48 protein-coding genes and 3 tRNA genes (1 of these 51 running past the window's edge) are annotated in these 57,671 nt (G+C 58.6%); 19 read left to right on the top strand and 32 right to left on the bottom strand.

Features of this window, described 5'->3' with window-relative positions; translation table 11 throughout:
* Positions 1–644, top strand: partial view of a carboxy terminal-processing peptidase gene (locus tag MHM85_RS10310; RefSeq protein ID WP_153842397.1) — the 3' end only. 1,450 nt of this gene lie to the left of the window's left edge; only the last 644 of its 2,094 coding nucleotides appear in the window; the start codon falls outside the window, past its left edge; the stop codon is at positions 642–644.
* A gap of 74 nt (positions 645–718) precedes the next feature.
* Here the strand turns inward: MHM85_RS10310 and MHM85_RS10305 are convergent, their stop codons facing one another.
* From MHM85_RS10305 to MHM85_RS10290, 4 genes are all read right to left on the bottom strand, one after another.
* The gene (locus MHM85_RS10305; RefSeq protein WP_176558203.1) at positions 719–1,099 is read right to left on the bottom strand and encodes a metalloregulator ArsR/SmtB family transcription factor; all 381 of its coding nucleotides are present in this window, start codon (positions 1,097–1,099) and stop codon (positions 719–721) included.
* Positions 1,100–1,242: 143 nt separating this feature from the next.
* Positions 1,243–1,318: transfer RNA gene (locus MHM85_RS10300), tRNA-Asn, on the bottom strand.
* A gap of 38 nt (positions 1,319–1,356) precedes the next feature.
* Positions 1,357–1,432, bottom strand: a tRNA-Asn gene (locus tag MHM85_RS10295).
* Positions 1,433–1,520: 88 nt separating this feature from the next.
* Positions 1,521–1,596: transfer RNA gene (locus tag MHM85_RS10290), tRNA-Asn, on the bottom strand.
* A gap of 188 nt (positions 1,597–1,784) precedes the next feature.
* On the opposite strand from MHM85_RS10290, the gene miaB reads away from it, so the two are divergent.
* The 5 genes from miaB (at position 1,785) to lnt (ending at position 7,265) form a co-directional block, all read left to right on the top strand.
* Positions 1,785–3,128, top strand: a complete 1,344-nt coding sequence (gene miaB / locus MHM85_RS10285; RefSeq protein WP_139525541.1) for a tRNA (N6-isopentenyl adenosine(37)-C2)-methylthiotransferase MiaB — start codon at positions 1,785–1,787, stop codon at positions 3,126–3,128.
* An 86-nt stretch (positions 3,129–3,214) separates the two neighbouring features.
* Positions 3,215–4,303, top strand: coding sequence for a PhoH family protein (locus MHM85_RS10280; RefSeq protein ID WP_139525540.1), 1,089 nt, complete (start codon positions 3,215–3,217; stop codon positions 4,301–4,303).
* Positions 4,300–4,764 (top strand): rRNA maturation RNase YbeY, encoded by a 465-nt coding sequence (gene ybeY, locus MHM85_RS10275; RefSeq protein WP_139525539.1) that lies wholly within the window; start codon positions 4,300–4,302, stop codon positions 4,762–4,764. The genes MHM85_RS10280 and ybeY overlap by 4 nt, the downstream gene beginning before the upstream one ends.
* Before the next feature lie 110 nt (positions 4,765–4,874).
* Positions 4,875–5,759, top strand: a complete 885-nt coding sequence (locus MHM85_RS10270; RefSeq protein ID WP_139525538.1) for a transporter associated domain-containing protein — start codon at positions 4,875–4,877, stop codon at positions 5,757–5,759.
* A 48-nt stretch (positions 5,760–5,807) separates the two neighbouring features.
* Positions 5,808–7,265, top strand: a complete 1,458-nt coding sequence (lnt, locus tag MHM85_RS10265) for an apolipoprotein N-acyltransferase (protein ID WP_153842396.1) — start codon at positions 5,808–5,810, stop codon at positions 7,263–7,265.
* A gap of 90 nt (positions 7,266–7,355) precedes the next feature.
* Here the strand turns inward: lnt and phaC are convergent, their stop codons facing one another.
* From phaC to prmB, 5 genes are all read right to left on the bottom strand, one after another.
* Positions 7,356–9,209 (bottom strand): class I poly(R)-hydroxyalkanoic acid synthase, encoded by a 1,854-nt coding sequence (gene phaC / locus MHM85_RS10260; RefSeq protein ID WP_153842395.1) that lies wholly within the window; start codon positions 9,207–9,209, stop codon positions 7,356–7,358.
* 104 nt (positions 9,210–9,313) lie between these two features.
* Positions 9,314–9,724, bottom strand: coding sequence for a phasin family protein (locus MHM85_RS10255; protein ID WP_139525535.1), 411 nt, complete (start codon positions 9,722–9,724; stop codon positions 9,314–9,316).
* 150 nt (positions 9,725–9,874) lie between these two features.
* Positions 9,875–10,246, bottom strand: coding sequence for a hypothetical protein (locus tag MHM85_RS10250; RefSeq protein WP_139525534.1), 372 nt, complete (start codon positions 10,244–10,246; stop codon positions 9,875–9,877).
* Positions 10,247–10,306: 60 nt separating this feature from the next.
* Positions 10,307–11,398, bottom strand: coding sequence for a chorismate synthase (gene aroC / locus MHM85_RS10245; protein ID WP_153842394.1), 1,092 nt, complete (start codon positions 11,396–11,398; stop codon positions 10,307–10,309).
* A gap of 13 nt (positions 11,399–11,411) precedes the next feature.
* A complete protein-coding gene (gene prmB / locus MHM85_RS10240) occupies positions 11,412–12,371 on the bottom strand; it encodes a 50S ribosomal protein L3 N(5)-glutamine methyltransferase (protein ID WP_153842393.1) in 960 nt (319 codons plus the stop codon).
* A gap of 150 nt (positions 12,372–12,521) precedes the next feature.
* Between prmB and MHM85_RS10235 the strand changes: the two genes are divergently transcribed.
* Complete coding sequence (locus tag MHM85_RS10235; RefSeq protein WP_153842392.1) at positions 12,522–13,085, top strand: Smr/MutS family protein; 564 nt, start codon at positions 12,522–12,524, stop codon at positions 13,083–13,085.
* Positions 13,086–13,102: 17 nt separating this feature from the next.
* Here the strand turns inward: MHM85_RS10235 and MHM85_RS10230 are convergent, their stop codons facing one another.
* Entirely contained in the window at positions 13,103–14,119 is a 1,017-nt protein-coding gene (locus MHM85_RS10230; protein WP_176558202.1) for a patatin-like phospholipase family protein, read from the bottom strand.
* Between the two features lie 60 nt (positions 14,120–14,179).
* A complete protein-coding gene (locus tag MHM85_RS10225) occupies positions 14,180–15,052 on the bottom strand; it encodes an alpha/beta fold hydrolase (RefSeq protein WP_168444439.1) in 873 nt (290 codons plus the stop codon).
* Positions 15,053–15,132: 80 nt separating this feature from the next.
* Between MHM85_RS10225 and MHM85_RS10220 the strand changes: the two genes are divergently transcribed.
* The 3 genes from MHM85_RS10220 to MHM85_RS10210 all read left to right on the top strand — a co-directional run bounded on the left by MHM85_RS10220 (position 15,133) and on the right by MHM85_RS10210 (position 17,233).
* Positions 15,133–15,315, top strand: coding sequence for a hypothetical protein (locus tag MHM85_RS10220; protein WP_139525529.1), 183 nt, complete (start codon positions 15,133–15,135; stop codon positions 15,313–15,315).
* A gap of 89 nt (positions 15,316–15,404) precedes the next feature.
* On the top strand, positions 15,405–15,848 hold the full coding sequence (gene umuD / locus MHM85_RS10215; RefSeq protein WP_139525528.1) for a translesion error-prone DNA polymerase V autoproteolytic subunit: 444 nt from the start codon (positions 15,405–15,407) through the stop codon (positions 15,846–15,848).
* Complete coding sequence (locus MHM85_RS10210; protein ID WP_153842390.1) at positions 15,845–17,233, top strand: Y-family DNA polymerase; 1,389 nt, start codon at positions 15,845–15,847, stop codon at positions 17,231–17,233. Before umuD ends, MHM85_RS10210 begins: the two co-directional genes overlap by 4 nt.
* Here the strand turns inward: MHM85_RS10210 and MHM85_RS10205 are convergent.
* From MHM85_RS10205 to MHM85_RS10165, 9 genes are all read right to left on the bottom strand, one after another.
* Entirely contained in the window at positions 17,156–18,619 is a 1,464-nt protein-coding gene (locus tag MHM85_RS10205) for a sodium-dependent transporter (protein ID WP_153842389.1), read from the bottom strand. The genes MHM85_RS10210 and MHM85_RS10205 overlap by 78 nt on opposite strands.
* Before the next feature lie 134 nt (positions 18,620–18,753).
* Positions 18,754–20,136 (bottom strand): L-serine ammonia-lyase, encoded by a 1,383-nt coding sequence (locus MHM85_RS10200; protein ID WP_239377723.1) that lies wholly within the window; start codon positions 20,134–20,136, stop codon positions 18,754–18,756.
* Positions 20,137–20,319: 183 nt separating this feature from the next.
* Positions 20,320–21,186: a formyltetrahydrofolate deformylase gene (gene purU, locus MHM85_RS10195; RefSeq protein WP_153842387.1), complete on the bottom strand. Its 867-nt coding sequence runs from the start codon at positions 21,184–21,186 to the stop codon at positions 20,320–20,322.
* A gap of 59 nt (positions 21,187–21,245) precedes the next feature.
* Positions 21,246–21,878 carry a sarcosine oxidase subunit gamma family protein gene (locus tag MHM85_RS10190; protein ID WP_139525523.1) on the bottom strand — a complete coding sequence of 211 codons (633 nt, stop codon included), beginning with the start codon at positions 21,876–21,878 and terminating at the stop codon, positions 21,246–21,248.
* Positions 21,871–24,921 (bottom strand): sarcosine oxidase subunit alpha family protein, encoded by a 3,051-nt coding sequence (locus MHM85_RS10185; protein WP_153842386.1) that lies wholly within the window; start codon positions 24,919–24,921, stop codon positions 21,871–21,873. Before MHM85_RS10185 ends, MHM85_RS10190 begins: the two co-directional genes overlap by 8 nt.
* Positions 24,918–25,259, bottom strand: coding sequence for a sarcosine oxidase subunit delta (locus MHM85_RS10180; protein WP_139525521.1), 342 nt, complete (start codon positions 25,257–25,259; stop codon positions 24,918–24,920). Before MHM85_RS10180 ends, MHM85_RS10185 begins: the two co-directional genes overlap by 4 nt.
* Before the next feature lie 24 nt (positions 25,260–25,283).
* Positions 25,284–26,534, bottom strand: a complete 1,251-nt coding sequence (locus MHM85_RS10175; protein WP_153842385.1) for a sarcosine oxidase subunit beta family protein — start codon at positions 26,532–26,534, stop codon at positions 25,284–25,286.
* A 47-nt stretch (positions 26,535–26,581) separates the two neighbouring features.
* Positions 26,582–27,895: a serine hydroxymethyltransferase gene (gene glyA, locus MHM85_RS10170; protein WP_153842384.1), complete on the bottom strand. Its 1,314-nt coding sequence runs from the start codon at positions 27,893–27,895 to the stop codon at positions 26,582–26,584.
* A gap of 383 nt (positions 27,896–28,278) precedes the next feature.
* Complete coding sequence (locus MHM85_RS10165) at positions 28,279–29,385, bottom strand: hybrid-cluster NAD(P)-dependent oxidoreductase (protein ID WP_153842383.1); 1,107 nt, start codon at positions 29,383–29,385, stop codon at positions 28,279–28,281.
* A 361-nt stretch (positions 29,386–29,746) separates the two neighbouring features.
* On the opposite strand from MHM85_RS10165, the gene MHM85_RS10160 reads away from it, so the two are divergent.
* The gene (locus MHM85_RS10160) at positions 29,747–31,033 is read left to right on the top strand and encodes an aromatic ring-hydroxylating dioxygenase subunit alpha (RefSeq protein ID WP_153842382.1); all 1,287 of its coding nucleotides are present in this window, start codon (positions 29,747–29,749) and stop codon (positions 31,031–31,033) included.
* A 215-nt stretch (positions 31,034–31,248) separates the two neighbouring features.
* On the opposite strand, the gene fdhA is transcribed toward MHM85_RS10160, so the two are convergent.
* Complete coding sequence (gene fdhA / locus MHM85_RS10155; RefSeq protein WP_153842381.1) at positions 31,249–32,439, bottom strand: formaldehyde dehydrogenase, glutathione-independent; 1,191 nt, start codon at positions 32,437–32,439, stop codon at positions 31,249–31,251.
* A gap of 243 nt (positions 32,440–32,682) precedes the next feature.
* Between fdhA and MHM85_RS10150 the strand changes: the two genes are divergently transcribed.
* From MHM85_RS10150 to MHM85_RS10140, 3 genes are all read left to right on the top strand, one after another.
* Positions 32,683–34,263, top strand: a complete 1,581-nt coding sequence (locus tag MHM85_RS10150) for a BCCT family transporter (protein WP_139525515.1) — start codon at positions 32,683–32,685, stop codon at positions 34,261–34,263.
* Positions 34,264–34,429: 166 nt separating this feature from the next.
* A complete protein-coding gene (locus tag MHM85_RS10145) occupies positions 34,430–36,175 on the top strand; it encodes a sodium:solute symporter family protein (RefSeq protein WP_219863222.1) in 1,746 nt (581 codons plus the stop codon).
* 98 nt (positions 36,176–36,273) lie between these two features.
* On the top strand, positions 36,274–37,161 hold the full coding sequence (locus tag MHM85_RS10140) for a DMT family transporter (protein ID WP_139525513.1): 888 nt from the start codon (positions 36,274–36,276) through the stop codon (positions 37,159–37,161).
* A 77-nt stretch (positions 37,162–37,238) separates the two neighbouring features.
* Here the strand turns inward: MHM85_RS10140 and MHM85_RS10135 are convergent, their stop codons facing one another.
* The 7 genes from MHM85_RS10135 to MHM85_RS10105 all read right to left on the bottom strand — a co-directional run bounded on the left by MHM85_RS10135 (position 37,239) and on the right by MHM85_RS10105 (position 46,700).
* Positions 37,239–38,069, bottom strand: coding sequence for an electron transfer flavoprotein subunit beta (locus MHM85_RS10135; RefSeq protein WP_139525512.1), 831 nt, complete (start codon positions 38,067–38,069; stop codon positions 37,239–37,241).
* Positions 38,059–39,327: an electron transfer flavoprotein subunit alpha/FixB family protein gene (locus MHM85_RS10130; RefSeq protein WP_239285838.1), complete on the bottom strand. Its 1,269-nt coding sequence runs from the start codon at positions 39,325–39,327 to the stop codon at positions 38,059–38,061. The genes MHM85_RS10135 and MHM85_RS10130 overlap by 11 nt, the downstream gene beginning before the upstream one ends.
* Entirely contained in the window at positions 39,324–41,327 is a 2,004-nt protein-coding gene (locus MHM85_RS10125; protein WP_139525510.1) for a (Fe-S)-binding protein, read from the bottom strand. Before MHM85_RS10125 ends, MHM85_RS10130 begins: the two co-directional genes overlap by 4 nt.
* Positions 41,328–41,527: 200 nt before the next feature.
* Positions 41,528–43,600 carry a dimethylglycine demethylation protein DgcA gene (gene dgcA, locus MHM85_RS10120; RefSeq protein ID WP_139525509.1) on the bottom strand — a complete coding sequence of 691 codons (2,073 nt, stop codon included), beginning with the start codon at positions 43,598–43,600 and terminating at the stop codon, positions 41,528–41,530.
* Between the two features lie 23 nt (positions 43,601–43,623).
* Positions 43,624–44,169 carry a DUF5943 domain-containing protein gene (locus MHM85_RS10115; RefSeq protein ID WP_239285836.1) on the bottom strand — a complete coding sequence of 182 codons (546 nt, stop codon included), beginning with the start codon at positions 44,167–44,169 and terminating at the stop codon, positions 43,624–43,626.
* Between the two features lie 179 nt (positions 44,170–44,348).
* Positions 44,349–45,326: a dipeptidase gene (locus MHM85_RS10110; protein WP_139525507.1), complete on the bottom strand. Its 978-nt coding sequence runs from the start codon at positions 45,324–45,326 to the stop codon at positions 44,349–44,351.
* Positions 45,327–45,557: 231 nt separating this feature from the next.
* A complete protein-coding gene (locus MHM85_RS10105) occupies positions 45,558–46,700 on the bottom strand; it encodes a GlxA family transcriptional regulator (RefSeq protein WP_139525506.1) in 1,143 nt (380 codons plus the stop codon).
* Positions 46,701–47,298: 598 nt separating this feature from the next.
* Between MHM85_RS10105 and MHM85_RS10100 the strand changes: the two genes are divergently transcribed.
* Positions 47,299–48,558 carry a M20/M25/M40 family metallo-hydrolase gene (locus tag MHM85_RS10100; RefSeq protein WP_239285913.1) on the top strand — a complete coding sequence of 420 codons (1,260 nt, stop codon included), beginning with the start codon at positions 47,299–47,301 and terminating at the stop codon, positions 48,556–48,558.
* A gap of 389 nt (positions 48,559–48,947) precedes the next feature.
* Positions 48,948–49,151 (top strand): hypothetical protein, encoded by a 204-nt coding sequence (locus MHM85_RS10095; protein ID WP_139525505.1) that lies wholly within the window; start codon positions 48,948–48,950, stop codon positions 49,149–49,151.
* A gap of 419 nt (positions 49,152–49,570) precedes the next feature.
* Here MHM85_RS10095 and MHM85_RS10090 read toward each other — a convergent pair whose 3' ends face one another.
* Positions 49,571–50,257, bottom strand: a complete 687-nt coding sequence (locus tag MHM85_RS10090; RefSeq protein WP_153842372.1) for a type 1 glutamine amidotransferase domain-containing protein — start codon at positions 50,255–50,257, stop codon at positions 49,571–49,573.
* A gap of 500 nt (positions 50,258–50,757) precedes the next feature.
* On the opposite strand from MHM85_RS10090, the gene MHM85_RS10085 reads away from it, so the two are divergent.
* Positions 50,758–51,537, top strand: a complete 780-nt coding sequence (locus tag MHM85_RS10085; protein WP_153842371.1) for a CLCA_X family protein — start codon at positions 50,758–50,760, stop codon at positions 51,535–51,537.
* Positions 51,538–51,674: 137 nt separating this feature from the next.
* On the opposite strand, the gene MHM85_RS10080 is transcribed toward MHM85_RS10085, so the two are convergent.
* On the bottom strand, positions 51,675–52,556 hold the full coding sequence (locus MHM85_RS10080; protein WP_153842370.1) for a GGDEF domain-containing protein: 882 nt from the start codon (positions 52,554–52,556) through the stop codon (positions 51,675–51,677).
* Positions 52,557–52,916: 360 nt separating this feature from the next.
* Between MHM85_RS10080 and MHM85_RS10075 the strand changes: the two genes are divergently transcribed.
* Complete coding sequence (locus tag MHM85_RS10075) at positions 52,917–54,188, top strand: integrase arm-type DNA-binding domain-containing protein (RefSeq protein ID WP_239285834.1); 1,272 nt, start codon at positions 52,917–52,919, stop codon at positions 54,186–54,188.
* A 19-nt stretch (positions 54,189–54,207) separates the two neighbouring features.
* Positions 54,208–55,341: a hypothetical protein gene (locus MHM85_RS10070; protein WP_239285832.1), complete on the top strand. Its 1,134-nt coding sequence runs from the start codon at positions 54,208–54,210 to the stop codon at positions 55,339–55,341.
* Here MHM85_RS10070 and MHM85_RS10065 read toward each other — a convergent pair.
* Together MHM85_RS10065 and MHM85_RS10060 are read right to left on the bottom strand one after the other, a co-directional pair.
* Positions 55,322–56,377 carry an inovirus-type Gp2 protein gene (locus MHM85_RS10065; protein WP_239285830.1) on the bottom strand — a complete coding sequence of 352 codons (1,056 nt, stop codon included), beginning with the start codon at positions 56,375–56,377 and terminating at the stop codon, positions 55,322–55,324. The genes MHM85_RS10070 and MHM85_RS10065 overlap by 20 nt on opposite strands.
* Positions 56,378–56,753: 376 nt before the next feature.
* Positions 56,754–57,545: a DUF3987 domain-containing protein gene (locus MHM85_RS10060; RefSeq protein WP_275443442.1), complete on the bottom strand. Its 792-nt coding sequence runs from the start codon at positions 57,543–57,545 to the stop codon at positions 56,754–56,756.
* Positions 57,546–57,671 lie beyond the last annotated feature (126 nt).

Genomic DNA, 57,671 nt, shown 5'->3' with positions numbered 1-57,671 from the left:
TGGGCGCCTCCACCTTTGGCAAAGGCACCGTGCAAACCCTCAACGAGCTGAGCCATGGCCAAATCAAACTGACCCGCGCCAAGTTCTACCGTATCTCTGGCGACAGCACCCAGAACCGCGGCGTGGAGCCAGACATCACGTTTCCCAGCTTGATCGACCCCGAGCGCATTGGTGAAAGCAGCCTGGATAACGCATTGGCTTGGGACACCGTGCAAAACGTTCAGTATCGCCGCTACGGCGAGCCGGAGCGCGTACTGCCTACGCTGATTGCTCGCCACGAAGAGCGCGCCAAAGAGAATCCCAACTTCCGCTATCTGGAACGCCAGTCCACGCTGGCTCGCCAGCTGCGTGAACAGCACACCAGCGTGAGCCTAAACCGCGAGCAGCGTCAGAGAGAGCTAGAGGCCCAAGAAGCCGAGCAACTCTCTCTGGAGAACCAGCGCCGCCGCGCCCTGGGCCTGCCGGAACTGGAAGAGTGGATGGACGCGCGTAGCGACGGCACCGCCGCCACCGAAGACGCCGAGACCGAGAACGACAGCGACGACGAAGAGATGCCCGTGGACCGCGCCCACGTGCTCGAAGCCGCCGAAGTGCTCCTCGACTACGTTCATCTGCAAGAGAGCCAGCGCATGGCCAAGCGTTAACCACGCTTACCCTACACTGGAAGCGACAACGCCAGCCTTCGGGCTGGCGTTTTTTTGCATGTCATCGATGGCTGTTAACAGAGCGCCGCACGCCGCGCCGGGCGATCTCCCATGCGCGCCAAGCGTTGCGTCAGCGCTTCCAACGGCACTGCACTCCCCTGCGCACCCGATGCGATGATCGACTGCGCCCAGGCCGGCAGCTGCGGCGCCAAACGGTAGTAGACCCACTGCCCCTCCCGCTGGTCGACCAGCAAGCCACACTGTCGCAGCTGTGCCAAATGGCGCGACACCTTGGGCTGAGACTCCTCAAGCGCATAGGTCATCTCACACACACACAGCGACTGCTCGCGGGCAATCAGCAGCACCAGCATCAGCCGCGTCTCATCGCTCAAACACTTGAACACCTGCAGCGCCTGCAGGCTAGCCGCTTCTCCCACGACACCTTCCCACGCCATGAATTGGAAACATAGTGTACGCCATACGATAGGCAGGCGTTAAGAAGGGACGGACAGCTAACAAATACACATGTAAAAACACTCAAGATGCCAGTTGGCAACGGGCGATAGAATCATTCAGATAGGAAAGGTGATACGCTAAATGGCTCCCCGAGCAGGACTCGAACCTGCGACCCAATGATTAACAGTCATTTGCTCTACCAACTGAGCTATCGGGGAACGTTTACCTTATCGGTAATAATAGCAGAACAGCGATGTGGCTCCTCGAGCAGGACTCGAACCTGCGACCCAATGATTAACAGTCATTTGCTCTACCAACTGAGCTATCGAGGAACATCGTTTGCTGTTGCGTCTGAGCTGGAACCGACGACTTATCAGTGTTTGCGTAGATTGACCTAAGCCACTGTGCTGATAAGTGTTTTGGCTCCTCGAGCAGGACTCGAACCTGCGACCCAATGATTAACAGTCATTTGCTCTACCAACTGAGCTATCGAGGAACTGCTCAAACACGGTGCGTAGTATACTGATTGAATCGCGCGGGTCAAGTATCGATTATGGGGGAGTGCTAGCCCCTGGTTGGCTGTGTCCGTATAATGCAGCCATTCGACGGCAGCGCTGCACGCTGTCTCACCGTTATTTCATTCATCCCTCGTCCCCTTCGACGACCCATAGATGACAGGTACCGATGGCGAAGAAGCTCTTCATCAAAACGCACGGCTGCCAAATGAACGAGTACGACTCCTCGCGTATGGCGGACCTACTCGGCGAATCTCACCAGCTAGAACTCACCGATAACGAGAAGGAAGCAGACGTCATTCTTCTCAACACCTGCTCCATTCGTGAAAAGGCGCAGGACAAGGTGTACCACCAGCTAGGCCGCTGGAAAAAGCTCAAAGACGCCAATCCAGACCTGGTCATTGGTGTGGGCGGCTGCGTAGCCAGCCAAGAGGGTGAAGCGCTGCGCAAACGCGCCCCTTACGTGGACATGATCTTTGGCCCGCAAACGCTACACCGCGTGCCGAAGATGCTCGACGCCCGCAACAATAATCAGATTGCGGCGGTGGACGTCACTTTCCCGGAAATCGAGAAGTTCGACCACTTGCCCCAGCCCAAGTCCGATGGCGCGACGGCGTTCGTGTCGGTCATGGAAGGCTGCTCCAAGTACTGTACGTTCTGCGTGGTGCCCTACACCCGTGGCGAAGAGGTCTCGCGACCCTTCGAGGCGGTGATGGACGAAGTGATCCACCTGGCGGACCAGGGCGTGCGCGAGATCAACCTGCTGGGCCAGAACGTCAACGCCTACCGGGGGGAGAATGACGATGGCGACGAGATCGACCTGGCCGAGCTGATTGCCTGCGTGGCCGCCGTCGACGGTATCGACCGCATTCGCTTCACTACCTCGCACCCAGTGGAATTCACTGACAGCCTGGTCGACGCCTTTGCCGAGATTCCCGAGCTGGTCAGCCACCTGCACCTACCGGTGCAGTCCGGCTCCGACCGAATTCTCAGCGCCATGAAGCGCGGGCACACGGCAGAAGAGTACATCGAGAAGATGGAGCGCATCCGCGCGAACCGCCCGGATATTAGCTTCTCCTCCGACTTCATCATCGGCTTCCCCGGTGAAACGGAAGAAGATTTCGAAGCGACGATGGATCTGATTCATCGCATCGGCTTCGACCACTCGTTCAGCTTCGTCTACTCGGCGCGCCCCGGCACGCCGGCATCGGGCTTGGCCGACGACACGCCAGAAAGCGTCAAGAAGCAGCGCCTGGCCATTCTGCAGGAGCGCATCCTGCAGCAGGCGGCGCAAATCAGCCGCCGTATGGTGGGCTCTACCCAGCGCATCCTGGTCACCGGGTTCTCGCCCAAGGACCCCGGCCAGCTCTCCGGGCGCACCGAGAACAACCGAGTCGTCAATTTCCGTGCCGCCAACCCCACCGAACTGATCGGCTACTTCGTCGATGTCGAGATCACCGAAGCGCTGCCCAACTCGCTGCGTGGCGAGCTTGCTTCGGGCGAGCGTTATTGATCGCTCGCCTATCCTATGTAATTGCCCCGGCCCCGCCGGGGCAGTAAGCTGAGACTCACACACATCAACTAACGGGTTTCTTACTCTTGAGCCAGCCATCACCTCAGGCCAATCGCATCATTACCCTAAGCCTTGAACCCAATGACCCGCAGCGCCTTGCCAGCCTCTGCGGCCAGCAGGACGAGCACCTAAAGCTGATCGAGAGCCGCCTGGACGTGACGTTGCGCAACCGTGGCAACGTTTTTCAGCTGGCCGGTGCCGCGAATCGTATCAAAGCGGCTGCCAACGTGCTGGAACACCTCTACCGTGAAACCGCTGCCGACGAGCTCTCGGCGGATACCGTGCATCTATTCCTGCAGGAGTCAGGCCTGGAAGCACTGGAGGAGGAAGAGGACGGCGAAGGCGGTAGCGATGAAGTGATCATGCGCACCCCGCGTGCCATGATCAAACCCCGCGGCCTGAACCAGCAGCGCTACGTGCAGAGCATCCGCGAGCACGACATCAACTTCGGCATCGGACCAGCGGGTACCGGCAAAACGTACCTTGCCGTAGCGGCTGCCGTGGAAGCGCTCAACCAGCAAGAGGTGCGCCGCATCCTTCTGGTCCGCCCAGCGGTGGAAGCGGGCGAAAAGCTCGGCTTCCTACCGGGGGACTTGGCGCAAAAGATCGACCCGTACCTGCGCCCGCTATACGACGCGCTGTACGAAATGATCGGCTTTGAGCAGGTGGCGAAACTGATCGAGCGTCAGGTGATCGAGATTGCCCCGCTGGCTTACATGCGTGGCCGCACACTCAACAACTCGTACATCATTTTGGACGAGAGCCAGAACACCACGCCGGAGCAGATGAAGATGTTTCTGACGCGGATCGGCTTTGGCTCCACGGCGGTCATCACCGGCGACATTACCCAGGTCGACCTGCCCCGGGGGCAGCGCTCGGGGCTGTCGCAGGTGCTGGACGTGCTCAAGGATACCCCCGGCATCGGCGTGACCCACTTTGCCGCGAAGGACGTAGTGCGTCACCCGCTGGTGCAGCGCATCATCGAAGCCTACGACGAGTTCGAGTCTCAGCAGGAAGTGGCCGAGCGTGCCCGGCGTGAAGCCCGCCAGCAGGAGCGCGAAGCGCGTATGCAGGCCATGGAGCGCAACAGCAGTCCGAGAGAGAACGACCGATGAGCACTATCGTGATCGACCGGCAGGCGGCCATCGATGAGCCGCTGCTCCCTTCGCTCGAACAGCTCACCCACTGGGTGGGCTGTGTCTTTTCTCGTCATCCGGACGACGAGCGTCAAGAGTTGACCATTCGTTTCGTCGACGAAGAGGAGAGCCAGGCGCTCAACCGCGACTATCGCGGTAAAGACAAGCCCACCAACGTGCTCTCGTTTCCGTTCGAGAACCCACCTGGCATCACTCTTCCGCTGCTGGGTGACCTAATCATTTGTCACGCCGTGGTCGCCCGCGAAGCCGACGAACAGCAGAAGCCGCTGGCCCACCACTATGCACACATGGTCGTACACGGCACCCTTCACTTGATGGGCTACGATCATATCGACGACCAGGAAGCCGAAGAGATGGAGCAATTAGAGCGTGAGCTGTTGGCTTCCCTCGATATTGCTGATCCTTATCACGCGTCCTAAATCCAGCGAACGTTTAGAGTGGTGTCAACGGCCACTCAGTGATACAACGATGGCGTGTATGTACGATCACCCTAGCAACACCTTTTTTGGTAACTGAGAGATTTGACGCAATGAGCGAAGACCGATCGAGCAACCCCAATCAAAAATCATGGCTCGAGAAACTCTTTGGCGCCCTTTCCGGAGACAACGACGAACCCAGCTCACGAGACGAGCTGATGACGTTTTTACGCCACACCGCTGGCAAACTGAAGCTCGATCAAGACGCCATCATGATTATTGAGGGGGCGCTCGATATCAGCGATCAGCAGGTGCGTGAAATCTTGATCCCACGCTCTCAGGTCACGGCCATTACCCTCGATCAAACGCGGGAAGATTACCTGCCGCTAATCCAAGAAACCGGCCACTCCCGCTACCCCGTGGTGGGCGAAAATCTGGACGACGTGAAAGGTATCCTGCTTGTCAAGGATCTACTGCCCCTGCTGTCACAATCGCAAGAGAGCCGCGACGCCTTCAAGCTGGAAGACGTGCTGCGCCCAGCGATGTTCATTCCCGAATCCAAACGTCTGAATACGCTGCTCAAGGAGTTTCGCGAGACCCATAACCATATGGCGATCGTGGTGGACGAGTACGGTGGCACGGCGGGGATCATCACCATCGAAGACATTCTCGAACAGATCGTCGGGGATATCGAAGACGAGCATGATACCGATGAAGAGGACGATATCCGTACGCTGGAGAACGGCCACTTCGCCATTCGCGCCCTCACGCCCATCGAAGACTTCAACGAGCGTTTCGGCACCGAATTCTCCGACGACGAATTCGACACGGTGGGTGGACTGGTCATGCAGCAGTTCGGTCACCTTCCCGGCCGCGGCGAACACACGACGCTAGGCGGCTGGCGCTTCGTCATCTTGAACGCCGATAATCGCCGTATTCGCCTGCTCGAAGCCTACCGCGACAGCGACGCCGCTGACGACGAGCATCAGGACGACTAGATGGCCGTCCTCCCACTGTCTTTACTACCCTGCAGATAGGATATCGCCATGGGGTTCACACCCACGTTGATGCTACAGCTGCTCGCCGCTCTGGTGGCGGGCGGCTTTACCACGCTGACCGCCTCCCCCTTCGAACTCTGGTGGCTAGGCCCGGTGGCCATGGGCCTGCTGTACGTGGGCCTGCACACGCTGACTCCGCGCCAGGCGGCGCTGAAAGGCTGGCTTTATGGCGTGGCGTTATTTGCCAGCGGCACCTCTTGGGTGTACGTCTCGATTCACGATTACGGCTATACCGGGGTGCCGCTGGCGGTGTTTTTGACGGCGCTCTTCGTTGGGGTGCTGGCGCTCTTCTTTGCGGGCACGTTCTGGCTCTACCGCCGCTTCATCGGCCCCCGCTGGGCGCTGCTCACCTTTGCTGGTGCGTGGGTGCTGGGCGAGGTGCTGCGCACTTACTTGTTCACCGGCTTCCCTTGGCTGCTGGTCGGCGCGAGCTACGTGGACTCCCCACTGGCCAACTGGGCCCCAGTAGGAGGTGTCTACCTACTCTCGCTGCTGGTGGTGCTCACCGGCACGCTGGGAGCGGAACTATTGCGCCGCCAGTGGTGGGTCGCCCTGCCGCTGGCCGCCATCTGGCTGGCCCCGCTGGCACTGCCCAGCCAGTGGACCACGCCGGTCAGCGAGCCTACCCGCGTGGCGCTGCTACAGGGAAACTTGCCGCAGCTGCTGAAGTGGACCCCCGAAGGCCAGCGTACCGCGGCCAATACCTACAGCGAGCTGACGCGCGAAGTGGCGGATGAGACGGATCTGATCGTGTGGCCGGAAACGGCGTTGCCCATGATCGATAGCCAAGCACGGCCCGTGCTGGAGCGAGTGCAGTCCAACCTGCCGCCTGAAACGGCTCTCATCACCGGCATCGTGCAGTTGGATGAGAACGACCGCTACTTCAACAGCGTGATTGGCGTTGGCAACGTGGAAGGCAGCTACCAAAAAGAGCACCTGGTGCCGTTTGGTGAGTACCTGCCGCTGGAGAGCCTGCTGCGCGGCGCCATCAACTTCTTCGACTTGCCCATGTCCAGCTTTACCAAGGGCGCCTCCGAGCAGGTGCCGATGCAAGCAGCAGGAGTGGCGATCGGTAACGCCATTTGCTACGAGATCATCTACCCAGCGCTGGTCGCAAAGCGGGCGGCAGATAGCGGCGTGATCGTGACCGTCTCCAACGATACTTGGTTCGGCGCCTCCATCGGCCCGCACCAGCACCTGCAAATGGCGCGCCTGCGCGCCTTGGAGAACGGCCGTTACGTGGTACGCGCCACCAGCAACGGCATCACCGCCATCATCGACCCACGTGGCGACGTAGTGGAGCGCGCGCCGCAGTTCGAGACCACCTATCTCACCGGCGAGTTTTACGCCATGGAGGGGCTGACGCCGTTCACCCGCCTGGGCAGCCTGCCCGTTTGGTTGCTGGCGGGGCTACTGCTGCTACCGGGCCTCGTGCGTCGGCGGTAACGGTTGCGGCGCAGCGGCCATCAAAAAGCCCCCTGACACGTTCGTGGCAGGGGGCTTCGTTTTAGGCGGGCTTCTAACAGCCCTCGCCGATCAGGTGCTGCTAGGAATTTCTCCGAGCACTTCTGGAATGGTCATGCGCACGTAGCGGCCCGGCGCGGCTTCGATCACCTTCAGCTCGCCCGCACCCGGCTGGCGGGCGGGCACCATCTTTTTCGGGTCCGCATCGGCGTAGCCGTTCTCCGTCACCCACGCTTGCCAATGGGGCCACCAGGAGCCTTCGTGGAAGGTCGCGCCCTCCTGCCAGGCGTCGTGGGTCTCGGGCAGCGTGTCGTTGGTCCAGTAGCCATACTTGTTCTTATGAGGCGGGTTCACGATACCGGCAATATGCCCGGAACCGCCCAGCACGAAGGTCGTCGGGCCTTTGGGCAGCAGCGCACCGTAGTAGGTGCTGTTCCACTTGGCGATGTGATCCTCTTTGGTGGAGACGAAATAGCTGGGCGCCGAAATTTTGCGCAGGTCGATGTTGACGCCGTCCAGCTCGATGCCGCCCGGCTCCACCAAACGGTTCTCCAGGTACATATGACGCAAATACCATGCGTGAGTGCCAGCCGGCAGGTTGGTGCCGTCGGTGTTCCAGTAGAGCAGGTCGAAGGCTGCCGGAATCTCACCCTTCAGATAGTTGTTGATGTAGAACGACCAGAACAGGTCGTTCTCGCGCAACAGATTGAAGGTATAGGCCATGGATCGGCCATCCAAATAGCCCTGCACCTGCATGGTTTGCTCAATGCCCTGCACTACGCGCTCGTTCAAGAACACGCCGATATCGCCCGGGTCTCGAAAATCCTGCAGTGTGGCCATGTAGGTGACCGATTTCACCTTGCGGCCACGGCGGGTGCTGGTGAGGTAAGCCACCGTCGAGGCGGTCAGCGTGCCGCCCACGCAGTAGCTCAGCAGGTTGACCGACTTCTCTCCGCACGCCTTTTCGATGGCCTCCATGGCGCTGATCGGGCCCATCTGCATGTAATCGGCCCAGGTAATGTCACGCTGCTCGGGACCTGGGTTACGCCAGGAGATCAGAAACACCGTGTGGCCTTGGTCGACCATCCACTTTACGAGCGAGTTATCTTCACGCAGGTCGAGGATGTAATACTTGTTGATCCAGGGCGGCACGATCAATAGCGGCGTCTTGAACGTTTTTTCGGTGGTCGGCGTGTATTGAATGAGCTGGATCAGCTCGTTTTCATACACTACGGCGCCAGGCGTTACCGCGATGTTCTCGCCCACGCCAAAGGCGCTGCGGTCGGTCATGCGTACGTTGATACCCTCTGCCGAGTTGGCAAGGTCTTCACGCAGCCGTGCCAACCCGTCGACCAAATTCTGGCCTTTGGTTTCCAGGGTACGGCGCATCACTTCTGGGTTGGTCGAGACGAAGTTGGTGGGCGACATCGCGTTCACCAACTGGCGGGCGTAAAACGCCAGATTACGCTTATGAACGGGGTCCAACCCGTCGAGGTCGTTAATCAGCTCGTCGACCATCTGCGAAAACAGCAGATACTGCTGCATGATCGCCATGTAGTAGGGATCGGTGGTCCAGGCATCGTCCTTGAAGCGCCGGTCATGTTTGGGCGGGGTCACGAGCGGGGTGACCTGCTCTCCGGCCATGGCGCGCACTCCCTGCTGCCATAAAAGCCACTGGTCTTGCATCAGCCGCGACTGGGTTTGCCACAGCAAATTTGGGTTGCTCATCAGCGAGCGGGCGGCGGCTTCGAAGCTCTCGCGCATATCGCTGTAGACGGAGTCGGCGGCTTCGCTGGGCGCCATGCGTGTCAGTAAGTCGCCTAACAGAGCGTTGTACTGCTCACCAATGTCGTCGAGCTGCGCCTTCCATGCCTCCATCTCTTCTTGAGAGTAGTGTTGAGACGGCATTTTCCACCCTGACTGCATACCCCTTCCCCCTCACCTGCTGGGCGGCATCCGCCCCGGCAACGCTTTCAAGAACACGACAAACGAAGGCGGCGCCTCGATGGCGCCGCACGGCTCGTTCACGATCAGCTTTTGCGAGACGACTGGCTCGTCGCTTTGGCGGGCTGCTCGCCTTTGGCGGCGGCGCTGGCCTGTTCGGTCATTTTTTGCCCGGCTTCGCTAAACAGCTTCTCCATTTCGGATTTGAACTGCAGGCTCATCTCGCTCATCGCTCGCGCGTCTTCCTGCATTTGTTGGGAGAGCTCGTTCATCATTTCTGCTTGTTGGGTGCCGAAATCGCGCAGGCTCTCGGCGTCGCTGATCTCCGTTGCACTGCGGATGCGCTCGGTGCCCATTTGGGTATAGCGCTTCATCGCTTCGAGCTGATACTGGGTCATTTTTTCCATGTTGTTGAGCATCAGCGAGTTCATCTTGCGCATCGGCTCGAACATTTGGCGGGTCTGGGCGTTGAAGGCGTCCATCATTTTGTCTTGCATGGTGATTGCTCCTATCTCTCGTTCCTTGGCATGAGCCGGGAGTGGCTCATCACATCGCAAATTGCTGCACCGCAAAAAGAGTAATACGCGCCATGCTGCTTTGCAATATACTCCCGCCGCAGTGCTCCCCATCGATAGCGCCTAACTCGCCTACCCCTTGGCCCGAGAGCGAGAAGAGGCCGTGGCTTTCGCCTTGGTCGTTTTCTCATTGGCCGCCGACGAAGGTTCGCTATCCGTTTGGCTGGCACTACCGCTGTGGGCGCTACCGGCCTGGCGCAGCATATCCAGCATCATCTGTTGATAGGTGCCAAAATTGGCCAGCCCCTGTGAAAGCCCCTGCTGCATCATGGGTTGCTGCAAAAAGGGGCGCATCAAGCTCATGGGGTCATAGCCCTCTACCCCTGATTCCATCTGCCGTTGAATGTTGTTCAGCAAGTTCTGCTGGAACGCTTCCACATCGGGGAGTCCCAGCGACTGCCGAAACTCATCGGGCGTCAGGTCAAACTCAACGTTAATTTTCATAGGGAACTCCTTAACCGTCTTCCTTGAGTGTAGCAGCGAACTTCTCGGCGTACCTTGGCGTTATCGCTGACCCAAACGCGGTGTATCAACGCTAACGTCGGCGTTTTGGCCACGATGGCGAAGCCAGTGATCGAGCAGCGTCATGGCCATCATGGCTTCGGCGATGGGCGTTGCCCGAATGCCCACGCAGGGGTCGTGACGCCCTTTGGTGATCACCTCGACCGGCTCGCCGTATACATCGATGGAGCGTCCGGGCGTGGTAATGCTGGACGTCGGCTTCAGCGCCAGCCGCGCGACGATGGGCTGGCCGCTGGAAATGCCGCCCAGCACGCCGCCTGCGTGGTTGGAGAGAAAGCCTTCCGGCGTCATCTCGTCGCGGTGTTCGCTTCCGCGCTGGGCAACGCAGCCAAAGCCCGCGCCGATTTCGATCCCTTTTACCGCGTTGATACTCATCAAACCGTGCGCTAGATCAGCATCCAGGCGGTCGAAGACCGGCTCGCCCAGACCCACGGGCACGCCCTCGGCAATCACGGTGATTTCCGCACCCACGGAGTCCTGATCCCGGCGAAGCTGATCCATGTAGGTTTCCAGCTCAGGGACCTTATCGGGGTCGGGGCAGAAAAAGGCGTTCTGATCGACGGCGTCCCAGGTTTTGAAGTCGATCTTGATCGGTCCGAGCTGGCTCATGTAGCCACGAATCTGAATACCCTGTGCCGCCAGCACCTTCTTGGCAATGGCACCGGCCGCCACGCGCATGGCGGTTTCACGGGCACTGGAGCGGCCGCCCCCTCGGTAGTCGCGGTGGCCATACTTGTGGTGATAAGTGTAGTCCGCGTGGGCGGGGCGGAACTGGTCCTTGATCTTGGAGTAGTCCTTGGAGCGCTGGTCGGTGTTTTCGATCAGCAGGCCAATGGAGGTGCCGGTGGTCTTGCCGTCGAACACGCCGGAAAGAATGCGCACCTGATCCGGCTCTTTGCGCTGGGTGGTGTGGCGCGAGCTGCCAGGGCGACGGCGATCCAGGTCGCCTTGCAGATCCTCTTCGCTAATCGCGATACCGGGAGGGCAGCCATCGATGATGGCTCCCAACGCGGGACCGTGGCTTTCGCCAAAAGTAGTGACGGTAAACAGTTTGCCAAACGTATTGCCAGACATGGGCGTTAATTCCTCACGCAAAAGACGCCGCATGGGCGTCGAGTTCAGCGGCGCTCAGGGCGAACACGCCCTGGCCGCCACGCTCGAATTCAAGCCAGATGAACGGCACCTCGGGGAAGGCGGCCTCCACGTGGCGGTCAGAGTTGCCGACTTCGACGATCAGCCAGCCCTCTTCCGTTAAGTGTTGCCGCGCCTCGCGCAGAATGCGCCGCACGATATCCAGGCCGTCGCTGCCGGCGCCCAGCGCCAGCGACGGCTCGTGGCGGAACTCGGCGGGCATGGTGGCCAGATCGCGCTCATCGACGTAGGGCGGGTTGGAGACGATCAGGTCGAAGCGCTGGCCTTCCAGGCCGTCGAACACGTCCGATGCCACGGCGCGCACGCGGTCGCCGACATCGTGACGGGTAATATTTTGCCGCGCCACGGCCAAGGCATCCTGGCTGATATCCGCCAGCGCCACTTCACAGGTGGGCAGCACCAGCGCCGTGGCAATGCCGATACAGCCAGAGCCGGTGCATAAATCCAGCACCCGGGCGGGCGGCTCTTCGGGGAACCAGGCGGCAAAGCCATCTTCGATCAGTTCAGCCATCGGCGAGCGGGGGATCAACACGCGCTCATCGACGTTGAAGGGATAGCCAGCAAAGAAGGCTTCGCCCAGCAGATACGGCAGCGGGCGGCGCGTGGTGACGCGCTCACGAGCGAGGCGAATGATCCGCTCGCGCTCGACGGGCAGCAGCCGCGCATCCAGCACGGCGGGGTCGACGTTCCAGGGCAGATGCAGCGCACCCAGGCAGAGCGCTACCGCCTCGTCCCATGGCGACTGCGTACCGTGGCCATAGTGCAACCCCGCCAAATAGAACTCACTGGAAACCCAGCGCAAATAGTCTCTCAGCGTGAAAAGCTCGCTGATCAACGCAGATTCCGGCTGCGCTAACGTCGAGGGGAAGGACTCATCGGTGAGATGCGTGGTCACAAGGGCTCCTGGCGTCAAAAATTCGTTAGGGGGATTGTACCTTTGACGCCGCCCGGTTCACAGCAGCGCTAGGCTCGCTATACTGTCTCGCCTTAGCGTTTTTATTCATCGCCGTGTTTTTCACCACTACCTTGTTGATTCGAGCCGACCATGACGCGACACCTGCCCAACGATGACGATATCAGTGCCTTTCGCCAAGCGCTGCAGGCGGCAGGGGTGCGCCGTATTGCCACTAACCAAGCCGATCCCGGCAAGCCCAAGCGCCCGTCAGAGGCCAGCGAAGCGCGCCGCCGCGCGGCGGTGGAGAGCAACACGTTGCAAACCAGTGGGCGCACTTCCGATGGCCGGGTAGAGGCCGTGCGGCCCTCGGAGTATCTTGAGTTCAGCGTCCCCGACCTCCCCTGGCGTACCTTTAGCCAGCTCAAACGGGGCCAAACGGCATGGCAGGCGGGGTTGGATCTGCACGGCTACACCTTGGAAGAGGCGCGTTTGGAGCTGGAGAGTTTCTTGCGCGACGCCGCCGCTCAGGGGCTGCGCTGCGTGCTGGTGGTGCATGGCAAGGCGTGGGGCACCACGTCCGACTTCCCTGTGCTGAAAAGCCACACCAACGCCTGGCTGAGAGAGTGGCCCGGCGTGCTGGCGTTCTGCTCTGCCACCGATATCGATGGCGGCACCGGGGCGGTGTATATCTTGCTGCGTAAGCGTGGCCAGTAGGGTTATTTCTAACGTGTTTACTCCGCCGCATCCGAGGCGATGCTCGGCATGCGTCGCTCCAATGCCTCATCGGCCAAGTGACGGCCTAACCGAATCAACTCGTTGGCACGGTGGAATTCATAAGTGCTGCAAACCGTTTTGGGAATCTCGATCAGTACGTCGGGCGGATAGCCCGCCACTTTGTACTTCGCTAGTGCCGCCTGAGTAATATCGAACGACTCCAGAATCATATCCAGCTTGCCCCACTCACGCTTGCCACGCAGGTCCACGGTTTCGTCATCGTCGCTCTCGTCGACACCACCGCCCAAACCGCCCCACAGCCGCCGGGTGGTGGCGCGCACCTCTTCTATCCAGCCACCAATATTGGCGTCCCGATCACGCACTAGGGCGGTGCGTTCGTCATCGTGTGCCTCTTTGGGTAGCAGCTCATCCAGCGTGACGGGCTGCGGGCTGTGGGCGGTAACGTTCACCGCCACCACGAAATCCGCCTCATGGGCCGCCAGAATCGGCATCATGGGGAGCGGATTGAGCAGCCCGCCATCCACCAGCACCTGCTCACCAACGTGTACCGGCGTGATCACTCCCGGCACGGCAATCGAAGCGCGGATGGCGCGCAGTAGCGGGCCGTTTTGAAACCAGACTTCTCGCTGACGCACCAAGTCCGTCGCCACGGTGGTCACCGGAATGGGCAGGTCTTCGATCAGCCGATCGCCCACCAGCTCTTCGAGCTTGCTCATCACTTTGTTGGCGCGCATCGCGCCCATGGGGCTCCAAGTCACGTCGACCAGCTTGAGCACGTCTAGGTAATCGAGGTTACACACCCAGTCGCGATACTCCGGCAGCTTACCCGACGCGTAAATGCCGCCGATCAGCGCGCCCATGGAGCATCCGGCTATCGAAATGATCTCGAAACCTCGGGCTTCTAGCGCCTCGATCACGCCGATGTGTGCATACCCCCTTGCGCCACCGCTACCTAACACCAGAGCGACTTTATTGCCGCCCCCCAGTGCTCTCTGCGTCAATTGGCTAACCACGTTCCGACCCTCCTTGTTGGCCTAGCGACCCATGGGTGTGCGTTGGCTTTTCATGCACCATCAACTGGCCAAGCAGTGTTCACGAGAGATCACGTCGGCCACGCGTTCGACGGCCTGCGGCTCCAAATGCAGATGATGACCGCCTGATAGCACGTGCCGGGTGAGCTTCGGCACTGCCTGCCGCGCCTGAACGGCCCATGCCCGCTCGCCCAAAATACCTCGTTCTCCTTCTATCAATAGCACCGGTGCGCGAATCTCGCTCAGTACGGCCAGCACCTGCTGGGGCGTAAAGCGTACCAGCGAGGGTTTGAGCAGGCGGCTATCGGTACGCATCTGCACCTTACCATCGGCGGTGATTTGAGTATTGCGCTCGACCAAAGGCATCGCGGTGATACTGTCCAACGGCGTGACACCGCCCGCCACCCGGGCCGCCACGGCGCTTTCCAGGTCAGGATAACGCGGCGTGCGTGAAGAACTGCGCCGATGAGCGATGACGCCTTTGCGCAGTTGGCTAACCGTCTCTTCTGGCGGCGTATTGAGCGCGCCCAAGCCGTCCAGCAGCACCAGTTGCGCGACCTTTTCTGGCAAGGCAGCCGCGATCAAACAGGCAACCGCCGCGCCCATGGAGTGCGCCAGCAGCGTGGTCTGTTCGAGGCCTAGGTCGTCCATGGTATCCAGCACATCATGGGTGTAGTCCCAGAGCGCGTAGTCGCTGCCCGCAGGTGCATGGACGGAGTGCCCGTGGCCACGAAAATCGATCGCCACGATGCGAATGCCCAATGTACTCACCAAGTGCGGGGCTAGGCGTGTGAAGCTCGCGGCGTTATCCAGCCAGCCATGCAGCGCCAGCCAAGTGGGCGCGTCACGCTGTCCCCAGCTCAGGGCCGCTAACCGCCCATCGGCCAACGAAAGCGGCTGAGGCGCCGCACTCATTCGAGAAGCGTCCTTCATAAATCAGTGTCTCACAGCGAAAATCCGGCGCGTCAGATGACGCTATGGATGCAAACATTAGGATGCAAACGTTACCATGCTCGACGCAGCGCTTGCGCTGCTTTTACGCGGCCACGGGCCACGACGCCGATTATTTTTTGATGGAGATTGCCATGAAACCTCGCCGCGATACCCGCGTTCGCAACCTTGTGTTTTTTATCACGGTCATTAGTGCCCTGGTCGTGGGGCTGTGGCTGGCCCGCTAAGAGGCGAGCTTGCAATTTTTACCTCGTGGATAAATACTGTTTATTTATACTGTATATAAACACACCATTCATTCTCGAGGATACCGACGATGCCGTCTCAACTCGCCCCCGTTGCGACAGCCTTGCCGTTAACGTCTCAGCCGCTGCCGTTTCCTCCCTTGCGAGGCCGCGCAGGCTTTAGTGGCTTTCCTTCTCCGGCACAAGACTATGAGCCGCGCACCCTCGACCTCAATGCGCGGCTGATCAAACATCCCACCCAGACGTTTTACCTCACCGCCGCTGGCGACAGCATGGAGGGCTGGGGCATCTTCGAGGGAGATTTACTGGTCGTCGACCGCAGCGTCACGCCCCGCTTAGGGCATATCCTCGTGGCCATGTTCGATAACGAAGTGCTGATCAAACGCTACGCGCTGTATCGCGGCACGCCACACCTCTGCTCTGCCCACCCCCACTACCCGCCGCTGCCACTGGAAGACACCGACTGTCAGCACTGGGGCGTGGTGCGTGCCGTCATACACGAGTACCTGCCATGATCGGGCTGGTAGATGCCAATAACTTCTATGTCTCCTGCGAGCGGGTGTTCAACCCAGCGCTAGAAGGCAAGCCGGTGGGCGTGATGTCGAATAACGATGGCTGTGTGATTGCCCGTTCGGCGGAGATGAAAGCCATGGAGATCGCCATGGGCACGCCCGCCTACCAGTTAGAGGGGCTGCGCCGACGCGGAGTGATTCACCTGCTCTCTTCCAACTACGAGCTGTATGGCGATATGTCGGCAAGGCTGGCCCAGCTACTGCGCGATGCCTGTCCCGAGGTCGCCCCCTACTCCATCGACGAGATGTTCATCTACTTGGACGGCTTCGACGATGCCCAGTGCCAAGCCATCGGTGCAGCGCTGCGCCGCCGTATTCGCCGCCATTTAGGGCTGCCCGTGTGCGTGGGCCTTGCGCCGACGCACACGCTGGCCAAGCTGGCCAACCACGTAGCGAAAAAACAGCCGCATTATGAAGGGGTATGTCTACTTCAAGGCGATAGCGCGACCACCCATGTGCTGCTCAAACAGCTCGCCGTTAGCGACGTGTGGGGGGTCGGGCGACGCTTGGCGGAGCGGCTAGCGGTGAGCGGTATTCGCACCGCCTGGGACCTGCGTGAGTGCGACCCGAAACAGCTGCGCAAACGCTTTTCCGTGGTAGTGGCACGCACCGCACTGGAACTACGCGGTACGCCCTGCCTGGAGATGAACGCCGTGGAGCAGCCCCGTCAACGCATCATGACCTCACGCTCGTTCGGTCAAGCCACCGGCGTCAAAGCGGACCTGCACGCGGCGCTGCGCCGCCACGCCCAGCGCAGCGCCGAAAAACTGCGTCAGCAGGGCAGCCTGGCCCGCGCGGTGATGCTGTTCTTGAATACCAACCGCCACCGCAAAGATCAACCGCAGCGCTCGCCCAGCGCGATGATTCCACTCGACGCGCCTACCGACGATACCCGTATCCTCTTGGAGGCCGTTCGCGAAGGGCTCGACCAGATGTACCTGCCCGGCTTTCAGTTCATGAAAGCGGGCGTGATGCTGCTGGATTTGGTGGATGCGCAGCAGTATCAACTCTCGCTGCTACAGCCTGCCGCCAAAGCACACCCGCACTTGATGAAGACGGTCGACGCCATCAACCAGAAGATGGGGCAAGGTACGCTACGCTTTGGTATGACCGATGCCGACGCACCTTGGCAGCTGCGCTGTGCGCATCGCTCCAAGCGCTATACCACGTGTTGGGATGAGTTAATGGAGGCAGGCACTCACCCTGGCGCCATCGCTGAGGCCAGGGCGAGACGAGAAGCGCAGCAGCGCTTAGCGGGAAGAAAGCGCTCGGCGAAGACGCGGGCTAATGGCTTCGCCCACCACGGCCACGAGCACCAACAGCGCTAGCAGCACCGGCCAGTGGGCCGCAAACGACACCTGGTACAGCCCGAGAGCATCGACGAAGATCACCAGAATGCCCAGCGGGCTCACATAGCGCACCATGGCCAGCCACAGTGCATAGGGCAGTGGCGCAAGACCCAGCTCGTCGCGGAAGGTCTCGCTGTTCAGCACGAAGCCCGCCAGCAGCACCATACCCAGGCCACCCAACGGCATCATCCAGCGCGAGGTGAGGTAGTCCAACCAGTCGAAGAAGTGCTTGCCCGCCAGCGTCCAGTCTGCGCCCAGGTTGAACGACAGCATCGCCAGCGTGCTGATCAGCCACAGCACGATGCCGGTGGCCCAAGCTGCCGACCGACGGCTCATGCCTTTGTTATCGCACAGCCAAGAGACCGTCGCTTCCACCATGGAGATCGACGAGGTGAGCGCGGCCATGGAGAGCATCAAGAAGAACAGCACGCCAAACAGCGACCCCAGCGGCATGGCCTGAAACGCCAACGGCAGGCTCATGAAGAGCAGGCCCGGGCCTTCGCCGGGATTCATACCGTTGGCAAAAATCACCGGGAAGATCGCCAGCCCCGCCATCAGCGCCACCACGGTATCGGCCACGGCCACGCTCAAAGTGGTGCGGCCAATGGAGGCACCTTTGGGCAGGTAGCTGCCGTACGTCAGAATCGCTCCCGACGCCAGCGAGAGGGTAAAAAACGCGTGGCCCAGCGCCGCCAGCATCCCTTCGCTGGAGAGGCTGCCCGCCTTGAAGGAGAACAGGAACGCGACCGCATCGCCGAAGCCGCCAGAAAATATCCCGAAGGCGATCAGCAGCAAGAGCATCAGCACGAGGCCAGGCATCATCCAGCTGACGTTTTTCTCGATACCCTCTTGAACGCCTTTACCGACGATGAACATGGTCAGCAGCGTGACCAGGGTGCTCCAGCCGCCGAGCGCAAAGGGGTTCGCGTTGTTGGCGCCGAACACGGCCGCCATGTCGTCCACGCTGGACCCCGCCAAGCCGCCGGAGAGCATCTTCCATAGGTAAGAGAACGACCAGCCCGCCACCACGACGTAGAACGACAGAATCATGAAGCCGCAGAGCATGGCCATCCAACCCAGCAGCGACCAGGCCGACGACCCTCCAGATTCGGTGACCACGCGACGTATGGCGTCGATGGGGCTCCCGCGCCCCCGGCGGCCGAAGGCGATTTCCGTCATCATGACCGGCACGCCCACCGCCAAAATACACGCCAAGTAGACCAACACGAAGGCCCCGCCACCGTACTCGCCGGTGATGTAGGGGAATTTCCAAATATTGCCCAGCCCCACCGCCGAGCCGGTGGCCGCCAGCATGAAGCCCCAGCGGCCCAGCCACTGAATGCGAGGTTGTCCCGAAGACGCCATGACCATCTACCCTGTCGGAAAAAAGCGCCTATCCTAGTGGATTTTGTCGCGAATGCCCACGATGCCTGTGCAAGACGCCTTTAACGCTCTTTCCCCAGCCCTTTCTCCGACCCTTTCTCTAGCCTTTTGCGGTATCAGCATTCGATGGCATTGACGGCCAGCCCGCCTTTGGAGGTTTCCTTATATTTATCGAGCATGTCTTTACCCGTATCACGCATGGTGCGGATCACTTTATCCAGCGAGATGAAGTGCGTGCCATCGCCCCGCAGCGCCATCTGCGCGGCATTGATGGCCTTGACCGTGGCAATCGCATTGCGCTCGATACAGGGGACTTGCACCAGCCCGCCGACGGGATCGCAGGTCAGCCCCAAGTTGTGCTCCAAGCCAATTTCGGCGGCGTGTTCGACCTGCTCGGGCGTTGCCCCCATCACGTCGGCCAGGCCAGCGGCCGCCATGGCACAGGCGGAGCCCACCTCACCCTGGCAGCCCACTTCAGCCCCAGAGATCGACGCATTCTTCTTGCAGAGAATGCCGATGGCGCCCGCGGCCAGCAGAAAGTCCACCACCTGCTTTTCACAGGCGTTGGGCTGGAACTTCATGTAGTAGTGGAGAACGGCGGGGGGGATACCCCCCGCGCCGTTGGTAGGGGCCGGGGCCCTGCGCCCCCCCGCCGCGTTCTCCTCGTTGACCGCCAGAGCGAAGATGTTCACCCACTCCATGGCCGAGAAGGTCGAGGCAATCAGGCAGTCGTTCTGCTCTGCGGTTTGCAGACGCTGATAGAGCAGCTTTGCCCTACGCTTCACTTTTAGGCCGCCCGGTAGAATGCCTTCGTGGGTCAGCCCGTTGTCGATGCACTCACACATCACTTGCCAGATACGCCATAGCTCGTTTCTGATCTCATCTTCGCTGCGCCACACCTTCTCGTTCTCCAGCATCAGCTGGCTGACCCGCAGCCCGTGATGCTTGCAGAGCGACAAGAGCTCATCGGCGGTATCGAAGTTATAGGGCAGCACGACGCCATCGAGGTCGTCCAGCGGCTTGTCTACCTGGGACTGCTCCACGACGAAGCCGCCCCCCACCGAGTAGTAGGTATTGTCGTAGAGCACCGCGCCTTCCGACGTGTACGCGGCCAGCCGCATGGCATTGGGGTGATGTGGCAGGCTCTCTTCGTGGAAATGAATGTCCGCGTCCCAGTCGAAGGGCACCTCTTTCTGACGACCGAGACTCAACGACCGAGATGCTTTCAAGCGCTCGATCGACGGCTCGATCACTGCAGGATCGATCGTGTCGGGCCTCTCACCCAGCAACCCCATGATGATGGCGTGATCGGTCGCGTGCCCGACCCCCGTGGCTGAGAGCGATCCGTAGAGATGTACGTCCAGATGCCCGACGTCGTTGAGCAGCTGTCGATCTCTTAGCTGGGTCACGTACGTATAGGCGGCCAGCATGGGCCCGACGGTATGCGAACTGGAGGGACCGACTCCAATCTTAAAGAGGTCGAAAACACTGATAGGCATTGGAGCACCTCTTTACCTATGCACGGGAGGACATCAGGCCGTGCCTGATACCTAGAATGAGTGAACGAACGATGGTTAAAACGACGGTCGGTGTCGAACGGCGTGTGCGCCGTTCGATGTCTTGGTTGGGCAAGGTGTCATGGGCAAGCCATGACGGGCGCTCGACGAGCGCCCGTCAACGTATCAGTTACCGAACACCACCGTGCGACCCGAGTAGAAAAACACGCGGCGCTCCAAGTGGTAGCTAATCGCCCTTGCCAGGGTCAAACACTCGATATCACGCCCCTTGGCCACCAGGTCTTCGGGATAGTGCGTATGATCGACCGACTCGACCCCTTGGGCGATGATCGGGCCCTCGTCGAGGTCGTTGTTGATATAGTGCGCCGTGGCACCCACCAGCTTGACCCCTTTTTCATAGGCCTGGTGGTAGGGTTTGGCCCCTTTGAAGCCGGGCAGCAGCGAGTGATGGATATTGATAGCGCGTCCCGCCAGCAACTCGCACATGGAAGGAGACAGCACTTGCATGTAGCGGGCCAGCACCACCAGCTCGGCGTCGGTCTCGGCGATGATGTCGCGTACCTGGGCTTCCTGCTGCAGCTTCGTTTCGGGGGTGATCGGCAGATAGTAGTAAGGCAAACCGTGCCACGCCGCCAGTGGCTCCAGGTCCGGATGGTTGGAGACCACGGCTTTGATGTCCAGCGCCAGCTGCCCCGTGCGATAGCGATAGAGCAGGTCGTTCAGGCAGTGATCGGCCTTGGAGACCATGATCACGGCCCCGGTGCGCTTGCCCGGCGCGGTCAGTTCGAACTGCATGTCGAACTCCCGCGCCCTGGCCAGAAAATCAGCGTCGAAGCGCGCTTCGTCGAACGTATCGCACTCCGGACGAAACTCGGCGCGAATGAAGAAGCGTCCACCCAACCGATCATCGAACGAGTTCAACTCGGTGATGTAGCACTGCTGCTCTTTCAAAAAGCGCGTCACGACGTCGACCGTTCCCAAACGGCTCGGGCACTGGGCGGCAAGAATCCAGGTATCGCTCATTCGGCTCATAATGTGTCTCTCGATGAGGGCAGACGATCACCGCCGGAACGCCGTTCCGGCGGGTCCGCTCATTGTTCTACGTGAACGCCATACTCGGCGGCTGCATCCAGCAACCAGCGATAAGAGTAGTCGGCGAAGCTACGGCGTATCACGAGCTCCCAGCACTCTTCACTGGGGCGACGTAGATTGACGGTCGCCTTGGCGAAGACGGTCGTCACCCCCTTGCCGACAGGAAAATGGCTGGGATGGACGTCGTAGACCACCGTTTTCATCAACAGCTCTCGGGCCGCCTCGCCGGTGAGTTCGAGCAGGGTCTGCCCGCCGCTGACGTCGCTGATGGCGAAGTGCGCATCAGCCAGACGCTCGCGCAGCTTGGTTTCCAGCGGATACTCCTCGCCACCGGGCACGATCACCAGCCACTCGTCCGGGGAGAGCCACTGAATGGAGCGCTCGCCGCTGGCATCGTGCACTAGCGCCTGCGGGCGCCCCGGCAAGCCAATGCCTAGCACGTCGCGCACCGCTTCGTCGAGCACGATGGCACCTCCCCGCAGCACCAGATGGCCGAGCATTGCACGTTCGCGTATTTTCAGCCGATAACTGCTGCCCCGTGGGGCGCCGCTGCGCCGGTAGCTGTAGGCGAGCGGTGACTCCACTGGAACAGCGGTATCGGTACGGGTGTCAAAAGTGGCCGCATTAGACATTCTGGCGCTCTCCCTTCGGGTCGTAGAAAACGGAGCTGACGATTTCGGCTTCATGGGTTTGGCCATCGGCCATGGGGAGGTAGACCGTCTCTCCCATCTTCTTGAGGCCGCCTTTGACCACGGCAAGGGCAAACCCTGCACCCAGCGTCGGGCTGTAGTAGCTGGAGGTCACGTGCCCTGCCATGGGCATGGGAATCGCGTGGTTCGGGTCGAACACGATCTGCGCCCCCTCTTCGAGGACGACCTTGGGATCCTTCGGCCTGAGCCCCACCAGCTGCTTACGATTCTCACGCTTGGTGTCGCTACGCGTCAGCGCCCGCTTGCCAATCCAGGAAAACGGCTTGTCGTAGCCGACGCACCAGTGCATGCCCAGATCTTCTGGCGTCACCGAGCCATCGGTCTCCTGCCCCACGATGATGAAGCCCTTTTCAGCGCGCAGCACGTGCATGGTTTCGGTGCCGTAGGGCGTCAGGCCATACTTTTCACCATGTTTGAACAGCGTTTGCCATACGTGCATGGCGTAGTTGGCCTGGACGTTGATCTCGAAGGTCAGCTCGCCGGTGAAGGAGATGCGGAATACCCGCGCCGGTACGTCGGCCACCTTGCCAGAGCGCCACTCCATGAACTTGAAGCCGTCCCGATCGAGATCGATGTCGGTGATCTCGGAGAGCAGCTTGCGCGCCTCGGGACCGGTGACGGTCATCGTGGCCCAGTGGTCGGTCACCGAGGTGAAGTAGACGTCCAGCTCCGGCCACTCGGTTTGATGCCACAGCTCCAGCCACTCGAGAATGGCCGCCGCGCCGCCGGTCGTGGTGGTCATCAGGAAATGGTTCTCGGCCAGACAGCTCGTGACGCCGTCGTCGGTCACCATCCCGTCGTCTTTACACATCAAGCCGTAGCGGCACTTGCCCACCGCCAGTTTTTCCCATTTGTTGGTATAGACCCGCGCCAGAAACTCACGGGCGTCGGGGCCTTGAATGTCGATCTTGCCCAGCGTCGAGGCGTCGAGGATGCCGACCTTTTCGCGCACCGCCAGGCACTCACGCGCCACGGCCTCATGCATCGTTTCGGTTTTGCCATTGACCTTCTGCGGGTAGTACCACGGCCGCTTCCACTGGCCGACGTCCTCGAATTCGGCGCCGCGCTCGACGTGCCACTGATGCAGCGCCGTGTAGCGCTCAGGATCGAAGAGTTCGCGGCAGTGTCGACCGACGATGGCGCCAAACGTCACCGGGGTATAGTTGGGACGGAAGACCGTGGTGCCGACCTCAGGAATCGAGCGTCTCAGGCAGCGGGCCGCAATCGCCATGCCGTTGATGTTACCCAGCTTGCCCTGGTCGGTACCGAAGCCCATGGCGGTGTAGCGCTTGACATGCTCGATGGACTCGAAGCCCTCGCGGGTCGCCAGCTCGATACCGGCCGCCGTCACGTCGTTCTGCAGATCGACGAACTGCTTCGGCGCACGCGTCGTCGCTTTCTCGTGGGGCACTTGGAACAGCGCCACCGCCTGGCCCTGCTGCAACGGCTCGACGCTGGGCGCATTGACGACCTGGGTGGTTTTACCCATGGCCGCCGCTGCCTTGATGCCCGCTTCGATGCCCGCCGCGAGCACGTCACCCAAGGCATAGGTGCCGTTGGCACCGCCGCAGGCCTGGACGCCTTTCACGAGCCCCGGCACGAAACCGATGATCTCGTCACGCCAGGTCGGCCGCGCGCCCGTATGAGACGCCAAGTGAATCACGGGGCTGTACCCGCCGGAGCTGGCGATGGTATCGCAAGCTAGCTCTTGCACCGCGCCGTTCACCTTGAACGCGTCGATATCGATAGGGGCGACGCGCGCCGCGGTGACCCGGTTGCTGCCTTTGGCCTCGATCACGGCACTGCCGGTGACGATCTTGATACCCTGGGCGCGAGCAGCGTCGATCCAATCGCCCTTCGGTGCTTCACGGGCATCGACGATCGCTACCACGTCATGGCCCGCCTCTTTCCAATCGAGAGCCGCGCGATAGCCGTAGTCATTGCTGGTGGAGAGCACCAAACGGCGACCGGGCACCACGCCATAGCGACGGATATAGGTGGACACGGCCCCGGCCAGCAGGTTGCCGGGAATGTCGTTACCGGCATAGACCAGCGGCCGCTCATGGGCGCCCGTGGCCAAGATGACCTGACCGGCGCGTACGCGATGCATGCGCGAGCGCACCGGGCGATGGCCGTGGACCACCGGCGCGGTCTCCCCCAGATGCTCGGTACGCCGCTCGTGCAGCGTGACGAAGTTATGGTCGTGGTAGCCGTTCGCCGTGGTGCGCGGGAGCAGCGTGACGTTGTCACAGCCCGCCAGTTCGTCGAGTACCTGGGCGACCCACTGATCGGCGGGGTTGCCTGCCAGCATCTCACGGGTATCCAGCAGCGATCCGCCCATTTCCTCTTGCTCGTCGGCGACGATCACTCGCGCACCGCTGCGTGCCGCTGCCAGGGCGGCCGACAGGCCTGCCGCACCGGCGCCCACCACCAGCACGTCGCAGTGCTGGTGGAGGTGGTCGTAGCTGTCCGGATCGTTCTCCAGGGGGCTGCGGCCCAGTCCCGCCGCCTTGCGGATGTACTTTTCATACGTCATCCACATCGACGCCGGGGCCATGAAAGTCTTGTAGTAGAAGCCGGGCGGCATGAACTGACCGCCGATCTTGCCCACCAGCCCCATCATGTCGCGCTGCACGTTCGGCCAGCCGTTGGTGCTGCGGGCGGTCAAGCCGTCGAACAGCGCCTGCTGGGTCGCACGCACGTTAGGCACCTGGGCCGCTTCGCTGCTGCCTAGCTGCACGATGGCATTGGGCTCTTCGGCTCCCGCCGCCACGATGCCGCGGGGCCGTGAGTATTTGAAGCTGCGATTGACGATATCGACACCGTTGGCCAACAGGGCTGACGCCAGGGTATCTCCTGCCTGGCCTTGATAACGCTGGCCATTGAAGGTGAAGCTCAGCGTGCGTGAGCGATCGATACGGCCGCCAGTGTCAAGGCGGTAGGCTTGTTGCTTGGACTGGCTCATGCCCGCACTCCTTCTGGACGACTCTCCGCGACCGCTTCGCGAGGCGCTGTCTGGCTCTCGGCCGTGATCGACGGCTGCTCACCCATCTTGTAGGTCTCGAGAATTTCGTAGCTCACCGTGTGACGCGTGACGTTGAAGAACTTACGGCACCCCACTGCATGCACCCACATTTCGTGGTGCACGCCGCGCGGATTGTCGCGGAAGAACAGATAGTCTCCCCACTCTTCGTCGCTGCACTCCTCGGGCTGTTTGGGACGCTCGATGTGCGCCTGACCCTTGGGGTGAAACTCCTCTTCTTCACGGTGTTCGCCGCAGTAAGGGCAATAGATATAGAACATGCGAATTCTCCTCGCTTACAAACCCTAGTGGGCCACACCGGCAGCGCCGTGTTCGTCGATCAGTGCACCGCTGTGGAAGCGGAACATGGAGAACGGCTCGGCAATCGGATGCATCTCCCCTTTGGCGAGGCTGGCAGCGAAAACGTGCCCCGACCCCGTGGTCGCTTTGAAGCCGCCGGTGCCCCAACCGCAGTTGAAGTAGAGGCCTTTGACCGGCGTCTTGGAAATGATCGGGCAGGCGTCCGGACAGGTATCCACGATACCGCCCCACTGACGGTTCATGCGCACCCGAGAGAAGATCGGGAACATCTCGACGATCGCTTGGAGCGTATGCTCCACGGTCGGGTAGCTGCCGCGCTGGCCGTAGCCGTTGTAGCCGTCGATACCCGCACCGATCACCAAATCCCCCTTGTCGGATTGGCTGACATAGCCGTGGACGTGGTTGGACATCACGACGGTGTCGAGAATCGGCTTGATCGGCTCGGAGACCAACGCCTGCAGCGGATGGGACTCCAGCGGCAAGTTGAAGCCCGCCATCTTGGCCAACACGCTGGAGTTACCGGCGGCCACGCAGCCCACGGTCTTGGCCTCGATGTCACCACGATTGGTGTGCACGCCGTAGATCTTGCCGTCACGGATCTTGAAGCCGGTGACTTCGGTCTGCTGAAGGATGTCCACGCCGTGAGCATCGGCACCCCGGGCGTAGCCCCAGGCCACGGCATCGTGGCGAGCCACACCGGCACGCGGCTGCCAGGAGGCACCCATGACCGGATAGCGGGCGTTCTTGGAGCAGTCCATGATGGGCACCAGCGCTTGCACGCCCTTGGCATCCAATACTTCACCGTCGATACCGTTGAGGCGGTTGGCATTCACCCGGCGCTGGATATCGCGCATGTCCTGCAGCGTGTGCCCCAGGTTGAGCACGCCCCGCTGCGAGAACATGACGTTGTAGTTGAGATCCTGGGAGAGCCCTTCCCACAGTTTCATGGCGTGTTCGTAAAGCGCCGCCGCCTCGTCCCACAAGTAGTTGGAACGCACGATGGTGGTATTACGCGCGGTATTGCCACCGCCCAACCAGCCTTTTTCGATCACCGCGACGTTCTTGACGCCGAACTCTTTGGCTAAGTAGTAAGCCGTGGCCAAACCATGGCCGCCGCCACCGACGATAATCACATCGTACTGTTTCTTGGGCGTGGGATTGCGCCATTGGCGCTCCCAGTTCTCATGGTGGCTCAGCGCGTGCTTGACCAGGCCGAAGCCGGAATAGCGTTGCATAGTGGTCTCCTTAGTTCAGCCGCGCCGGGCCCTGCCGGCAAGCCGATTCAAGCAATGGATTCGACGGATTCAGTAACGGCAGCGCCATACACCGGGTGACGAGCACACACCTCGGCCACGTTGGCACGCACCCGGCTTTCGATATGAGTGGTATCCACGCCGGCGGCCAGCTCATCGAGAATGTCGCAAATCCATTCCGCAAGTTCGGCACACTCGTCGGCATCGAATCCGCGCGTAGTGACTGCGGGCGTGCCAATACGCAAGCCAGAGGTCACGAAGGGGCTTTGCGGATCGTTGGGAACGGTGTTTTTATTGACCGTAATGTGCGCACGACCCAAGGCCGCATCCGCGTCTTTACCGGTGATGCCCTGGCGAATCAGCGACACGAGGAAGAGATGGTCGTCGGTGCCGCCAGACACCACGTCGTAGCCGCGCTCGACGAATACGGCCGCCATCGCTTTGGCGTTATCGATCACCTTCTGCTGGTAGCGCACGAAGTCCTGATTCATCGCCTCTTTGAAGGCCACGGCCTTGGCCGCGATCACGTGCATGAGTGGGCCGCCTTGCTGGCCGGGAAAGACGGCGCCATTGAGCTTCTTGTAGAGTGACTCGTCACCGTCTGCCGAGAGAATCAGCCCGCCGCGGGGGCCGCGCAGCGTCTTGTGGGTCGTCGTGGTCACGACGTGAGCGTAGGGCACGGGACTGGGATACAAACCCGCCGCGACCAGACCCGCCACGTGGGCCATATCGACCATCAGGTAAGCGCCCACTTCGTCGGCGATGGCGCGAAAACGCCGCCAGTCCACCACGCGGGAGTAGGCCGAGAAGCCTGCGATGATCATCTTGGGGCGGTGCTCGCGGGCCAAACGCTCCATCTCTTCGTAATCGATCTCGCCGGTCTCCGGTTTGAGACCATACTGCACGGCGTTGTAGTGCTTGCCGGAGAAGTTGGGCGCGGCACCGTGGGTCAGGTGGCCGCCGTGGGCCAGGCTCATGCCCAGCACGGTATCACCCGGAGAGACCAGGGCCATGAAGACCGCGGCGTTGGCCTGGGCGCCGGAGTGCGGCTGAACGTTGGCGTAGTTGGCGCTGAACAGATCACAGGCACGCTCGATGGCGAGCGCTTCGACTTTGTCGACGTATTCGCAGCCACCGTAGTAGCGGCGGCCCGGATACCCCTCCGCGTACTTATTGGTGAGCTGAGACCCCTGGGCCTCCATGACGACCTTGCTGGTGTAGTTTTCGGAGGCGATCAATTCGATATGCGCTTCCTGGCGTGCCGTTTCTTCGGTCATGGCTTCGGCGAGCAGCGTATCGTACTGGGCTAATCGGGCACGGGGGGAAAAATTATTCTGAAGCATCATCGCCTCCTCATTCGTCACTTGTTATTCACTATCATGCAGTGCGTTCAATACTGATGAGCCTTTGGCCACCATGGGCTAGAGCGCTATCACGTGTTGTTACGGCGATACTATCGCTGGTTGGTACCGCCAAGATGCTTACCGACGTCACCAGGGGATGCATTTGCGACATGCTCGGCATTTAGCCAGACGAGCTGCATCGGCCCCTACACATCGTCTTGTCCAGCGCCTTTTACGCAGTGGGCATCCCCACCTCGAACGTCGCCAACACGCCAATTACCGGCCACTCCCCGCCATCGCCAGGCTCGTAAAACAAGCAAAACGCCCCGAACGGTCAGTAGCCGTTCAGGGCGTTAGAAGCACATCAAAGCGTCGCGCGATGGCTAGAAATCGACCACCAAGTTGCCTTTCGGGCGACTGCAGCACGACAAGATATAACCCTCTTCGACATCCTCCTCGGTGATGCCGCCGTTATGCTCCATCTCGACGTCACCGGACTTGAGCGCCACCCGACAGGTGCCGCAAATACCCATACCGCACGCCTTGGGTATGTGCAGACCGAGCTTCGCGGCCGCTTCATGAACCGTCTCACTGGGTTGGATACGAACGCTTTTCCCGGAGCTGGCGAACTCGATACTGTGTAGCTCGCTGGTGTCGATCTGCTCGGCCGCGACCTCGGCCTGCTCGGCAAGCTCGAGCACCTCTTCGCGCACCTCCACCGGCGTGGCACCGAACGACTCTTCGTGGTAGTGGTTCATGTCGAAGCCGTTGGCACGAAGAATATTCTTGATGGCATTCATGTAGGGCGTCGGGCCACAGCAGAAAATCTCTCGCTCCATGAAGTCCGGCACGATGAGTTCGAACAGCGGCTTGGTCAGGTAGCCACGGTAACCGGCCCAGGCTTCACCGATATCGTCTTTGTTCTCACAAATGATGTGCAGCTTGAATTCAGGAATGCGCGAGAACATGTGCACCAGCTCGCGATGGTAGATGACATCGCGAGGCGCGCGGGCGCTGTGTACGAACTCGACGTCGACGCTGGCGTTGGTATCGAACAGCCAGCGGGTCATGGACATTAGCGGGGTGATACCCACACCGCCGGAGAGGAACAGGACTTTCTCGGCGGGAAAATCGATGGAGTTGAAGTTACCGACCGGCCCGTGCACCACCAACTCATCACCCACCCTCAGGTTGGCGTGCAGCCAGTTGGAGACCTTGCCACCCGGCACCTGCTTGACGGTGATGGAAAAACTATAGGGAATGGAGGGCGAGCTGGAGATCGTATACGAGCGCATGACGGGCTGGCCGTCGATCTCTAGCTCAAGCGTGACGAACTGACCGGGCTTGAAGAAGAACATCACCGGCTGCTCGGCCATGAAACAGAACGTACGCACATCCTGCGTTTCCTGTATCACCTTGACGCAGCGCACCTGGTGACGGCCGTTGGTCCAGGTTTGGGTCGTGACCGGATTGAAAAAATTGGTTGTCATTATCGCCTCTGCCTGACCGGCCTTCATCGCTGTGCATCACCGGATCGTGTCGCTGCACGACCAGTACCGTTGACGAGCATTCTGGGGATGCCCAACCCAGCAGACTTACCTGACAGCGACGCGCACTTACCTCGCGCCACTCTCTCTCGTTTAGAAATCACTTTTTTAGTCGCCACTGCGTCACCGTATGTCGCGGCTGGATAACTCGCCCACGGTCGTCTGCAACACAATCAGCCACAGACATCGCACCACAGTCGAACAAAACGCCAGGTTACGCAGCACAACAACAAGACAAACGATCTTGACTAACGGCCGACTCGCAGCCCTCAACAGGAAAGCGGTGGTTCACGAGGATACTGGTATGCAAAAAAGTGTGTTGAACATGATGGAAGACCCGCTGGCAGCGGCGCGCGAGGCAACGGCCCAAATGCTGCGAACCCGCGAAACGACCTATTCGCTCCCGCAGCCGTTTTACAACGATGCCCGGCTGTTTGCGCTCGACATGCAAGAAGTGTTCGAGAAAGAGTGGCTGTTTGCGGGCATGACCTGCGAAATTCCCGCCAAGGGCAACTTCATGACCCTGGACATCGGCGATAACCCAATCGTCATCGTCCGTGGCGACGGCGGCACCATTCACGCCTTTCACAACGTCTGCCGCCATCGCGGCTCGCGTCTGTGTTTGAAAGAAAAAGGCAAGGTCGCCAAGCTGGTCTGCCCCTACCACCAGTGGACGTACGAGCTCGACGGCCGCCTGCTGTTCGCAGGCAGCGAAATGGGCAGCCAGTTCGATCTCAAACAGTTCGGCCTCAAGCCGGTCCACGCAGAGACGGCGGGCGGTTTCATCTTCATCAACTTGAGCGAACAACCGCCCGCGTTCGATGAGTTCCTCGCCACCCTGGATCACTACCTCGAACCCTACCAGATGGATAACGTCAAGGTGGCCGTCGAGTCCACCATCGTCGAGCAGGCCAACTGGAAGCTGGTGATCGAAAACAACCGTGAATGCTACCACTGCAACGGGTCGCACCCTGAGCTACTCAACTCGCTGCAGGAGTTCGACGATACCGACGACCCCCGCGCCACCCCCGCCTACAAGGCGCTGGTGGCCAAAAAGCAGGCGGACTGGGATGCCGAGCGCGTTCCTTATCAGCTAAAGCGGCATGGCAAGCGCAATCGCCTCACCCGCACACCGCTGCTGGACGGTATCGTCTCCATGACCATGGATGGCAAACCGGGTAGCCAGAAGCTGATGGGACGCCTACAAAGCCCCGACATGGGCTCGCTGCGCATTCTGCATCTCCCGAACTCCTGGAACCACTTCATGGGCGATCACGCGGTGGTGTTCCGCGTGCTGCCCATTGGCCCTCAGCAAACCATGGTGACCACCAAGTGGCTGGTGCACAAAGATGCGGTAGAGGGGGTCGACTACGATCCCGAGCGGCTGCGCCAAGTATGGGATGCCACCAACGACCAGGATCGCCAGCTGGCGGAAGAGAACCAGCGTGGTATCAATTCCAAGGCCTACCAGCCCGGCCCGTACTCGGAAACCTACGAATTCGGCGTGATCGACTTCGTCAACTGGTATGCCGCGCGCATGCTAGAGAATCTCGAAAACGACCAGCCGTCGCTCAAGCTCGCCCAGGGTTGATCAATAGGCGTGAGCCACACGGCACCCAGCAGCTGGCCCGCAAACGCGGGCCAGCTTTTTGATGGGCACTCAACAACTCTCTCAACAACTCTCTCAACGGCCTCGATACGCGCTAAGGAAAGAGTGCCGGGCTCACACCATCCACGACAAAAACGGCACTCCGTGGAGTGCCGTTCGTGATCGTTGCCTTAGCCGATGCTATGGCGTTGCTGCGATCAAGCCACGCTGCCGTGGGGATCGATGACGAATTTCTTGGCCGCACCGCCATCGAAATCGGCATAGCCCTGGGGCGCCTGATCCAGATCGATCATCTGTACGTTGACCGCATCGGCGATCTTGACCTTACCGAAAAGGATCGCCTGCATCAGCGGACGGTGATACTGCATCACCGGGCACTGCCCCGTATGGAAGCTGTGGGACTTGGCCCAGCCGAGGCCAAAGCGCATGCTCAACGCGCCCTGCTTGGCCGCCTCGTCAGCCGCGCCTGGATCTTCGGTCACGTACAGACCGGGAATACCGATCTGCCCGCCCGCACGGGTCAGCGACATGGCCGAGTTGAGAACCGTGGCGGGCGCCTCTTTGCCATGGTTACAGCCGCAGGCGTGGGCTTCGAACCCCACGCAGTCGACGAAGGCATCGACCTCTCGCTCGCCGAGAATCGCCTCGATCTTGTCGGCCATATCACCGTCTTGGGTCAAGTCGAGGGTTTCACAGCCAAAGCTGCGGGCCTGGGCCAGACGCTCTTCGATCATATCGCCGACGATCACGCAGGCTGCGCCCAACAGTTGAGCGGACACCGCAGCGGCCAGCCCCACCGGGCCCGCGCCAGCGATATAGACGGTACTGCCCGGTCCGACGCCGGCCGTTACGCAGCCGTGAAAACCGGTAGGGAAGATATCGGAGAGCAGGGTCAGATCCTTGATCTTCTCCATGGCCTGATCGGCATCCGGGAACTTCAGCAGGTTGAAGTCGGCATAGGGCACCATGACGTACTCCGTCTGGCCGCCTACCCAACCGCCCATGTCCACGTACCCATAGGCAGCGCCTGGACGCGACGGATTGACGTTGAGGCAGATGCCGGTCTTGCCGGATTTACAGTTACGACAGCGACCGCAAGCGATATTGAACGGCACCGACACCAAATCGCCCGGCTTGATGAACTCGACGTCGCGACCGGTCTCGATCACCAGCCCGGTGATTTCGTGTCCCAACACCAGGCCCGCAGGCGCCGTCGTGCGCCCCCTAACCATGTGCTGGTCACTGCCACAGATGTTGGTAGTCACGACTTTAAGAATGACACCGTGCTCACATTTGCGATTCCCCAGCGCAAGCTCAGGATATGCAATAGATTCGACGGCGACTTCACCTGGGCCCTTATAGACGACTCCGCGATTGGCTGCACTCATGGATGACTCCTGTCGCTGCTTGTTGTTGTGCATAGCGTGAATGGCGCTTTTTCACACTATCCCTTCGCCACCCCGAGACTTGCTCCAAAAAGGCATCCACATGTCTATTCGAGACATGCCCGTCAGGATGAATAGGTAGAGGTCGCTCTCGAGATACTTCCCGCTGCGAACACGCTTAACAATTTCTGACGTCGGCGGTGCCCATCCTGCCTGACGTACTAAAACAACCTAAAAGGAAACGCGATGAACAACGACGATGATCCCGTTCTGTCGCCTGGACAGGACAACACACAGATACTGGGGTTGGACTTCCATAACCCCGTCTTCCCACTCTCCGCTCTCGCCATCCTGCTCTTCATTATCTATGCGCTGGTCTATCCAGACGCCGCGAACGCACAATTGGGTCTCGCCAAGAACTGGTCGATCGAGCATTTCGACTGGCTCTTCATGGTGGCGGGTAACGTTTTCGTAGTCTTCTGCCTGATACTGATCTGCTTACCCCTCGGCCGAATTCGCTTGGGCGGCAAAGATGCCAAACCGGAGTACTCACGCACCTCCTGGTTTGCCATGTTGTTCGCAGCGGGTATGGGGATCGGCCTGATGTTCTGGAGCGTCGCCGAACCGGTGGCCTATTACACCGACTGGTACGGCACCCCCCTTAACGCGCCCGCGGGCACGCCGGAGGGCGCCAGCGCCGCCATGGGCGCGACCATGTTCCACTGGGGACTACATCCGTGGGCCATCTATGCCGTCGTCGCGCTTTCGCTGGCGTTTTTTGCCTATAACAAAGGACTGCCGCTGACGCTGCGCTCCGCCTTTTACCCCATTCTGGGCGAGCGTACCCGCGGCTGGGCTGGCCATGTCATCGACATTCTCGCCGTACTGGCCACCATCTTCGGATTGGCGACCTCGCTCGGGTTTGGCGCGACCCAGGCGGCAGGCGGCCTCGCTTACCTGTTCGACGTGCCCAATACCATTGGCACCCAGCTGGCGATCATCGTCGTGGTCACGGTCATCGCGCTGATCTCGGTATGGCGGGGCATCGATGGCGGCGTCAAGCTGTTTTCCAACATCAACATGGTCATTGCGGCGGCGCTACTGCTGTTCGTGGTCGTCGCGGGCCCGACCCTGATGATCCTGACGGGTATCGGCACCACCGCAGTGGACTACGCCAGCTATCTTCTGCCGCTGTCGAACTGGATCGGCCGCGAGGATGACACCTGGTACCACGGCTGGACCATCTTCTACTGGGCGTGGTGGATCTCCTGGTCACCGTTCGTCGGCATGTTCATCGCTCGCGTCTCCAAGGGACGTACAGTTCGTGAGTTTTTGATTGCGGTACTGTTAGTGCCCACGCTGGTCACGCTGGTCTGGATGAGCACCTTTGGCGGCACGGCGCTCTCGCAAGCGACCAACGGGGTCGGCGAGCTGGCCAACGGGATCAGTGACGTTTCGCTTGCCATGTTCCATATGCTGGAGCAGTTGCCCCTGACCAGTATCACTTCGACGATGGCCATCGTGCTGGTGCTGGTGTTCTTCATCACCTCATCGGACTCCGGCTCATTGGTCATCGACAACATCACAGCAGGCGGCAAGACCGACGCGCCCAGGAGCCAGCGTGTCTTTTGGGCCACGCTGGAGGGTGTCATTGCAGGCGCCCTGCTCTATGGTGGAGGAAGTACTGCCCTCACGGCACTGCAGGCGGGTGCAGTCGCCACCGGGCTCCCCTTCACCATCGTGCTGCTGCTGATGTGCTTCAGCCTCTACAAAGGACTTCACAAAGAGTGGAAACAGACGCAAGCGGTGCCTAACGCCGCCGTCTGATCGGGTCAAGTCACCGCCAACGACGGGGCGCCATGCAGATGGCGCCCCGTTCGTTTTGCGGACAGCGTGTCGTGATTTCGGCACTATAGGACGCTACTGGCTATGAGACGCCAAAACACGCGCGGCACTATAACGACACAACATCAACGACTTCATGGCGACCCTCATGATCTACACCATCGCAATACTGCTAAGCCTGGTCGGCTATTTCGTAATCGGCCACCTGGCCGGACGTCGCGTCAAGGGGCTGGACGACTATCTGGTCGCTGGCCGCAATGCGCCTACTTTCTTCATCCTCGGCACCCTAGTGGCCAGCTACCTGAGCACCAGCGCCTTTCTGGGCGAAACGGGGTTTGCTTACCAAGGTTACCCCTTCGTGATGCTGATCTTTGCGGCGGTCAGCACCTCGGGCTGCCTGCTGGGGGCGCTGGTGTTCGGCCGCTACCTGCGCCGCAGCGGCGCGCGCACCGTGCCGGAGTTCTTCGGCAAGCGATTTGCCTCGCGCCGGGTACAGGCCATCGCCGGTCTCACCACGATCATCGGCCTTGGCGCTTACCTGCTGGGCGTGATGCAAGGCGCGGGCATCATGTTCGCCGAACTGACTGGCATGCCCTACTGGGTGGGGCTGGTGCTGGTATGGGCGACCTATACCGGTTTCATTCTCTACTCCGGCTCGCCGGGGGTGATGCTCACCGATACCATCATGTTCGTGATCTTCTCGCTGGCCGCCGTGGGCGGGTCGCTGTATGTCATCCAGGATCTAGGCGGCTGGAGCGGGGTCGTCGAGGGGCTGCTGATCCAGACCGACAAACCGGGCATTGCGCTTTGGCATGGGGTGGTCGACGGGCCGGAGGCCAGCTTCTCTTCTCCTGGCGAGGCGCTGGTCTGGGGCCTCACCCTGGGACTCGTATGGGCGGCAGTGCTGGCGGCAAGTCCCTGGCAGTCCAGCCGCTATCTGATGGCCCGCAACGAGCATGTCGTCATGCGCTCGGCCATGCTCACCGCCGTGGCGCTGGCCGTGTTCTACGCGCTGATGATGATGACCGGCGCCGCGATCAACCTTTACGACGCGACGCTCGATCCAGAGCGTTCGATGGTCTGGGTGGCGCTCAACGTGCTGCCGACCTGGCTGGGGGTGGTCATTCTGACCGGAGTATTCGCCGCAGGGCTCTCCTCCTGCTCGACCTTTCTATCGATCATTGGCTTCAGCCTCTCCAACGACATTCTGCCCGCCTCGACGGATGAGCGGACGGCCATGCGCAAGAGCCGCATCGCAGTGCTCGCGGCTGGGTTGATCGCGCTGCTGCTGGCCCTGTTTCAGCCCCCCGCCGTCATGTCGGTGGTGTGGTTCGCGGCGACCCTGTTTGCCTCCTCCTGGGGGCCGGTGGCGCTGATGAGCATCTGGAGCCGTCGCATCACCGCGGCGGGCGCAAGCTGGGGCTTGGTCGTAGGCTTTGCCGGTAATGTCGCGCTCTCGTTGATGGTGCAGGCCGAATGGATTAGCCTGCCCGTCTACCTGCATCCGGTGCTGCTCAGCACGCTCTTGGCCCTGGTGGCCATCGCACTGGCCTCGCGTGTGACCCAGGTGAGCGAGGCCGAGTCGGCGTATCGGGCCTTCCTGCACGAATTCGATGCCAGCGCGATGAGCGGCTGGGTATCCGGCACCCGCTGGATCGCCCTGTGCACCATGCTCTCGGGCGTCGCCATCGGCGTGTTTCTGTGGCAGCAGTACGCCGTCATACTGGCGGGGTTCACCGAACGCTTCGCGCTTTCCAACGGTGCGGTGTCGGGTGCTTACCTGCTGGCGATCGGCTGCGGCAGCATGCTGCTGATCGCAGGTGCCGTGGGCGCCTGGGTGGTGCGCGACCGCCACGCAAAGAGCCCGGCGATAGCGGGCCACCCCAGCCAGTGACGACCTCCATGAGGCCGCTCGCCTCATCGGCCTGAGGTCGTCCATCGCCCGCCTACTCGGCGGGCGCTTCACTTCATGACTCACAAGGAGATGAGATCATGCAGCTCAGCACCTATCAACGCGGCCTGCTCATCGTGGTACTCGGTGTGGTATTTCTCAGTTTCGACGGTCTGCTGATCCGGCTCGCCGCCACCGACGGCTGGACCGTCATCTTCTGGCGCGGCCTGTTGATGTTCTGCGTACTGGGGCTCATATGCACTGTCGGCCAGCGGCTGACGGCCTTGAGACGGCACCCCGTTGCGTCACTGGCTTCGACCGTGCTGCTGGGCCTGATCTCCAGCCTGTTCGTGCTGGCGGTGATGAACGCGAGCGTTGCCAACGTGGTGGTGATTCTCAGCACCGCGCCGCTGTTCGCCGCCGTGTTCTCACGGATGTTCCTGGGAGAGAGGGTCGCCCGGCACACGCTGGCGGCCATCGTGGCCTGCATGCTGGGCATGAGTCTGGTCTTCATGGGCCACGGCGCCCACGGAATGCTGCTGGGTAACCTGTACGCCCTGGCAGCCTCCGCCGCCATCGGTGGCAACCTGACGCTGCTGCGCCGTTTTCCAGCCGTCGATACCATGACGGTGGTCGCCGGTGGTGGGCTGCTATCCGCCGCGGTGGCACTCTCCATGGCCACGCCGCTGGCCCTCGATGCCCAGCGCTACGGCGTACTGGCCTTGATGGGGCTAGTGCAAATGCCCTTGGCGACGGTACTGATCAACAGCGCCACTCGCTACCTGCCCTCCACCGAAGTGGCGCTATTCTATCTGGTCGAAACCGCCCTGGGCACGGCGTGGGTGTGGTGGTTACTGGGCGAAGCGCCCAGCGTCTCGACGCTGATCGGTGGCGGCGTGGTGATCCTGGTGCTAGTGCTGCACGCCTGGATAGGCCTTCGCCTCGAACGCCAGCGGCTACGGATATCTCCCGCCTTTTGCGCCAAGTAGCCAACGCCCCCACATGCGCACGCAATGAAAAGCCCGCGGGAGTGCGGGCTTGGTAGGTAACGCTAGAGGAATAGACGTCAGCGTAGCACCTCCTCCTCCTTGAGCAGCTTGTAGATCGCCTCGGCGCCCTGCTCAGGCGTCACGTCGGTGAGCACTTGGCCGCCCTTGCCCTCGGACTTGGCGGCCGCCGCCTTGAAGCGATCCCTGGCCGACGCCGCCTTGACGATCTTCAAACGCTTGGGCCGTTTACGGGCGGGGGTCAGGTGCCACTCGGCCAGTGCCGTATCGGCTTCGGGCTGGGTCGGCTCGACGGCCAGTTCCCCGCGCCGCGCCGGACCAAAGGCACTTTGACGCGCCACCGGCGCCGCCTCGTCCACGCTGATGATGGCCGGCAGGCGCACCTTGAGGCGACGACGCTGCCCGCGCGGCAGCGCCTGCAGCAGGGTCAGCACGCCGTTCTCCACGCTTTCGACGGCCGCCAAGCCGTTGATCAGCGGCCATCCCAGGCGTTCTGCCAGCGCGTAGGGCAACAGCCCAGAGCCCTCCCCGCGCTCCGCGCGGGTGCCGGTAATCACGAGCTGGGGGGACGCCGCCGTCAGGTGCTCGGCCAACGCTGGAATCGCGTCGCTGCCTTCGGGCTGCTCCAATAGAGTCATGGCATCGAGCCCCATCCCCAAGTAACCGCGCAGCGCGGCGTCGCTCTCATCGTCCTTCGGACCGGCATGCAAGACGCTTAGCCGCGCGCCCGGCTCCTCGCTCTGCATGGCCAGCGCCAGCTCCAGCCCGCGGGCATCCTGCTCGGCACGCCGCGGACGACCGGTGGTCGGGTGGCGACCAATGGAGACCAGCACCGCGATGCTCACCCCCTGCTGGGATGGCTGCTTCTGCTGCGTTGAATCAGGCCGCATCGCGCTCTCCTCCTCGCTGCCGTTCGACCATGGCCACCAGGGCGGCCAGAATCTGCGTACTATCACCAATGACGGCCAGATCGGCCCGCTTGATCATGTCGCACCCAGGATCGACGTTGACCGCCACCACCTTGTCGCAGCGCTGAATGCCCTGCAGGTGCTGGATCGCGCCTGAGATGCCGACGGCCATGTACACGCGGGCCGTGACCCAGGTGCCGGTCGCGCCTACCTGACGGTCGCGGGCCATGAAGCCATCGTCCACCGCCACCCGGGACGCCCCTTCGGTAGCATCGAGCACTTTGGCAGCGTGGTGGAAAGCCTCCCACTCTTTGACACCGTTGCCGCCGGAGAGAATGAACTCCGCCTCGGCCAGCGCCACGCCCGCCGGGTCCACGGCCACCTGCCCCAGATCCTCGATCCGCGACAGCGTGGTGGGAATCGACGCCGCCAGGCTCACCGGCTCCGCCGCGTGGCGCGTTTCGTCCACCGGCTCGGCGCATTCGGCCAGTGCCAGCGTGACGCGGGGTAGCGGACGCTGAATGTCCAGGCTGTCGGCGGCACCGCGTGCGGTACAGCGCCAGTCCAGCGAAGCGTTTGGATCGGTCTCGACCTGCCAAACGCCGGTGGCGGCGCGCTCGCCCAGGCGCACGGCCAGCCGCCGCCCCAGGTCGGCACCGCCCAGCGGCGAGTCCGGCAGCAGCCAGAAGCGCGGTGCCATCTCCCGTTCGACGGCGTTTAGCGCCGCCAAGCGCGCTTCGGGCGCGAACCCAGCGTAGTACTCATCGTCCAGATGCACGACCCGGTCGATACCGGCTTCACCCAGCGCTTCCTCTTTGTGCTCGCCAAACAGCACCGCCACGACCGCGCCAGGGCGCTCGGCGTCGGCATCCGCCAACCGCCGAGCCAGGCCCAACAGATCTTTGTCGTGGCCGGATAGGCGTCCGCCGGTCAGATCGGGCACCACGGCAACCAGGAAGGCCGGTTGCTCGATGGTCACCGGGCGACGGCTATCGCGGCTGGCCGCGGCGGCCGCCGTGGACGCCTCGCCCTGCTGGAGACCGCTGCGGTCGATACGCTTCACGCCATTGGGGCCGATGAAGCCGATGGCGTGGGGGTTCTTGCGCATCACACCGTTGGGGCCCAGCCACTCGCTGACAGCAGAGCCATTCATTTCGGACGCCACGCTGGCGTGCTCGGGGTGCAAGCGGTTGCGCGCAATCCATTCGCGACGCGGGTCGCGGCGAATGATCTCACTCATACGGTCACCTCCTCGGCGGGCGTGGTGGTAGCAGAGCGACGGGCCGCCTCGAGCGCAGGGTCAGTAGGGCGCTCGACCAGCGCATCCGCCACCAGTTCGGCAATGTCACGCACCTCGGCAGTGGCATCCACCACGCCTTCCAACATGGCGGTACACTGCGGGCAGCCCACCGCCACCAGCTCGGCACCGCTCTCTTTGACGTCGTTCATGCGCATGTCGGGAATACGCTGCTTGCCGGAAATATCGGTAATCGGCGCGCCGCCACCGCCGCCGCAGCAGCGCGAGCGGAAGCCGGAGCGCTGCATCTCCTTGAGCTCGATACCCAGTGCCTTGAGCACGTTGCGCGGGGCGTCGTATTCACCGTTGTAGCGCCCCAGGTAGCAGGGGTCGTGATAAGTGACGCGGCCGCCCTTCCAGGGCGCGAACGCCAACCGTCCGGCCTCATATAGCTCAGCAATGAACGTACTGTGGTGGCGAACATGATAGTGGCCGCCCAGCTCACCGTACTCGTTGCCCAGCACGTGGAAGCTGTGCGGGTCGCAGGTGACGATCTGCAGGAAGTGGTACTTGGACAGCGTGGCAATGTTGCGCTTGGCGAGTGACTGGAACGTGGCCTCGTCACCCAGACGACGCGCTACATCGCCGCTGTCGCGCTCTTCAGCACCCAGTACAGCGAAGTCCACCTCGGCGGCACGCAGCACTTTCACCAGCGCACGCAGGGTACGCTGATTGCGCATGTCGAAGGCGCCATCCCCCAGCCACAGCAGCACGTCGACCTGCTTGAGATCGGCCATCAGCGGCAAGTTGAGATCCGCCGCCCAGTGCAGCCGCGAGCCTGGATCGAAACCGCCGGGGTTGTCGGTGGCAATCAGATTGTCGAGCACCTCGGCGCCTTTGTTGGGCGTCTTGCCCCGCTCCAGCGTCAGGTGGCGGCGCATATCGACGATGGCATCGACGTGCTCGATCATCATCGGGCACTCTTCGACACAGGCGCGACAGGTGGTGCAGGACCATAGGGTCTCGGCATCGACGAGCGCCTTGCCCTCCAGCGCCACGATGGGCGAATGGGGCGCACCCGCATGTTCACCCACGGGTTTTCCCGGGTAGGGAGAACCGACATAGCCCGCGTCGCTGCCCCCGGCCATGCCCACCACCATGTCCTGAATCAATTTCTTGGGGTTGAGCGGCTGGCCCGCGGCAAACGCCGGACATACCGCTTCACAGCGGCCGCACTGGACGCAGGCGTCGAAGCCCAGCAGCTGATTCCAGGTAAAGTCGACGGGCTTTTCCACACCCAGCGGCGCCTTGGCATCGTCGAGATTCAGCGCTTTGAGGCCCGTCGAGCGGCCGTTGCCACCCTTGTGCGTCGAGAAGCGTTCGGCACGGCGGTGGAAAGCCAGGTGCAAGGCTCCCGCAAACGCGTGCTTCATCGGCCCGCCCCAGGTCATGCCGAAGAACATCTCACCCAGCCCCCAGGCGATGACGCCCGCCAGCACCAGCGCCAACAGCCAGCCGCCACTGCTTTCCAGCAGCCCTTCGGGCAGTAGGGCCACCGTGGGCAGAGTGATCAGGAAAACGCCCAGCGAAAATGCCATGAGGCTTTTTGGCAGGCGCATCCAGGGCCCCTTGGAGAGCCGCGTGGGTGGATCGAGCCGCCGACGCGCCACGAAGAGGCTGCCGATGAACATCGAGGTGCTGGCCAGGAGCAGTAATCCGCCCAGCACGGGGTTGGCGACCCCAAGACCGTGCACCAGGATCATTAGCACGGCAGCGGCCACGAAGCCACCGGCGGTGGCCACGTGGGTGTTGGAGATCATCTTGTCACGCCCCACCACATGGTGCAGATCCACCAAGTAGCGGCGCGGCATTGCGATCAGACCCTTGAGCAGATCGACCTTCGCCGGGCGTCCCTGGCGCCAGAGACGCACGCGGCGCACGGCGCCGATGACGGCCAGGGCCAAAGCGCTAAAAATCAGTATCGGCAAGAGCGTGTCGAGCATGGTACTCACCTCATCTTTCGCGGCGGGGCTGCTCCGGCGGCAGACCTCGGCGAGGGCGCTGTCAACCCATCCCTGGGCGCTACTTTCGACATATGACCGCCATGGATGGCGGAAATGCCGTAAACGTACGGAACTGTTTTACGGTCCTGTCAAAAGACCCTCGCTACGGTCTTCCACCGGCGCCCCGGCTCTCGCTCGGGTCAAAAATCCTTGCAGATTCGCAGGGCATCGTAGATGGCCGCGTGGGTATTACGCGGTGCCGTGCAGTCGCCCAGGCGGAACAGCAGGAAGCCATCCCCCTCTTCGCTCAGGCAGGGCTGAGGCTGAATCGCATAGAGCGCCTCAAGATCCACCTGCCCTTTATTGCGAGACTGCTCCTTGAGGGCGTAGTAGAGCGACTCATCGGGGCGCACGCCGTTCTCGACGACCACTTGATCCACCACGCGCTCTTCCAGGGCGCCGGTGTACTCGTTTTCGAGCACCGCCACCAGGCTGCCGCCCTCGCGGTAGACCTTATGCAGCATCAGGTCGGAGGACATGATCACCTCCTTCTCGTAGAGGCTGCGGTAGTAGGTCGGGAAGGTGGTGCCGCCCACCGCTGCGCCGGGCTTGATGTCGTCGGTGACGATCTCCACCTTGGCGCCCTTGTCGGCCAAATAGTCGGCCGCCGAGACGCCGGAGAATTCGCAGATGGCGTCATAGATCAGCACGTTCTTGCCCGGTTCGACCTTACCGGAAAGGATGTCCCAGGTACTGACCACCAGGCTTTCCTCGGGATTGTCCGAGTAGCCCCACTCGGGGTGCTGGCTCAGGAACGGCTGACCGCCGGTGGCCAAAACGACGATGTCCGGGCGCAAATCGAGCAGCGTTGCCTCGTCGGCGCGGGTACCGAGGCGCAGATCGACCTTGAGACGCGCCAGTTCGAGCTGATACCAGCGGGTGATACCGGCAATCTGATCGCGCTGCGGCGCCTGGGCGGCAATGGTGATCTGGCCACCCAGGGCGTCCGCCGCTTCGAACAGCGTGACATCGTGACCGCGCTCCGCCGCCACCCGCGCCGCTTCCATACCGCCAGGGCCACCACCGATCACGACGACCTTACGCTTGGCGCCCTCGCTCTTCTCGATGATGTGCGGCAGTCCCATGTACTCCCGCGAGGTCGCCGCGTTCTGGATACACAGCACGTCCAGGCCTTGGTACTGGCGGTCGATGCAGTAGTTGGCGCCGACGCACTGCTTGATCTGGTCGACCTGCCCCATTTTGATCTTGGCGATCAGGTGGGGATCGGCGATGTGGGCGCGCGTCATGCCGACCAGATCGACATAGCCCCCTTCGAGGATACGCTGCGCCTGGTTGGGATCCTTGATGTTCTGGGCATGGATCACCGGCACGCTGACCACTTCCTTGATGCCCGCCGCCAAGTGGAGGAAAGGCTCCGGCGGGTAGGACATGTTGGGAATGACGTTGGCCAGGGTATTGTGGGTGTCGCAGCCGGAACCGATGACGCCGAAGAAGTCGACTTGGCCGGTGGCGTCGTAGTAGGCGGCGATCTGCTTCATGTCATCGTGAGAAAGACCGTCGGGATGGAACTCGTCGCCGCAGATACGCATGCCGACGCAGAAGTCGTCACCCACTTCGGCGCGTACCGCCTTGAGCACTTCCATACCGAAGCGCATGCGGTTTTCGAAGCTACCGCCCCACTCGTCGGTACGCTTGTTGACTCTCGGACTCCAGAACTGGTCGATCAGGTGCTGGTGCACGGCCGACAGTTCGACCCCGTCGAGGCCGCCCTCTTTCGCTCGGCGCGCGGCCTGGGCGAAGTCGCCGATGATGCGCCAGATCTCTTCGACTTCGATGGTTTTACAAGTAGAGCGGTGCACCGGCTCACGGATACCGGAGGGTGAGACCAGCGTCGACCAGTCGAAACCGTCCCAGCGGGAGCGGCGGCCCATGTGGGTAATCTGGATCATGATCTTGCCGCCATGCTTGTGCACGGCATCGGCAAGGTTCTGAAAGTGCGGAATGATGCGGTCGGTGGAGAGGTTCACCGAGCTCCACCAGCCCTGGGGACTGTCGATGGAGACCACCGAGGAGCCGCCGCAGATACATAGACCGCAGCCGCCTTTGGCCTTCTCCTCGTAGTACTTGACGTAACGCTCGGTGGTCATGCCGCCGTCGGTGGCGTGCACTTCGGCGTGGGCGGTGCTGACCACGCGGTTACGGATCGTCAGTTTGCCGATTTCGATCGGCTGAAAAATTGCGTCGAATGCCATGTGCGTCTCTCCTCTACCTCTGGCTATCGGGCGGCGTCGTTCAGCGGCTGGACGGTAAAGAGCCCAACGTCACAGCCCTCTTCGGCAGCACTTTGGGTCTGCTCGGCCACGGTGCGCAGCGAGCTTCCCCGCGCGGCGAGGATTTGATCCATGGCACCAGCAAACCAGCCAGTGAACATGTACTCCTCTTTTTTACCGGTCTTGCCGAGTTGGTAAACGAACGCGCTATGCTCGAGACGCACCTGGGCGGTACCCGAGTCGAGATCGATCTGCTCGGTCAGGAAAAGCCCCCAACCGCGCTGAGAGAGACGATTCATGTAGTGCTCGAAGACGGCCTCGCCCTCGATACCATGGCATTCGGCCTCTTTTTCGCACCAGTGCCAGGCGCTCTTGTAACCAGCGTGATAGAGAATCTCGGCGTACTTCTCGGCACCCAGCGCCTCTTCGATGGCCACGTGGTTGTTGATGAAAAAGTGACGCGGCACATACAGCATCGGCAGGGCATCGCTCGTCCAAACGCCGGTTTCGCTATCGACTTCGATGGGCAGTGTGGGGGCCAGTTTGGTCACGGTTATATTCCTCGAATCTTTGTTATGTCAGGTTATCGACGGGGCTACCCCGGGAACATGCCTACGAGGAGGCGCTATGAATCCATCCCTGGACGCTACCGACGCCATCCCTGGCGTCGGACCTCCTCTACGGCATGCTCCCGGCGCCCCTCGCTTCGGAGGCAGTCATCTGCTCGGCGTCAGGCGCCCCAGACGTCCTTGAGCACGCGCACCCAGTTCTCGCCCATGATCTTGCGCACCTGTTTTTCGCTCATGCCGCGCTTGAGCAGCGCCTCGGTGAGATTGGGGAACTCTCCCACGGTGCGGATTCCTTCGGGATTGATGATCTTGCCAAAGTCCGTCAGGCGGCGTGCGTAGCCCTTGTCGTGGGTCAGCCACTCGAAGAACTCCTGACCGTGTCCCTGGGTGAAGTCGGTACCAATGCCGATGGCGTCTTCACCGACGATATTCATGATGTACTCGATGGCCTCACAGTAATCATCGATGGTCGAGTCGACGCCTTTCTTGAGGAACGGGGTGAACATGGTGACGCCGACGAAACCGCCGTGATCGGCGATGAACTTCAGCTCTGCGTCGGACTTGTTGCGGGGATGCTCTTTCAAGCCCGAGGGCAGGCAGTGGGAGTAGCAGACGGGCTTTTTGGACTCGAGGATGACTTCCTCGGAGGTCTTGGCGCCGACGTGAGAAAGGTCGCACATCATGCCCACACGGTTCATCTCGGCCACGATCTCGCGGCCAAAACCGGACAGGCCACCGTCGCGCTCATAGCAACCGGTACCGACCAAATTCTGGGTGTTGTAACACATCTGCACGATGCCCACGCCCAGCTGCTTGAAGATCTCGACATAGCCGATCTGGTCTTCGAAGGCATGGGCATTCTGGAAACCGAAGATGATCCCGGTCTTGCCCTCCTCCTTAGCGCGGGTGATGTCGGCGGTGGTGCGCACCGGGCGCACCAGGTCGCTACACTCTGCCATCAGCTGATTGGATTTGACGATGTTGTCGACCGTGGCCTGAAACCCCTCCCACACCGAGACGGTGCAGTTGGCAGCGGTCAAACCGCCGCGACGCATGTCTTCGAGCAGTTCGCGGTTCCATTTGGCGATGATCAATCCATCGATGACGATGGCGTCATCGTGCAGTTCAGAGGGGGTCATGGCTAAGCTCCAACATGGGTGAATGAAGCGAGCATAGCGCCGACGCTGGGCAGGGCGACGCTTGGAAACGACCGTGGAAATTCCAAAAGCGTCATTCTGTCGCTAAAACGACGCAGCCCGATTCCCCGCCAACAGAGCAACAGCCGACCGGCCAAAGGGGAGCCGTGCCCATAAAAAAAACGTGCCGCTCTCAGTAAGCGGCACGTTTTAAAGGGACCTTCACACGTCACATCAGCTCAATACCGGTACGCTAGCAAAGGTGGGCTCCCCCTGAGCGTAGGCCAACGCCTGCTGGGCACTCGACAACGGCTCGTTCTTGTAAGGCTTGATTCCCCACCGCTTGATCAGAGACGCAGATTTATCGGGGTGGCCCTCCTGGCGGTCGGAGACACCGAGGCGCTCGTTGCGGGGCGGCACGCCAAAGTACTCTCGATAGCATTTCGAAAAGTGCGGCGTAGAGACGAAGCCGCAGACCGACGCAATTTCGATGATCGACAACGGCGTTTGCTTGAGCAGCTGTCTCGCCCGGGTCAACCGCAGCTTGAGATAGTAGCGGGAAGGTGAACAGAGCAGATAGCGTTGAAAAAGCCGCTCTAACTGGCGCCGTGAGACGCCTACGTAGCTCGCCAATTCGTTGAGTTCGATAGGCTCTTCTAGATTGGCTTCCATAAGCGCCACGATTTCCAACAGCTTGGGCTGAGTCGTCCCCAGCACATGCTTGAGGGGCACGCGCTGCTGATCCTGCTCGTTACGCACGCGCTCGTAGATGAACATTTCGGAGATACCCGCCGACAGCTCTTTGCCATGGTCGTGAGCAATCAGGTTGAGCATCATATCGAGCGGGGCGGTACCTCCTGAGGCCGTGAACCGATCGCGATCGATAGAGAACAGGTGCGGGGTCAGAATCACATTAGGGAACGCCTCCTGCATGGAGGGCAAGCACTCCCAATGCACGCTGGTTTCGTAATGATCCAGCAGCCCCGCCTGGCCCAATGCCCAACTGCCCGTGCATACCGAGCCAAGCCGCTTCACCTGACGCGCCTGTGCCTGCAGCCAGCGGAGGTGTTCACGGGTCACACTATGCTGTGGGCCCACTCCGCCACACACGACGACCCACTCGAGCGACAGCGGCGTATGAATGGAAGCGTCTGGCGTCACCTGCAAGCCGTCACTGGCACGCACCGGCAGGCCATCCTGGGTCAGCGTGTACCAGCGATAAAGCTCACGACCGGCCAACTGGTTGGCCATACGCAGTGGATCGATGGCGGATGCCAGCGAAATCAGGGTGAAATTGTCCAACAGCAGAAAGCCAAGGGTCTGTGGTTCGCACGCACGGTTAGTCGTGGCCGAGTCTTTTACTGAATGTGATGTCATGGTCCTACCCTCACTCACCTTTTTAAACCATTCGTCTTTTTTATTAGAGTTTTTTGGTATCCCTGGCGTTTCATAGCCTCCCCTGATGCAGTATGCCTGAATGCTAACTCATCCAAGGGGGCGTCTTGCTCCGTCGTCGTATACTGGCACGAATAGAGCGGTTAGAGACAAGACTATTACACTCATCTGCTCGCAAAAGTCGCAAATAACATGTTGTAAGTCGCATTGGGACCTCTAGAGGTGTATTGAGCGAAAAAATGTTAGTTCCAGCTTGAGGATGAGACGCTGATAGAGGAGCACACTGAAGGTCGCCTTGTGTAGACCGCGGAAGGTTAGCCCTCGTCATCGCTGACTAATACGTTGAATTAATTACTTTTAAGAATATTCATATCGATAAAAATTGCCATTCAGGTATCCATGGACAGTAGCCACTGATACCGCCAGCATGACGTGCCCTAGCCGTTCATGCTGATGAGCAATTGACCAGCGACCCAAATGATACTTAATCAACTAACTTCAAGTACTGGCGAACGCTATACAGCCAGCCACAATCTGGCAGACTAGTGTGTTTATACCCCCTCAGAAGTGAGTAAGCATGATGAGCGATACCGCAAAACCCTGGACGCAACCGATGCCCGATGCGCAGTTCAAATTGATGCGCGACATTTTGGCGGCCCCCAGCCCAGTGGGCTTGGAAGGCGCGATGACCTACGGCGTACTAAAGCCCTACTTCGAGAGCTTCGCGCCCAGCGACTGGCACCTGCACCAGTTCAAAGGCAACGCAGGCGTGGTGCTAGACACGCATCCGGGCCGCGATGACATGTTCAAGTTGATGATCATCGGCCACGCAGACAAAATCCGTATGCAAGTTCGTTCGATTGGCGAAGACGGCAAGGTCTGGATCAACACCGACTCTTTCTTGCCCGGCGTATTAATCGGCCATGAAGTCACGCTGTTCAGCGAAGATCCAAACGCCCCAGGCCACTACCGCAGCATCGAAGGCGGCACAGTAGAAGCACTCGGCGCTATCCACTTTTCTGATCCCGCTCAGCGCGATGGCAGCAAAGGGATCAAAAAGGAACAGATCTATCTTGACCTGCAAATCCACGGCGATAACAAAAAGCAGCAGGTACTGAACCTAGGCGTGCGTCCAGGCGACTCGATTATCTTCAACCGCCCTATTCGCCCTGGCTTTAGCCCGAACACCTTCTACGGTGCCTATTTGGATAACGGTTTGGGATGTTTCGTGACGGCAGAAGTGGCGCGCTTGATCGCCGAAGCGGGCGGCACCGACAACGTACGGGTGATGTTTGCCATCGCCAGCTACGAGGAAATCGGCCGTTTCGGTAGCCGCGTGCTGGCTGGTGAGCTCAAGCCCGATGCGCTCATTGGCGTGGACGTGAATCACGACTATGTGGCCGCCCCTGGCATCGGCGACAAGCGCATGCAGCCGCTGGAAATGGGTAAAGGGTTTACGCTGTCGGTGGGCTCGATTGCCAGTGAACAGCTCAACCGTATCATTGCCAGCGCTGCCAAAGAGCAAGACATCCCCATGCAGCGGGATATCGTGGGGGTGGATACCGGCACCGATGGCATGGCTGGCGTTCTGGCCTCCATCGATAGCGCAGCAACGTCTATGGGGTTCCCAATCCGCAACATGCACACTATTTCGGAAACCGGTAACACCCATGACGTGCTGGCGGCAATTCACGCGCTACACCACACCATTAAAACGCTGGATACCCTGCCCAATCCCAAGCAGGCATTTTTGGATAATCATCCGCGTCTCGATCAAGCCAGCCCACTAACCCATCAAGGCAGCGCCAAACCTGAGAACGATGACGAAAAATCCGCTTGATCCCTATAAAAAAACCCCGGCCATTGCTGGCCGGGGTAGTAGTAATTCCTCCGTAATCCTTCTTCACGAACCTCCTGTTCGTGCATCCCTGGTCTGACAAGCGTTCCATGCTTGCTCTCGCTCCTTAACACCTCTCCCTGTGTTGCTACTTACCTTGAACCTTCTATGTGTCAAAAACATTAACCTGAGATAGAAAATAGCGCACTTTTGATAAATTTTACCTTTTGGCATACCGAGCCCCCTTCAGGCGCGCAGCATGCTTTTCTTAGCGCTTTACCAGGCGACCGCCTATACTTTTTCTGCATCCATCGTGATGTTTCTCTACACGGACGTTACCACGCCTGAACCCACTCATTCCCTAGCGGTAGGAGGTCAGCGTGAGACATATCATGATCAGTTCGACCGTCCACGGTGTGGATATCATGTGCCGCCACTGCGGCAATGCAGAATCCGCCACCACATCGTACCTCAATCGGTTCCGGTTGGAAGGCACCGGTAAGGACAGCGTGCTGCTTCGCTGTTTGAGTTGCCAAACGTCGGTGTCGGCCCCCATGAGCCAGCTAAGCGCTCTGTTCTATCACTACGCCTGTTAATGGCTTAGATGAACTCGAGCACATAAGTGCGGCTCGCAAAAAAAACCCCGACCATCGCTGGCCGGGGTTTCATCAGGTCCTCCCTAATCTTACATCACGAACATCCTGTTCATGCTTCCTTGTGCGCCGCAAGCACTCCCTACTTGCACTTCCTTGTAACGCCTTCCTTGCGTTATGTGCACACAGTGCGCCCTATAAAGCTCGAGTTATCTAACCTGGGATATGAAACGCGAAAAGTTTTTAGTTTCGTGCGCGCACCATCTACGCGTGCTTACGCAGGTCGGCATCAAAAACGTCCCACGCTTCGCTGGCCACTCATCGATGAGTGAGACCGCGACGCTTTAACGGCCGATGGGCTGCTTACCTACGCAAAAGGCGGGCTCGAAGGCCCGCCTTGTCGATGGCATTACGTCAGCGTACTAGCGTGTGAACCATGCCATCAGCGCCTCTGCCGTAGGAGCAGAAGAGGGCGGGTTTTGGCCGGTGATCAACTGACCGTCCTCACGTACGTAGGGTGTAAAGATATCGGCTTTGCTGTAGATACCGCCACATTTCTGTAGCGCATCTTCTACTAAATGCGGTACGACATTAGTGAGACCCACCGCCTCTTCTTCACCATTAGTAAAACCGGTCACTTGACGACCTTTCACCAGCGGCTCGCCGCTTACGTCTTTGGCATTCACCAGCACGATAGGTGCGTGGCATACTGACGCCACCGGTTTACCTTGGGCGATAAAAGTTTCGATCAAATGGATAGAGTCTTCATCGTCCACCAAATCCCATAACGGCCCATGGCCACCAGGGTAAAACACCGCGTCGAAATCGTCTGCGCTCATGTCGCTCAGGCGATGCGTATTCGCCAATTCGACTTTAGCTGTCTCGTCTTGCTGAAAGCGTCGGGTGTCGTCGGTTTGGCTCTCTTCCGCATCGCTTTTGGGGTCCAGCGGCGGTTGCCCACCTTTAGGTGAGGCAAGCGTTATTTCAGCGCCCGCGTCTTTGAAGACGTAGTAAGGTGCCGCCAGCTCTTCCAGCCAAAAGCCGGTTTTCTCTCCTGTATCACCTAGCTGATCGTGCGAGGTCAACACCATTAGAATACGCTTACTCATCTCGATGCTCCTATTGGTCACGCATGGGATAGCATTTGCACTCCTAGGGCTACGTTGGGGCGCTCATCGAGGCTTACAAGCCCTACCTCCTGATATTGTATAGCAAAACCATCGCGAACAAACGAAAAGTAACTCTTTGTTTTATATAAATTAAACGACATAAATCATCATTTCGTACCATTCAGGTACAATAAATATACAATTTAATCTTGTACATTATTTATCCCTAACCTATAGTTTGAAGGGTCGGCGGCAGGGATACCGCGGCACAAAGGAATGTACGCTAAGGAATAGCGACACCCAGCTCATGGAAAGAGAGCGTGCTCAGGAAGAGCCATGCAAAGCCACGGAAGGAGCTAGCCAAGGAAGCGCTAAGCGATGACCATGGAAGGCAAGGTACTAGAAGCATCGGTGCTTAAAAAAGCGTCCTCAGTTTTGAGGGCGCTTTTTCATGGGCGAAAGGTAGCTAACGCTATGATTTCCACCGACATAGGTGATACGTGAGCTTTCATGAACGACCATTTTTTCGGAACGGCCCTACACATCGCGCAGACTCCGCCAGTAGCTTTGGCGCAATTCGCCGCCAATTTGACTTCCGCTCTATCGAAATTGGCCGCTGGGTAACGCGTGAAGAGCGCGATCGAGCGGCAGCCCTGTTTCATGATGCGCTCTGCGACCTCATGCTCATTTTACAAGGCAACGAAACGCTGATTTCACTTAGAGGCGCACTAGCGCTGCAGTACGGCACCGGTGGACGTCCTGGCGTGTCGGCACACTATGATCCCAGCCAGCGTAGCTTTGCGCTTGCCAAAAACGCTGGCCCCGGCAGCATCGCTCATGAGTGGTTTCACGCATTCGACCACTTCATTGCCCCCAAATGTTTTCAAGACCTGCCTAGTAACGCCTTCGCCTCAGCCGCCTGGTTGACCAATGCCGCGCCCATTCGCCACCCCCTCAACCAGCGATTACTCGCCTGTTTCCGGGCCATCTTACTTCAACCGGACGGCCAGCAGCCTAGCGCGCTGTTTTTTAACGCTGCCGCAATGGACAAAGCGCTGGGGCAGCTTTACTACAGCAAACCCGAAGAGATGTGCGCTCGCGCTTTCGAAGCTTTCGTTCAAGATGCTCCGATCAAAAACCACTTTTTAGTCAAAGGCACCCAGTGCTCTCCTGACGCCGAACGCGGCTTGTACCCGGTAGGTGAGCAACGCGCAGCGATCAACCGCGCATTTAACCACTACTTCTCTAGCCTTGGCGCAGCGCTGAGCCTTGAGCAATAGCGATGTGCAAAATCTTTTGCTAGCGACTAGGCTGTAGACTCACTTATTTCTCAGAGGACGAGAGCATGCCATCTACTACTACTATCGTGGTCGTCGTTGTCGTGGTTGCCGTGGTGATCTTTGGTTTTAGCGGTGGCCTACCGTTTTGACGCACCGGAGTATGCACGAACACGCTGTTTTTTCATCCGGTACATGTTGACATCGGCATGGCGAAGCAGTGTGTTGGCATCTTGGCCGTCTTCGGGATAGACGGCCACACCCACGCTGCAAGACGGCATACCCATGCAGAGTGTACTCACACTCTCGTTCGAGGATAACTCGTCAAGCAGTTGAGCCGCTTTTTCCATCGCGGCTTCTTTGGAGTGAAGATCGGTCAAGAGTACCGTGAATTCATCCCCACCCATGCGTGCCACCGTGTCGGTATCACGAACACAGCTACTCAAGCGGCGGGCTATCTCACACAGCACGGCGTCTCCTGCCGCATGACCGTGCACATCGTTGATACTTTTAAAGTCATTCACATCCAAGAATAGAAGAGCCAAACGGGCTTGATAACGCCTAGCGGTAGTCAACGCCGAGGCTAGGCGGTCATAAAACAGCGAGCGATTGGTCAGCTTCGTCAACGGGTCGTGGTGTGCGAGAAAACGCAACTCCTCTTCCGCTTGAACTTGGGGGGTGATGTCGCGTGCGACGCCAATACGCACCTGCTCCTCCTCGGACCAGCGCGCAGACCATAATATATGCACCACGCTGCCACTCTTGTGCAGGTAGCGGTTACGAAAATCGAGATGAGGCTGTCCATTCATTACTCGCTTGATGGAAGCATGCGTCATCGCCACATCTTCTGGGTGCATATAGCGGGTAATTAGGGTGCCTATCAGCTCATCAGCGCGATACCCCAATAGCGACTCGCAGGCATCACTGACGAATAGAATGCGATGCTCTGCATCTACCACGAACACGGTATCGAGCATCAGGTGAATCAGCTTGGGGTAAAGCGCCTGCAAATCGACGGTCATGGGCAGCCTGGTGGGGTGACTTTCTCCCGAGTATAGACGGATCAAGAGCTGTATGAGTACCGTCTGTCTCGACCCTTCCATCGAAATTAACACTGTGAACTCGATGAAGTTTCCAGCCAACCTTGTTTCACGGAGATCTCACCAGAATGTTCCCAAAACCGCTCCCAAAGCCCAGAAACGACGAAGGGGAATCAACATAAGTGTTGATTCCCCTTCTATATTTCGTGGCGGAGAGGGAGTCCGCATACTCATCGTCCTGATAAATCCGAAAAAATAAAAAAACAACTGATTTATATAGAAAAAAATAAAAAATCAGTCCCACTACATCCACATTCATACGACTAGTCACATGAACAAAGTATGGGCTGGCGTATGGGCCAGCATATGGTAAGCTTGGAAAAATCTACTCTGGGGATAGCAGCTGTGGGCAAACTGACAACAAAAGGCGTACAGAAGCTGGTCAGGGAATCAAAGCCTGGAATGACCAATGATGGGGATGGGTTGTATCTGAAAATTGGTAAAGGTGGCGGCGCAAGCTGGATTTACCGTTTTCGATGGAGTGGCAAACTGAGAGATATGGGCCTCGGTAGCTTTGCAGATACCTCCCTATCAGAGGCAAGGGCCGTTGCTGCTGAGCAACGCAAGCTTGTCAAGCAAGGCATCGACCCACTGGCTGCTCGTGAGCAGAAATCTGATCCAGTAGCAGGGCCTGTAACTTTCACGCATTGTGCAGCGCGCTACATTCAATCTCACCGTCGCAGTTGGCGAAATGCTAAGCATGCGCGTCAGTGGGTAAGCACGCTTAAAACATACGCCCGCCCGGTGATAGGAAACCTCCCTGTAGAGAATGTCACAACTCAGGACATATTGAAGGTTCTAACGCCTATCTGGGCAGTCAAAAACGAGACAGCTAAGCGTGTACAGGGGCGCATCGAGAATGTTCTTGATTACGCTGCAGCCCATGAATACCGCGACCCAGTCAACCCAGCGCGTTGGCGCGGCCATCTCGACAAACTCTTAGCCAAGCCGTCAAGGGTTCAAAAAGTGACTCACCACCCTGCCATGCCTTATGACGAGGTGGCGATATTTGTAAGTTCAATACAGGCTTACAATAGCGTGTCATCAAAAGCACTGCAGTTTTTGATACTAACAACCGCACGTACCTCTGAGGTGCTCAACGCTGAATGGCATGAGATCGATATAGGTAAAGCTACTTGGTTAATACCAGCAGCGCGCATGAAAGCTAATAGAGAGCACAGAGTGCCACTATCTACGCAAGCAATGGATCTATTACAGAGCCTGCCGCGTGTTAGAGGCAACAATTTTCTTTTCCCCGGAATGAAGGCGGGTCGACCACTATCCAATATGTCGCTTTTGCAATTTATGCGAGGTCTTGGATATGGCCCCAGTGGTGAAAAAGGAAATTATGTTCCCCATGGCTTTCGCTCGAGTTTTCGAGACTGGACAGGGGAAGTGACAAGCTACCCGCGTGACGTTGCTGAAATGGCGCTAGCACATACTATTGAAAATAAGGTAGAGGCTGCATATAGGCGTGGGGATTTGTTCGAAAAACGCAGACAAATGATGCAAGAATGGGCTGATTTTGTTTTCAACGACATCAATAAAAACTGAACTTAAGGTCAATGTAAGCATGTCAAATGATGAACTTTTTATCTTCAAAGATGCCGCTAAACTAGCCGGTATCAATGAAAACGCTTTGCTCAAAAGACTGGTTGACAACAACACCCCGCTGCTATATAAGCCGAACTCTTTCATCCACCTTTATTGTCTTTCAGTTGATATGAGCTTAATAGCCCCATTTTCACCATTTCAAGGCTTTCTTGACGATAACAGAACTGTCTATAAAGAATTTAATGACTTTGACTACATAGTAATAGACAGTATCGCATACGATAAAATATTATGCACAAAATCGATAACTATCACTTTTTTCTACAGTTTAGCAAGATTTAACCATCTAAAAAATATCAATATATTATCTGCAAAAGATGTTGCTCTTAACGAAACAGACAAAAAACTTAAAGCTTCTAACGTTTCAAAACGCCTTAGGACTGATGCTTGCTTTTGTTTCTTTGAAAGCAAAAATTCTTCACAAAACTTAAAAGTCAAAAAAACAGCAATCACTCTTCCACCCATTAACCCATGTGAGCTTTTTATTACAAAAGAGCAACTTTGGGTAAGAAGACATGATTTAAATAAAATCATCCCTCACTTCCTACAGCAACAAATAAACAAAGAGAACAAAGAAAGACTGCGGAACAAAAAAATACAGGATGAAGCCAAAGCAATTCAAGATGAAATTATACAGCTTGAAAACTTAGATGTGGCTGAAGAGTGGATGAATGACAACTTAATAATGCTAAATAGAGCATGCATCAGACTGCTAATTGCGAAAAAAATAAATACAATCAATGACAATGAACAGATGAAAATATTGATCAAAGAGTTTATTTCTGACAGTTATAGAGAAATTAATAAAAAAGAAATAAGCCTGACCGTACTAAGCGCATGCACAGATGTTGTAATCACTGAGCAATTGATGAAAAACATGCATGCCCCAAGTCTATCAGAAAAATCAAGATACCATGCTGCAATCACACCAGCAGTAGTAAATATGAATGAGTTTACCCGTAAAATCAGCGAACGCATTGATAGAAATAATCCGCCCAGAGTACAAGACATAAAGGACCAGGCGGATAACGAAAAAGCACTGCCTAAACGAATATCTCAACAACTAGCGCGGTTCATGCTTCCAAAGTATTGATAGAGACCTTCTCCCTAGGCCTGCCATTACATGAATTAAAATTTTTCTTTAATACACCCTTAAAAAAAAGGCGCTCGTTCAGCCCTATAAAATCTAATACGTCATCAGGCTTAAGCATATAATTCAAAACCATTCCTTTAAGATTTTTACGCTTATCCATTTCATAATAGTTTATAGAACCAATTCCAAGATTTTTATATCTATTCTTATATCTATTACAATTATAGTATCGACCATCATTGCCAGGCACTACATCATTAACCCAACACTCACCTAACATTTTTCCTAACACGACGTCCTGCTGACGCTTTGATCCATTATAAATAATTAAAGCATGGTAATGAAAGCCTTTAAGCAAACCGTATTCAAGCTTTAGCAAATACCCTATCATATCAACGCCAACCTCAGATACTCTTAGTTTTGACTGCATGACTTTCCAGTCGTTTTTCACTTCTCGCATTTGCTCACCGAAATTGTCACTTTCAATGAACTTACCTTTGCGATAAGAAAAATCGACTCTGACACACAGTATTCTTGAATATACGTCATGTAAAGAATCAATATATTTATAAGCGCTTTTTAGTCTACTACGATACGCTTTTTCTTGTTTATACCTTAGCAATCTTATTTTTCTAGACGAAAACTCACTATATAAAAAACCAACACTGAAATTAAGCAGTTTTTCTTTGTTGTCGGCATTTAACTCTCGTTCATCAACCTTATATTTTATCTCACTCAAAAGGTTTAAAAAACACAATAGATAAGGATTATAAGGCAAGCTCAGCGCATCCAGCTTATCAAGCTTAATTCCTTCAATTATACTTTCAAATAGCTGGCAACCAGTCAGGCTAGATAATAAGACGGCCCCGCCTTCGTCTTTTGAACTAAATGCAGGCCACTGCTGCTCTTTTAGCCGCTTAACTAAGCCAATCACTTGAACACAGTAACCACGAAGCCCACCTCTTAACTCTAGCCAACTACAATTAACAGTCGCATTTAAAGAAGCCTGATTAGCTTCAGAATAAAAATCACTCATTTCAACCTCCTTACAAGAAGATAACGGGTACATTTATTTAAAATGATCATTCTGGCAGGACAGACTTGTTTTGATGTTAACATCACTATTTTTAAAAGCATAAAGCTAAGGTTTGGCAACCAATAAAGGTGCCATGCTTTATTTCTTTTCTTAATAATTATGAGAACAAACTTGTCCTTCGATTTCACTTAGTAGCTATGCCCTTTAACCAACATCATAGATGCACAGCAACGACACTATACTCTTACTTATCTTATACCCAATAAAAAACTCAACAACCCAATAACATATATACCAGAATTATTCTGATTTATATTGTATACTAGACCCACAGGGGGAGCGAGCCTATACTCTAAACCACTTTAAAAAGTTAATGTCAATAAATATTTTTAAAAGGCCCATTCATTCCAAACAACTCGTGGTTTGCAGCCACATAATCAATAATTATATTAGGGTACATATCAATCGCCTGAACGTTACTCATTACAAATCTAGATATCATCCCTTTATTTGACAGCCGATCAATTGACGCGTTTAACTTATCGATATTTCTTAATCTTGATGAAACATTTCTCCTAATATAGTTTTTCTTCAAATATCTATATCCAAGTTTTCTCTTACCTTCAAGCCATTGGTGCAAAACATCATCGTCTATATCTTCTTCACTAGGCATATAAAAAACGCGCATGAAATCATTTGCACATATTTGAACCATGTTATATGCCTTTACCAGATAATGCTTAGCAATACACACGTCCAAACCATTATCGAAAGCACTTAATATAGCCGATAGTCTGATAATATTTTCTGGCACCTTAGATGCTAAATCTTTAAATGAGGCATATTGACCACCAGATAGAGTTTGGCTTTCAACATGCTGACACATAAGCGCAAATTCTTCAGCGGCTTCTCTTGACAGACTCATTGTCTTTCTTTCACTCCGTCTTTCCAGAATATTTATTTGCTCATGAATATACTTACTGCAGCTTCTGTTGAACAAACTTGAGTAACGGCTTTGAATAGGACCGGACTGATTGCGCTTACCAATTCGGCTTTCAGGCAAAAAAACTAAAAACCTAGCCCAAAGACCTGACGCTCGGAACTCGCATGAATTTTTTTTATTAAACTCATTCATTATTTCATTTTGCACCATAACACCAATTGTCAACCTAGCCCGGATTTCTCATAGCACCTCAGCAAGTATCTTACCCAAGACGTAATGCTACTAAAAACCTATTGGCACGGTTTAAACTGCCTACTTTTTAACCACTTCCCGTCGTTCAGACACACTTCC

The organism is Halomonas sp. McD50-4 (genome assembly GCF_022348135.1).
GTDB classification, from domain to species: Bacteria; Pseudomonadota; Gammaproteobacteria; order Pseudomonadales; family Halomonadaceae; genus Vreelandella; species Vreelandella piezotolerans.
The sequence above is the reverse complement of the archived record's forward strand: the minus strand, read 5'-3'. Positions and strand labels throughout refer to the sequence as shown.

Excerpts from the sequence above, each read along its gene's own strand:
- MHM85_RS10070 (WP_239285832.1), top strand. The coding sequence starts at position 54,208 with ATGTCAAATGATGAACTTTTTATCTTCAAAGATGCCGCTAAACTAGCC.
- MHM85_RS10225 (WP_168444439.1), bottom strand. The coding sequence starts at position 15,052 with ATGAGTGCGGCGCCTCAGCCGCTTTCGTTGGCCGATGGGCGGTTAGCG.
- lnt (WP_153842396.1), top strand. The coding sequence starts at position 5,808 with ATGGGGTTCACACCCACGTTGATGCTACAGCTGCTCGCCGCTCTGGTG.
- MHM85_RS10100 (WP_239285913.1), top strand. The coding sequence starts at position 47,299 with ATGAGCGATACCGCAAAACCCTGGACGCAACCGATGCCCGATGCGCAG.
- MHM85_RS10220 (WP_139525529.1), top strand. The coding sequence starts at position 15,133 with ATGCAAACGTTACCATGCTCGACGCAGCGCTTGCGCTGCTTTTACGCG.
- MHM85_RS10135 (WP_139525512.1), bottom strand. The coding sequence starts at position 38,069 with ATGCGGCCTGATTCAACGCAGCAGAAGCAGCCATCCCAGCAGGGGGTG.
- MHM85_RS10090 (WP_153842372.1), bottom strand. The coding sequence starts at position 50,257 with ATGAGTAAGCGTATTCTAATGGTGTTGACCTCGCACGATCAGCTAGGT.
- MHM85_RS10125 (WP_139525510.1), bottom strand. The coding sequence starts at position 41,327 with ATGCTCGACACGCTCTTGCCGATACTGATTTTTAGCGCTTTGGCCCTG.
- MHM85_RS10190 (WP_139525523.1), bottom strand. The coding sequence starts at position 21,878 with ATGTCTAATGCGGCCACTTTTGACACCCGTACCGATACCGCTGTTCCA.
- glyA (WP_153842384.1), bottom strand. The coding sequence starts at position 27,895 with ATGCTTCAGAATAATTTTTCCCCCCGTGCCCGATTAGCCCAGTACGAT.
- MHM85_RS10145 (WP_219863222.1), top strand. The coding sequence starts at position 34,430 with ATGATCTACACCATCGCAATACTGCTAAGCCTGGTCGGCTATTTCGTA.
- MHM85_RS10160 (WP_153842382.1), top strand. The coding sequence starts at position 29,747 with ATGCAAAAAAGTGTGTTGAACATGATGGAAGACCCGCTGGCAGCGGCG.
- MHM85_RS10185 (WP_153842386.1), bottom strand. The coding sequence starts at position 24,921 with ATGAGCCAGTCCAAGCAACAAGCCTACCGCCTTGACACTGGCGGCCGT.
- MHM85_RS10305 (WP_176558203.1), bottom strand. The coding sequence starts at position 1,099 with ATGGCGTGGGAAGGTGTCGTGGGAGAAGCGGCTAGCCTGCAGGCGCTG.
- MHM85_RS10205 (WP_153842389.1), bottom strand. The coding sequence starts at position 18,619 with ATGGCGTCTTCGGGACAACCTCGCATTCAGTGGCTGGGCCGCTGGGGC.
- MHM85_RS10130 (WP_239285838.1), bottom strand. The coding sequence starts at position 39,327 with ATGAGTGAGATCATTCGCCGCGACCCGCGTCGCGAATGGATTGCGCGC.
- MHM85_RS10255 (WP_139525535.1), bottom strand. The coding sequence starts at position 9,724 with ATGCAAGACAAAATGATGGACGCCTTCAACGCCCAGACCCGCCAAATG.
- MHM85_RS10250 (WP_139525534.1), bottom strand. The coding sequence starts at position 10,246 with ATGAAAATTAACGTTGAGTTTGACCTGACGCCCGATGAGTTTCGGCAG.
- MHM85_RS10270 (WP_139525538.1), top strand. The coding sequence starts at position 4,875 with ATGAGCGAAGACCGATCGAGCAACCCCAATCAAAAATCATGGCTCGAG.
- aroC (WP_153842394.1), bottom strand. The coding sequence starts at position 11,398 with ATGTCTGGCAATACGTTTGGCAAACTGTTTACCGTCACTACTTTTGGC.
- MHM85_RS10080 (WP_153842370.1), bottom strand. The coding sequence starts at position 52,556 with ATGACCGTCGATTTGCAGGCGCTTTACCCCAAGCTGATTCACCTGATG.
- MHM85_RS10235 (WP_153842392.1), top strand. The coding sequence starts at position 12,522 with ATGACGCGACACCTGCCCAACGATGACGATATCAGTGCCTTTCGCCAA.
- fdhA (WP_153842381.1), bottom strand. The coding sequence starts at position 32,439 with ATGAGTGCAGCCAATCGCGGAGTCGTCTATAAGGGCCCAGGTGAAGTC.
- umuD (WP_139525528.1), top strand. The coding sequence starts at position 15,405 with ATGCCGTCTCAACTCGCCCCCGTTGCGACAGCCTTGCCGTTAACGTCT.
- MHM85_RS10175 (WP_153842385.1), bottom strand. The coding sequence starts at position 26,534 with ATGCAACGCTATTCCGGCTTCGGCCTGGTCAAGCACGCGCTGAGCCAC.
- MHM85_RS10075 (WP_239285834.1), top strand. The coding sequence starts at position 52,917 with ATGGGCTGGCGTATGGGCCAGCATATGGTAAGCTTGGAAAAATCTACT.
- MHM85_RS10140 (WP_139525513.1), top strand. The coding sequence starts at position 36,274 with ATGCAGCTCAGCACCTATCAACGCGGCCTGCTCATCGTGGTACTCGGT.
- ybeY (WP_139525539.1), top strand. The coding sequence starts at position 4,300 with ATGAGCACTATCGTGATCGACCGGCAGGCGGCCATCGATGAGCCGCTG.
- MHM85_RS10165 (WP_153842383.1), bottom strand. The coding sequence starts at position 29,385 with ATGACAACCAATTTTTTCAATCCGGTCACGACCCAAACCTGGACCAAC.
- MHM85_RS10105 (WP_139525506.1), bottom strand. The coding sequence starts at position 46,700 with ATGACATCACATTCAGTAAAAGACTCGGCCACGACTAACCGTGCGTGC.
- MHM85_RS10110 (WP_139525507.1), bottom strand. The coding sequence starts at position 45,326 with ATGACCCCCTCTGAACTGCACGATGACGCCATCGTCATCGATGGATTG.
- MHM85_RS10095 (WP_139525505.1), top strand. The coding sequence starts at position 48,948 with ATGATCAGTTCGACCGTCCACGGTGTGGATATCATGTGCCGCCACTGC.
- MHM85_RS10150 (WP_139525515.1), top strand. The coding sequence starts at position 32,683 with ATGAACAACGACGATGATCCCGTTCTGTCGCCTGGACAGGACAACACA.
- MHM85_RS10180 (WP_139525521.1), bottom strand. The coding sequence starts at position 25,259 with ATGTTCTATATCTATTGCCCTTACTGCGGCGAACACCGTGAAGAAGAG.
- MHM85_RS10065 (WP_239285830.1), bottom strand. The coding sequence starts at position 56,377 with ATGAGTGATTTTTATTCTGAAGCTAATCAGGCTTCTTTAAATGCGACT.
- phaC (WP_153842395.1), bottom strand. The coding sequence starts at position 9,209 with ATGCAGTCAGGGTGGAAAATGCCGTCTCAACACTACTCTCAAGAAGAG.
- dgcA (WP_139525509.1), bottom strand. The coding sequence starts at position 43,600 with ATGGCATTCGACGCAATTTTTCAGCCGATCGAAATCGGCAAACTGACG.
- purU (WP_153842387.1), bottom strand. The coding sequence starts at position 21,186 with ATGAGCCGAATGAGCGATACCTGGATTCTTGCCGCCCAGTGCCCGAGC.
- MHM85_RS10210 (WP_153842390.1), top strand. The coding sequence starts at position 15,845 with ATGATCGGGCTGGTAGATGCCAATAACTTCTATGTCTCCTGCGAGCGG.
- MHM85_RS10200 (WP_239377723.1), bottom strand. The coding sequence starts at position 20,136 with ATGCCTATCAGTGTTTTCGACCTCTTTAAGATTGGAGTCGGTCCCTCC.
- miaB (WP_139525541.1), top strand. The coding sequence starts at position 1,785 with ATGGCGAAGAAGCTCTTCATCAAAACGCACGGCTGCCAAATGAACGAG.